Annotated in this window: 50 protein-coding genes (2 of these 50 only partly in view); 21 read left to right on the top strand and 29 right to left on the bottom strand. The window is 71.8% G+C overall.

Annotated features, from left to right (window positions below; translation table 11 throughout):
* The 4 genes in view from Apa02nite_RS03105 to Apa02nite_RS03090 are tightly spaced (at most 54 nt apart) and all read left to right on the top strand, a layout consistent with a single transcriptional unit that may run on beyond the window.
* Positions 1-374, top strand: partial view of a ricin-type beta-trefoil lectin domain protein gene (locus Apa02nite_RS03105; protein WP_203823725.1) — the final stretch only. 994 nt of this gene lie to the left of the window's left edge; the window shows 374 of its 1,368 coding nt (coding positions 995-1,368); its start codon lies off the left edge, out of view; the stop codon is at positions 372-374.
* A gap of 41 nt (positions 375-415) precedes the next feature.
* On the top strand, positions 416-1,291 hold the full coding sequence (locus Apa02nite_RS03100; RefSeq protein ID WP_203823724.1) for a ricin-type beta-trefoil lectin domain protein: 876 nt from the start codon (positions 416-418) through the stop codon (positions 1,289-1,291).
* A 54-nt stretch (positions 1,292-1,345) separates the two neighbouring features.
* Complete coding sequence (locus Apa02nite_RS03095; protein WP_203823723.1) at positions 1,346-1,900, top strand: hypothetical protein; 555 nt, start codon at positions 1,346-1,348, stop codon at positions 1,898-1,900.
* Complete coding sequence (locus Apa02nite_RS03090; RefSeq protein ID WP_307871927.1) at positions 1,822-2,949, top strand: diguanylate cyclase domain-containing protein; 1,128 nt, start codon at positions 1,822-1,824, stop codon at positions 2,947-2,949. Before Apa02nite_RS03095 ends, Apa02nite_RS03090 begins: the two co-directional genes overlap by 79 nt.
* 4 nt (positions 2,950-2,953) lie before the next feature.
* Here Apa02nite_RS03090 and Apa02nite_RS03085 read toward each other — a convergent pair whose 3' ends face one another.
* The 4 genes from Apa02nite_RS03085 to Apa02nite_RS03070 form a co-directional block, all read right to left on the bottom strand.
* A complete protein-coding gene (locus Apa02nite_RS03085; RefSeq protein WP_239164080.1) occupies positions 2,954-3,943 on the bottom strand; it encodes a LacI family DNA-binding transcriptional regulator in 990 nt (329 codons plus the stop codon).
* A 142-nt stretch (positions 3,944-4,085) separates the two neighbouring features.
* Complete coding sequence (locus Apa02nite_RS03080; RefSeq protein WP_203823720.1) at positions 4,086-5,105, bottom strand: LacI family DNA-binding transcriptional regulator; 1,020 nt, start codon at positions 5,103-5,105, stop codon at positions 4,086-4,088.
* Between the two features lie 73 nt (positions 5,106-5,178).
* Positions 5,179-6,621: a glycosyl hydrolase gene (locus Apa02nite_RS50845; RefSeq protein ID WP_239164079.1), complete on the bottom strand. Its 1,443-nt coding sequence runs from the start codon at positions 6,619-6,621 to the stop codon at positions 5,179-5,181.
* A gap of 396 nt (positions 6,622-7,017) precedes the next feature.
* Positions 7,018-7,464, bottom strand: a complete 447-nt coding sequence (locus Apa02nite_RS03070) for a MarR family winged helix-turn-helix transcriptional regulator (protein ID WP_203823719.1) — start codon at positions 7,462-7,464, stop codon at positions 7,018-7,020.
* A 114-nt stretch (positions 7,465-7,578) separates the two neighbouring features.
* On the opposite strand from Apa02nite_RS03070, the gene Apa02nite_RS03065 reads away from it, so the two are divergent.
* Entirely contained in the window at positions 7,579-8,655 is a 1,077-nt protein-coding gene (locus tag Apa02nite_RS03065; protein WP_203823718.1) for an alkene reductase, read from the top strand.
* 43 nt (positions 8,656-8,698) lie between these two features.
* Here the strand turns inward: Apa02nite_RS03065 and Apa02nite_RS03060 are convergent, their stop codons facing one another.
* Together Apa02nite_RS03060 and Apa02nite_RS03055 are read right to left on the bottom strand one after the other, a co-directional pair.
* Positions 8,699-10,459, bottom strand: a complete 1,761-nt coding sequence (locus tag Apa02nite_RS03060) for an oleate hydratase (protein WP_203823717.1) — start codon at positions 10,457-10,459, stop codon at positions 8,699-8,701.
* 11 nt (positions 10,460-10,470) lie between these two features.
* On the bottom strand, positions 10,471-11,061 hold the full coding sequence (locus tag Apa02nite_RS03055) for a TetR/AcrR family transcriptional regulator (RefSeq protein ID WP_203823716.1): 591 nt from the start codon (positions 11,059-11,061) through the stop codon (positions 10,471-10,473).
* Positions 11,062-11,231: 170 nt separating this feature from the next.
* Between Apa02nite_RS03055 and Apa02nite_RS03050 the strand changes: the two genes are divergently transcribed.
* A complete protein-coding gene (locus Apa02nite_RS03050) occupies positions 11,232-12,005 on the top strand; it encodes a glycosyltransferase family 2 protein (protein ID WP_203823715.1) in 774 nt (257 codons plus the stop codon).
* 70 nt (positions 12,006-12,075) lie between these two features.
* Here Apa02nite_RS03050 and Apa02nite_RS03045 read toward each other — a convergent pair whose 3' ends face one another.
* Positions 12,076-13,212, bottom strand: coding sequence for a DUF8189 domain-containing protein (locus Apa02nite_RS03045; protein WP_203823714.1), 1,137 nt, complete (start codon positions 13,210-13,212; stop codon positions 12,076-12,078).
* A 515-nt stretch (positions 13,213-13,727) separates the two neighbouring features.
* Here Apa02nite_RS03045 and Apa02nite_RS51835 point away from each other — a divergent pair.
* Both Apa02nite_RS51835 and Apa02nite_RS03040 read left to right on the top strand, forming a co-directional pair.
* Positions 13,728-13,859 carry a hypothetical protein gene (locus Apa02nite_RS51835; RefSeq protein ID WP_275412419.1) on the top strand — a complete coding sequence of 44 codons (132 nt, stop codon included), beginning with the start codon at positions 13,728-13,730 and terminating at the stop codon, positions 13,857-13,859.
* A 528-nt stretch (positions 13,860-14,387) separates the two neighbouring features.
* The gene (locus Apa02nite_RS03040) at positions 14,388-14,615 is read left to right on the top strand and encodes a hypothetical protein (protein ID WP_203823713.1); all 228 of its coding nucleotides are present in this window, start codon (positions 14,388-14,390) and stop codon (positions 14,613-14,615) included.
* A gap of 614 nt (positions 14,616-15,229) precedes the next feature.
* Here the strand turns inward: Apa02nite_RS03040 and Apa02nite_RS03035 are convergent.
* The 6 genes from Apa02nite_RS03035 to Apa02nite_RS03010 form a co-directional block, all read right to left on the bottom strand.
* Entirely contained in the window at positions 15,230-15,958 is a 729-nt protein-coding gene (locus tag Apa02nite_RS03035; protein WP_203823712.1) for a hypothetical protein, read from the bottom strand.
* Positions 15,959-16,011: 53 nt separating this feature from the next.
* Positions 16,012-17,667: a serine/threonine-protein kinase gene (locus Apa02nite_RS03030; protein WP_203823711.1), complete on the bottom strand. Its 1,656-nt coding sequence runs from the start codon at positions 17,665-17,667 to the stop codon at positions 16,012-16,014.
* A gap of 146 nt (positions 17,668-17,813) precedes the next feature.
* Entirely contained in the window at positions 17,814-18,098 is a 285-nt protein-coding gene (locus Apa02nite_RS03025) for a hypothetical protein (protein ID WP_239164078.1), read from the bottom strand.
* A gap of 80 nt (positions 18,099-18,178) precedes the next feature.
* A complete protein-coding gene (locus Apa02nite_RS03020; protein WP_067708838.1) occupies positions 18,179-18,385 on the bottom strand; it encodes a 4-oxalocrotonate tautomerase family protein in 207 nt (68 codons plus the stop codon).
* 2 nt (positions 18,386-18,387) lie between these two features.
* Positions 18,388-19,290, bottom strand: a complete 903-nt coding sequence (locus Apa02nite_RS03015) for an SDR family NAD(P)-dependent oxidoreductase (RefSeq protein WP_203823709.1) — start codon at positions 19,288-19,290, stop codon at positions 18,388-18,390.
* Entirely contained in the window at positions 19,290-20,024 is a 735-nt protein-coding gene (locus Apa02nite_RS03010) for an SDR family oxidoreductase (RefSeq protein ID WP_203823708.1), read from the bottom strand. Before Apa02nite_RS03010 ends, Apa02nite_RS03015 begins: the two co-directional genes overlap by 1 nt.
* Before the next feature lie 109 nt (positions 20,025-20,133).
* Between Apa02nite_RS03010 and Apa02nite_RS03005 the strand changes: the two genes are divergently transcribed.
* Positions 20,134-20,886, top strand: coding sequence for a TetR/AcrR family transcriptional regulator (locus Apa02nite_RS03005; RefSeq protein ID WP_203823707.1), 753 nt, complete (start codon positions 20,134-20,136; stop codon positions 20,884-20,886).
* 76 nt (positions 20,887-20,962) lie between these two features.
* Positions 20,963-21,925 (top strand): hypothetical protein, encoded by a 963-nt coding sequence (locus Apa02nite_RS03000; protein WP_203823706.1) that lies wholly within the window; start codon positions 20,963-20,965, stop codon positions 21,923-21,925.
* Between the two features lie 4 nt (positions 21,926-21,929).
* Here Apa02nite_RS03000 and Apa02nite_RS02995 read toward each other — a convergent pair whose 3' ends face one another.
* Positions 21,930-22,871, bottom strand: a complete 942-nt coding sequence (locus Apa02nite_RS02995) for a hypothetical protein (protein ID WP_239164077.1) — start codon at positions 22,869-22,871, stop codon at positions 21,930-21,932.
* 198 nt (positions 22,872-23,069) lie between these two features.
* Here Apa02nite_RS02995 and Apa02nite_RS02990 point away from each other — a divergent pair, with 198 nt between their 5' ends.
* From Apa02nite_RS02990 to Apa02nite_RS02980, 3 genes are all read left to right on the top strand, one after another.
* Entirely contained in the window at positions 23,070-23,618 is a 549-nt protein-coding gene (locus tag Apa02nite_RS02990) for a DM13 domain-containing protein (RefSeq protein ID WP_373872813.1), read from the top strand.
* Positions 23,619-23,735: 117 nt separating this feature from the next.
* Positions 23,736-26,543: an AfsR/SARP family transcriptional regulator gene (locus Apa02nite_RS02985; RefSeq protein ID WP_203823705.1), complete on the top strand. Its 2,808-nt coding sequence runs from the start codon at positions 23,736-23,738 to the stop codon at positions 26,541-26,543.
* 160 nt (positions 26,544-26,703) lie between these two features.
* Positions 26,704-27,213, top strand: a complete 510-nt coding sequence (locus tag Apa02nite_RS02980; protein ID WP_203823704.1) for a sigma-70 family RNA polymerase sigma factor — start codon at positions 26,704-26,706, stop codon at positions 27,211-27,213.
* On the opposite strand, the gene Apa02nite_RS02975 is transcribed toward Apa02nite_RS02980, so the two are convergent.
* Complete coding sequence (locus Apa02nite_RS02975; RefSeq protein WP_203823703.1) at positions 27,197-28,513, bottom strand: hypothetical protein; 1,317 nt, start codon at positions 28,511-28,513, stop codon at positions 27,197-27,199. The genes Apa02nite_RS02980 and Apa02nite_RS02975 overlap by 17 nt on opposite strands.
* 173 nt (positions 28,514-28,686) lie before the next feature.
* On the opposite strand from Apa02nite_RS02975, the gene Apa02nite_RS02970 reads away from it, so the two are divergent.
* The 3 genes from Apa02nite_RS02970 (at position 28,687) to Apa02nite_RS02960 (ending at position 35,211) form a co-directional block, all read left to right on the top strand.
* The gene (locus tag Apa02nite_RS02970; protein WP_203823702.1) at positions 28,687-30,423 is read left to right on the top strand and encodes a ParB N-terminal domain-containing protein; all 1,737 of its coding nucleotides are present in this window, start codon (positions 28,687-28,689) and stop codon (positions 30,421-30,423) included.
* A gap of 59 nt (positions 30,424-30,482) precedes the next feature.
* Positions 30,483-30,776: a WXG100 family type VII secretion target gene (locus Apa02nite_RS02965; RefSeq protein ID WP_067687374.1), complete on the top strand. Its 294-nt coding sequence runs from the start codon at positions 30,483-30,485 to the stop codon at positions 30,774-30,776.
* Positions 30,777-30,837: 61 nt separating this feature from the next.
* Positions 30,838-35,211, top strand: coding sequence for an FtsK/SpoIIIE domain-containing protein (locus Apa02nite_RS02960; protein WP_203823701.1), 4,374 nt, complete (start codon positions 30,838-30,840; stop codon positions 35,209-35,211).
* A 298-nt stretch (positions 35,212-35,509) separates the two neighbouring features.
* On the opposite strand, the gene Apa02nite_RS02955 is transcribed toward Apa02nite_RS02960, so the two are convergent.
* Both Apa02nite_RS02955 and Apa02nite_RS02950 read right to left on the bottom strand, forming a co-directional pair.
* Positions 35,510-36,109, bottom strand: a complete 600-nt coding sequence (locus Apa02nite_RS02955; RefSeq protein WP_203823700.1) for a hypothetical protein — start codon at positions 36,107-36,109, stop codon at positions 35,510-35,512.
* A gap of 5 nt (positions 36,110-36,114) precedes the next feature.
* Positions 36,115-36,405 carry a hypothetical protein gene (locus Apa02nite_RS02950; RefSeq protein ID WP_067687368.1) on the bottom strand — a complete coding sequence of 97 codons (291 nt, stop codon included), beginning with the start codon at positions 36,403-36,405 and terminating at the stop codon, positions 36,115-36,117.
* Between the two features lie 103 nt (positions 36,406-36,508).
* Between Apa02nite_RS02950 and Apa02nite_RS02945 the strand changes: the two genes are divergently transcribed.
* Positions 36,509-37,165 (top strand): hypothetical protein, encoded by a 657-nt coding sequence (locus Apa02nite_RS02945; protein ID WP_203823699.1) that lies wholly within the window; start codon positions 36,509-36,511, stop codon positions 37,163-37,165.
* Between the two features lie 66 nt (positions 37,166-37,231).
* Here the strand turns inward: Apa02nite_RS02945 and Apa02nite_RS02940 are convergent, their stop codons facing one another.
* Genes Apa02nite_RS02940 through Apa02nite_RS02930 form a run of 3 tightly spaced genes read right to left on the bottom strand, consistent with a single transcriptional unit; the run spans position 37,232 to position 38,990 of the window.
* Complete coding sequence (locus Apa02nite_RS02940; protein WP_203823698.1) at positions 37,232-37,837, bottom strand: PIN domain-containing protein; 606 nt, start codon at positions 37,835-37,837, stop codon at positions 37,232-37,234.
* The gene (locus Apa02nite_RS02935; RefSeq protein ID WP_203823697.1) at positions 37,834-38,643 is read right to left on the bottom strand and encodes an ImmA/IrrE family metallo-endopeptidase; all 810 of its coding nucleotides are present in this window, start codon (positions 38,641-38,643) and stop codon (positions 37,834-37,836) included. The genes Apa02nite_RS02940 and Apa02nite_RS02935 overlap by 4 nt, the downstream gene beginning before the upstream one ends.
* Complete coding sequence (locus tag Apa02nite_RS02930) at positions 38,640-38,990, bottom strand: helix-turn-helix domain-containing protein (RefSeq protein WP_203823696.1); 351 nt, start codon at positions 38,988-38,990, stop codon at positions 38,640-38,642. The genes Apa02nite_RS02935 and Apa02nite_RS02930 overlap by 4 nt, the downstream gene beginning before the upstream one ends.
* Before the next feature lie 285 nt (positions 38,991-39,275).
* Between Apa02nite_RS02930 and Apa02nite_RS02925 the strand changes: the two genes are divergently transcribed.
* Entirely contained in the window at positions 39,276-39,422 is a 147-nt protein-coding gene (locus Apa02nite_RS02925) for a hypothetical protein (protein ID WP_203823695.1), read from the top strand.
* 66 nt (positions 39,423-39,488) lie between these two features.
* Positions 39,489-42,635, top strand: coding sequence for an AfsR/SARP family transcriptional regulator (locus Apa02nite_RS02920; RefSeq protein ID WP_203823694.1), 3,147 nt, complete (start codon positions 39,489-39,491; stop codon positions 42,633-42,635).
* A 4-nt stretch (positions 42,636-42,639) separates the two neighbouring features.
* Here the strand turns inward: Apa02nite_RS02920 and Apa02nite_RS02915 are convergent, their stop codons facing one another.
* Positions 42,640-43,539: a hypothetical protein gene (locus Apa02nite_RS02915; protein WP_203823693.1), complete on the bottom strand. Its 900-nt coding sequence runs from the start codon at positions 43,537-43,539 to the stop codon at positions 42,640-42,642.
* An 86-nt stretch (positions 43,540-43,625) separates the two neighbouring features.
* Here Apa02nite_RS02915 and Apa02nite_RS02910 point away from each other — a divergent pair, with 86 nt between their 5' ends.
* Positions 43,626-44,249, top strand: a complete 624-nt coding sequence (locus Apa02nite_RS02910) for an SMI1/KNR4 family protein (RefSeq protein WP_203823692.1) — start codon at positions 43,626-43,628, stop codon at positions 44,247-44,249.
* A 19-nt stretch (positions 44,250-44,268) separates the two neighbouring features.
* Here Apa02nite_RS02910 and Apa02nite_RS02905 read toward each other — a convergent pair whose 3' ends face one another.
* The 3 genes from Apa02nite_RS02905 to Apa02nite_RS02895 are packed head-to-tail and all read right to left on the bottom strand — an operon-like array spanning position 44,269 to position 47,563.
* Positions 44,269-45,489: a sensor histidine kinase gene (locus Apa02nite_RS02905; RefSeq protein ID WP_203823691.1), complete on the bottom strand. Its 1,221-nt coding sequence runs from the start codon at positions 45,487-45,489 to the stop codon at positions 44,269-44,271.
* Entirely contained in the window at positions 45,486-46,151 is a 666-nt protein-coding gene (locus Apa02nite_RS02900) for a response regulator transcription factor (RefSeq protein WP_232343982.1), read from the bottom strand. The genes Apa02nite_RS02905 and Apa02nite_RS02900 overlap by 4 nt, the downstream gene beginning before the upstream one ends.
* Before the next feature lie 23 nt (positions 46,152-46,174).
* Complete coding sequence (locus Apa02nite_RS02895; RefSeq protein WP_203823690.1) at positions 46,175-47,563, bottom strand: ferredoxin reductase family protein; 1,389 nt, start codon at positions 47,561-47,563, stop codon at positions 46,175-46,177.
* A gap of 209 nt (positions 47,564-47,772) precedes the next feature.
* Between Apa02nite_RS02895 and Apa02nite_RS02890 the strand changes: the two genes are divergently transcribed.
* Positions 47,773-51,411, top strand: coding sequence for a family 78 glycoside hydrolase catalytic domain (locus tag Apa02nite_RS02890; protein ID WP_203823689.1), 3,639 nt, complete (start codon positions 47,773-47,775; stop codon positions 51,409-51,411).
* 109 nt (positions 51,412-51,520) lie between these two features.
* Here Apa02nite_RS02890 and Apa02nite_RS02885 read toward each other — a convergent pair whose 3' ends face one another.
* The 5 genes from Apa02nite_RS02885 to Apa02nite_RS02865 all read right to left on the bottom strand — a co-directional run.
* Positions 51,521-53,770 carry an FtsX-like permease family protein gene (locus Apa02nite_RS02885; protein ID WP_203823688.1) on the bottom strand — a complete coding sequence of 750 codons (2,250 nt, stop codon included), beginning with the start codon at positions 53,768-53,770 and terminating at the stop codon, positions 51,521-51,523.
* Positions 53,767-54,444, bottom strand: a complete 678-nt coding sequence (locus Apa02nite_RS02880; RefSeq protein WP_067687348.1) for an ABC transporter ATP-binding protein — start codon at positions 54,442-54,444, stop codon at positions 53,767-53,769. Before Apa02nite_RS02880 ends, Apa02nite_RS02885 begins: the two co-directional genes overlap by 4 nt.
* On the bottom strand, positions 54,441-54,965 hold the full coding sequence (locus Apa02nite_RS02875; RefSeq protein ID WP_067687346.1) for a PadR family transcriptional regulator: 525 nt from the start codon (positions 54,963-54,965) through the stop codon (positions 54,441-54,443). Before Apa02nite_RS02875 ends, Apa02nite_RS02880 begins: the two co-directional genes overlap by 4 nt.
* A 325-nt stretch (positions 54,966-55,290) precedes the next feature.
* Positions 55,291-56,250, bottom strand: coding sequence for an ABC transporter substrate-binding protein (locus tag Apa02nite_RS02870; RefSeq protein WP_203823687.1), 960 nt, complete (start codon positions 56,248-56,250; stop codon positions 55,291-55,293).
* Positions 56,244-56,658, bottom strand: the 3' portion of a protein-coding gene (locus tag Apa02nite_RS02865; RefSeq protein WP_067687342.1) for a GTP-binding protein. Its footprint extends 188 nt past the window's final position; the window shows 415 of its 603 coding nt (coding positions 189-603); its start codon lies beyond the right edge, outside the window; the stop codon is at positions 56,244-56,246. Before Apa02nite_RS02865 ends, Apa02nite_RS02870 begins: the two co-directional genes overlap by 7 nt.

Here is a 56,658-nt window from a genome sequence, read left to right as displayed (position 1 = left end):
ACCCGCAGTCGTGCGCGCCGGTGCGGCCGATGCCGGTGATCGCCTTCCACGGCGAGCAGGACGCCACCAATCCGTACCAGGGCGGCGGCACGGAGTTGTGGCGTTACTCGGTTCCGGTTGCGCAGCGGCGCTGGGCTCAGATCAACGGCTGCACCACCGGACCGACGGTCACCGCGATCAGCGCGCACGTCGTGAAAACCGTCTACAGCGGTTGCACCGCGGGGGCGGACGTCGTGCTCTACGCGGTGGCGAACGGCGGCCACACCTGGCCGGACACGTCCGTCGACAACGGCAACGGCACGGTCACCCACGAGATCAGCGCCGACACCCTCATGTGGGAGTTCTTCCAACGGTTCCGCCTGCCCACGGCCTGACCGCATTCGAGAGCAAGGACAGCGAGGTTCGGGCAGGCACGATGGAGCCGGTCAAGTCACCACGCATCGCCCCCTACCTGCCGCCCGAGCGCACCACCGTGGCCGGGCCGCCGTCCCCGGCGGCGCCGTTCGCCTGGCCGCGGATCTCCGACTACTGGCCCGACGACGCCGGTCGCCGTCGCCCGCCGGACGGCGACGAGCGGGTGTCCGATGCCGCCGGCCGGCCGCGTTCGTTCCGGACCCGGCCGGCCGGCGACACGGTGCGTAGCCCGCTGGCCCTGACCGTCGTCGCCGTGACGATGCTCCTTGCGGCCGGGTTCGCCCTGGTCCGGCTGGTGCAGCCGAATACCGGCAGGTCAGCCCCGTGGCCCGGCGCCGCCGCGCTGCCCCGGGAGTCACCCGGACCGGCGGCCGTGACCACGCTCGTCGCGAGCGCCACGGCCAACGCCGGCCCGTCCGTGACCGCGACCAGCACCCACCCGTCCAGGAGGGGCACACGTCCGACCGTGGTCACCACCGCCCCGCCGGGTCCCCGGACCGGGCCCATCGTCGGTGTGGGTGGCAACTGCGTCGACGTCCCGGGTGGCGTCACCGCCAACGGCACACCCGTACAAATGTGGGGTTGCCATGAATCGCCCCAGCAGCGATGGACCATCGGTGCCGACGGCACGATCCGGGCGCTCGGCAAGTGCCTCGACGTGACCGATCAGGGCACGGCGAACGGTACGCCGATCCAGCTGTGGGACTGCAACGGCTCCGGCGGCCAGGCGTGGGTGATCGAGTCCGGCTCTCACCTGCGCAACCCGCAGTCAGGCCGGTACCTCGACGTACCCGGCGGCAGACGCGCCAACGGAACCGGTCTGCAGATCTATGACGGCAACACCAACGCGTGGCAGGTCTGGCGCCTACCCACCTGATCACTCGATCCGGAAGCTCTCAGCCGCGGGCACTCCCGGCCGATACGGGACGGTATGGCCGCTGACCGGAAGATGGACCCCGCGGGCCGGGACAGCGTGCTGGCCGCCACCCTGGCGCAGTATCCCGGCGCGTTCATCGGGGCGATCGACGCGGCCGGGCTCTTCACGACGTTGCCGGAGGAACTGGCCGCTGCCGGCCTGCGGCCGATCGAGGGCCCGTCCTCCGCGCTCGGCCTGGTGATCGGCGAGGACCACCGGATCGCCGTCGACACCTGGCACCGGCTGATCGCCGAGGGCGTGGCCAACAACCTGGTCCGGCCGATCGCCGCGCCGGACCGGCAGGTCCGGTTGCACCTCATCGACATGACCCACCGGCTCGGCGTGCACGTCTGCGTCCTCAGCGGCATGGAGGACCACCGGGCGGGCCTCTCCCTGCCCTCCGACCAGGTCCGGCCACGTCTGGTCACGATGTACAAGGATCCGACCGCGGTCATCACGGAGGCCGGCCCGGAGGTGGTGCCGCTGCTCGGCTGGTCGGCCGGCGTTCGCTGGACCTGGTTCATCCCGAGGACCACGACCGGGCGATCGCCGGCTGGATGGAGTTGCTGAACACGCCGCCGGGTGCGGCACGCCGGATCAGGCTGCGGCACCTGCACCGCGACGGGCACCCCGTGTGGTTCGAGATCACCAACCACAACCATCTCACCGACCCGGACCGCCCCGGCGTGATCGCCGAGATGCTCGACATCTCCGACGAGATGGCCGCCCAGGAGGCAGTCCGTGTCGGTGAGCAGCTGATGCGCCGGCTCACCGAGACGCTGCCCCAGGCGATCCTGCAGATCGACACCGAGCGCCGGATCGTCTATCGCAACGAACGCGCCGCCCGCCGGATGGGCGTGCGGGCCGGCGAGGTGTTCGGCGGGGCGCGGTTCGACACGGTCGCGCCGGCCGATCGTACGTCCGTCGACGATGCCGTCGTCGCGGTGCTCGGTTCCGGCGACGACATCGACCTCGAGTACGGCCACCGCGAGCCGGGCAGGGGCGCGCGCCGGATCCGGGCGAACCTGCGGGCGCTCACCGACGAGGCCGGTGCGGTGACCGGCGCGATCATCTGCCTCGCCGATGTCACCGAGGAGGTCCGCCTGCGCGAGGAACTGCGGCACCGGGCCACCTTCGACGCGCTGACCGGGTGCCTGAACCGGAGCGCGACGCTGGCCGAACTGCAAGACGCGGTGACCGGAGCGGACCGGACTTCCGGCACGGCGGTGATCTTCCTCGATCTCAACGGCTTCAAGCAGGTCAACGACCGGTACGGGCACGCGACCGGCGACCGTCTGCTGGCCGACGTGGCGACCCGGCTGCGCCTGGCGATCTCCTCCGCGGGCGTGGTCGGCCGGCTGGGCGGCGACGAGTTCGTGGTCATCTGCCGCGACGTCCCCGACGCCGGCCGGGCCGAGCGGATCGGCACCGACCTGCTCGCGGCGCTGCGGGCCGGTGGCGTCGAGGCCGGCGGGCTGCTGCTGCGGCCCGAGGCCAGCGTGGGCGTCGCCTGGTCGCCGGACGGTGGGACGGAGGACCTCATCGCCCGGGCCGACGCCGCGATGTATCAGGCGAAGCGGACCCGGAACGGCCCGTACGCCTTGGCGATGGCCCGGTGACAAGTCACCGGGACGACGCCCGCAGGACGAGCGTCGCGTCCGGGAGTTGCCTGCTCAACGGTTGCCCGTCGGCGATGTGCGACAGCAGGGTCGTGGTGCAGGTGCGTCCGTAGCCGACGATGTCGCGCCGCAGGACGGTCACCGCCGGCCGGACGGTGCGGCAGAGCACGGAGTCCTCCCCGGCGATGATCGAGAGTTGCCCGGGGACGTCCAGGCCCATCTCCCGGGCCACGCTCAGGGCGGCCACGGCCATCAGGTCGTTGTCGAAGACGACGGCGGTCGGGCGCTCCCGGGCGCTGAGCAGCCGGCGGGTGGCGCGCGCGCCCGCGGAGCCGGTGTAGTCGGCGGCCACGGTCGTCCAGGTCAGCCCGGCGGCCTCGGCGGCCACCGCGATCGCCGTGGTGCGGCGCTGGGTGTGCAGCAACGACTCCGGGCCGCTGACCCGGGCGAAGCGGCGGTGCCCACGGTCGCGCAGGTGGCCGACGAGCTGCGTGGCGGCGGGGGCCTCGTCGGACCACACGTAGCTGAAGGCCGGATAGGCGGCCTCCGGCGGTGCCATGACCACCACCGGCAGGTCCAGGGTGGACAGCACCGGCAGCCGGGGGTCGTCGACCCGGTGGTCGAAGAGCAGGACGCCGTCGACCCGGCGCTCCGCGTCCCAGCCCTGGTAGATGGCCACTTCCTGGTCGGCGGTGTCCGCGAACTGCAGGGCCAGGCCGTAACCCTCGGCGGCCAGGGTGGCCTGGATACCACTGATCAGCTCCCGCCGGAAGACCTCGGCGCTCAGCTCCGGGGTGGGCCGGCGCATCACCAGGCCGATGGCGTGGGCGGCTGCGCCGTGGATGGCCCGGGCGGAGATGCTGGCGGTGAAACCGAGATCCAGAGCGATCTGTTTGATCCGGGCCCGCAGCTCGTCCGACACGCCGGGGCGGTCGTTGAGCGCGTACGAGACGGCCACGCGGGACACACCGGCGCGCTGGGCGATATCGGTCATCGTGGCCGGCCGGACCATGCCTCTCCCCGGATCTGCACCCTGTTTCCGCCGGCGTGCGCCGTCAGCGCCTCATCGTAACCACCGGCAGGCGGTCATCCGGCCGGCGGCGGCGCGGTGCTGCCGCGCGGGACGAGGCAGGCGGTCATCCGGCCGGCGGCGGTGCGGTGCTGCCGCGCGGGACGAGGTGCGCGGGCTCGGCCGGGCCGGTGGTGATCGGCTGGCCGGCCAGCAGGCCCAGCAGCCGGCGGGCGGCCTGGGCGCCGTAGGCACCGATGTCGTGGGCGAGCGCGGTCAGCGTGGGGTGCACGAGCGCACAGATCGGCGAGTCGTCCCAGGCGATCACGGACAGATCCATGGGTACGGCGAGGCCCAGCTCCTGCGCCACGGCCAGCCCGGCGACCGCCATGATGTCGTTGTCGTAGATCAGGGCGGTGGGCCGTCGCGCGGTGGCGAGCAGCTCGCGGGTGGCGTCGGCGCCGCTCGCGGCGGTGTAGTCGGTCCACCGCAGCATGGTCTCGGTGAGCCCGCGCTCGGCGCAGATCCGCTCGAACGCCGCGGTGCGGACCGCGGTGTGCGCGAGCTCGCGCAGCCCGGCGATCCGGGCGATCCGCCGGTGGCCGAGGGCGGCGAGGTATGCCACGGCCTCGGTCATCGGCCGGGCGTCGTCGGACCAGACGCTGGGTGGTGACCCGCCGGGGACGGGTGGCCCGATCACGACCGCCGGCAGGGCGAGCCCGGTGACCAGGGCCGGTCGCCCGTCGTCGACACGGGTGTCGCAGATGAGCACGCCGTCGACCCGGCGGTCGCCGGCCCACTGCTGGTAGAGGGCGGTTTCCGCGCGCTCGTCGGCGACCATCTGCAGCAGCAGCGTGAACCCGTGGGCGGACAGCTCGGCCTCCAGGCCACCGACCAGCTCCATGAAGAACGGCTCGACCGCGAGGGTCTGCGCCGGTCGCCGCAGGGCGAGCCCGACGACCCGGGACGGCCCGCCGGCCAGGGCACGCGCGGAGCTGTTCGCCCGGAAGCCCGCCTCCTCGGCGATGGCGAGGATCCGCTGCCGGGTCGGTTCCGCGACGCCGGGGCGGCCGTTCACCGCGTACGAAACCTGGCTCTTGGACACGCCGGCCAGGCGGGCGATGTCCGCGATCGTGGCTCTCTTCACGCTCGGTGGGGTCGCTTTCGCTCGTCCTGGATCGCGGGTCGCGGCGACCCAGGACGAGCGTATCGGAGCGTGGTCAGGCCGGGAGGTGCCAGACCTGCCAGGCGTTGGTGTTGGTGTCCCAGATCTGCAGGCGGGTGCCGTTGGCGGTGCTGCCGCCGGGGACGTCGAGGTCGCGGCCGGACTGCGGGTTACGCAGGTGGCCGCTGCTCTGCGCGACCCACTGCTGGGCGCCGGAGCCGTTGCAGTCCCAGAGCTGGATCAGGCTGCCGTTGGCGGTGCCCTGCCCGGTGACGTCGAGGCACTTGCCCAGGGACCGGAGCGTGCCGTCGGTGCCGACCGTCCACTGTTGCGCGGTGGAGCCGTTGCAGTCGTAGAGCTGGACGGCGGTGCCGTTGGCGGTGCCCGCGGCGGCGACGTCGACGCACTTGCCGCCGATGCCGGTGATCGCACCGGTTCTGGTGCCGGTGGGCGGCGTCGTCGGCTGGTTGCCGGTGGGGATGTGGACCTCGCCCTGGTTGAGCGTGCGGGCGTCGTAGTAGCCGGCCTGGATCGAGGCGTTGGAGTTGTAGTCCGGCATCGTCAGCCAGTCCATCCAGACGCTCCAGAAGACCCACTTGGGCTGGCTGTTCATCTGGCTGGGCTGGGGCACGCTGCCGACCTCGGCCAGCGCCATCGGCTTGCTGCTGCCGGCGATGGCCGCCAGCGCGTTGTACCAGTCGGTGGACGGGAACTTGCCCACCCAGACGTCCAGCGCGACGACGTCGACGTACGCGTCACCCGGGTAGTAGCTCCGGACGCTCGACGCGCCGCCCGCGACGTCCTTCGGCGCCCACACGTAGATGAGGTTGTTCAGGTTCTTGGACTCCAGGTAGTCGTGGGTGACCTGGAACAGCTTGGCGCTGCCGGCGGCGGCGTTCGCGTTGCCGCCCCACCAGGCCCAGCCCTCGTTCAGCTCGTGCAGCGGCCGGAACATCACCGGGATGCCGGCGTCCTTGAGCTGCTGGAAGTACGGGACGAACTGGTCCAGCTTCGCCTTGTAGGCGTTGTTCAGCGAGGTGCCGCTCGTGACGACCTGCGTCCACTCTGCGGCGGACAGCTTGCTGCCCTTCACCGGATTCGAGCCGCCCTCGAAGTCGCACGTCGCCACATCGGGCCGGCACGCGTGCATGGTGATCGAGCTGATCGTGCCGTTGGCCCATTCGGTCTTGACCTGGTTGATCATCGTCTGGCGGCTGCTGATGTCGTTCTGGCTGAACCCGAAGTCACCGCCGAACAGCCCGGGGTACTGCCCGGTGATGTCGTGCACCTTGGTGACCCACTGGGCCGGGTTGCCGGTGGAACCACCCTGCTGGCCGGAGAGGGTGTTCTTGCCGGTGAGGCTCTTGAGGTAGGTGATCACATCGGCCCGGGTGACGCCGGTCGGTGCGGGCGGCGTCGCGGCGGAGGCGGTGCCCTGGCCGACGGTGAACCCGGCGCCCAGGACCGCGGCCGCGCCGGCGGCTATCAGGGCGAACACTCTTCGGTGCTTCGACATCGTGGAAATGCCTTTCGAACGGGGATGGTGGGGGAGGGCGCGTAAGCGAGGCCTCGGATCCGACGCTTGAGTGGCGTCTCGGTGGGGCGCCCGGATGGATCGTCACGGGATGGTGATCGATCGCTGACTCGCCATAGTCTGTGCAGCTCAGCAGTGATGTAGTAGGCGAGAAGAGCGTGCGCTGCCATTGGCATCGATCATTGTTGTGCTTAACTCGCTTGTAACTTACTCGGTTCTGACCCGGCGCTGTCAAGCCTTACGGTAAATAAGGTTGTCGATGGCGGGGCTGGTCCTGGACGTCAGCCCGCTACGAACACCTCGAAGGCGCCGGCGCGAAACTGGACAGCCTTGTCACCGTGAAATTCCGACCGAGTCGGTTCAGGCCTTCGCCACGTTCTCTTCGAGGCGGTGCAGCTGTGCGAGCGTGGTGGCCTGCTCGGCCGGGGTCAGGCCGGCGACGGTGAGGCGTTCCAGCTCGGCCCAGATCTGCTCGATGCGGGGGCGGACGCTGTTGCCGGCCGCGGTCGGCTCGACCAGCGTGGCCCGGCCGTCGGCGGGATCGGGCACCCGGCGCACGTAGCCGGCCCGTTCGAGGCGCTGGATCTTGCGGGTGGTGCCTGCCGAGTCGCCGAAGCCGAGCTCGTCGGCGATCCCCGTCAGCCGCATCGGCCCGCGGTCCCACAGCAGGAACAGGATCATCTCCTGGCCCGGGTTCAGTCCGACCTCGCGGAGCAACCGGCCGGCCAGCAGGGAATGGCTCCGGGCCAGCCGGAAGATCGTGTGGCTGATCGGTCCGGCGGCCGCCGCCCGCGGTGCCTCGCTCATGCCGCCACTTTACCTGCCTTGGACAAGTGATGCCGCTCACGAGTGCTGGCAGGTACCCGTCGCGGCGAGCGAGTATCTAGCTGTCTACGACAGGTAAATTGACGGAGGCTAGTCATGAGCACTGCATTCGAGCCGATCCGTGTCGGTCGCTTCACCGCCCGCAACCGGGTGGTCATGGCCCCGATGACCCGCAGCCGGGCGTACGGGGACGGCGCCAGCCCCACCGCGCTGATGGCGACCTACTACGGCCAGCGGGCCGGTGCCGGCCTCATCATCACCGAGGGCATTCAGCCGTCCGCCGTCGGCCAGGGCTACGTGACCACGCCCGGCCTGCACAGCGCCGAGCAGGTAGCGGCCTGGCGGCAGGTCACCGCGGCCGTCCACGAGCGCGGCGGCCTGATCTTCGCCCAGCTCATGCACACCGGCCGGATCGGCCACCCCGACCTCTACGCGACGGACGGCACCCTCGTGCCGGTCGGCGCGTCGGCGGTCCGGGCGGCCGGCCAGGCGTACACGCCACAGGGGCCGCGCGACTTCGTGACCCCCGAGCCCTTGGACGCGGCGGGCATCGCCCGGACGATCGCCGACTACACCGCGGCCGCGAGCAACGCGATCGCGGCCGGGTTCGACGGCGTCGAGCTGCACGGGGCCAACGGCTACCTGCTGCACCAGTTCCTGTCGACGAACGCCAACCAGCGCGACGACGAGTGGGGCGCGACGGTCACCGGGCGCATCCGGCTCACCGTCGAGGTCGCCCGCTCGGTGGCCACGGCGATCGGGGCCGACCGCCTCGGCCTGCGGATCTCCCCGTCCAACCCGTTCAACGACATCGTCGAGGACGACCACCGGGCGACCTACCGGGCGCTGGTCGACGAGCTCAACCCGCTCGGCCTGGCCTACCTGCACATCGGCGAAGGGCCGGACACCGAGTTCACCGCCGAGCTGCGTGCGCGGTGGACCGGCACACTGATCCTCAACCCGTACACCCCGGAGGCCTTCACCGGGCCGGAGGCGCTCAAGCTGATCGAGGCCGGGGCCACCGATCTCGTCTCCTACGGCGCCCTCTTCCTGGCCAACCCCGACCTCGTCGAGCGCCTGCGAACCGGCGGCCCGTTCAACACCCCGGACTACACCAAGGCGTACGGCGGGGACCACGAGGGCTACACGGACTACCCGGCGTTGGTCGAATAGCTGTCGGCGGCAGCGAAAGCGTTGCGCGTAGGCCGGTCGGCCCTCACGGGATCAGGCCGAACTCCTTCAACAGCTGGCCGATCTCGTTGGTGCCCACCCGGCGCTGGTAGACGGCCCGGCCCAGCGGACCGCCCGGCACCGTGAACTCGCGGCCGTCGCGGAGCAGCTTGGTGGCGGCGAGCAGGGTACGCACGTCATAGGTGGAGTTGAACACCTCGGGCACACCCCGCTCGATGCCGAGCAATTGGTAGACGGCCTCCATCGGGGTGCGCACCGAGTATTCGACGGTGAAGATCGTGTCCCGGCCGGTCTCGGCGAACTGACCGATGAACGCGAAGTTGACCGAGCCCGCCGGCACCACGTCGGGCCGGTCACCGGTCGCGCGGGGCATGAAGAACGAGGTCACGTACGGCATCATGCTCGGCACGGTCCGCGCGCCGGTCGCGGCCAGCTCGTCGATCTGCTCGACCGGTACGCCCAGGTGGTAGAGCCACTCCTTGGTGATCTCCTCGCCGGTGCACTCCTGCATCGTCTTCTTCACGTAGTCGCCGGGAACGTCGGCGAAGAGCGCGTAGATCCAGGCCACGATCTCGGTCGGCTTCTGCGCCTTGAAATGCGGTTGCCGGTTGACCGTCCAGCTCAGCAGCCAGCTGGAGTCGCGGACGCTGACGATGCCGCCGGTGACCACCTTGCCGCTGAACGGATCGCGCTTGGCGATCTTCTCGATGTACGCGGGAATGCGCGCGTCGATCGTGGTGACCGTCGCCGACTCCCACTTCGTCTGCGGGATGTGCGCACCGAACACGTCCGGCCGGCCGAACGACGGGTCCTTGGCGGCGATCCGGCGCCACAGGTCCCACGCCGGTGCCGGGCCGTCGTTCAGCCGGGCCGGGGTGTGGTGGTCGCCGTTGTCGGAGTTCTCGGTGAGCGAGCCGATCGTCAGGAACAGCAGGTCGTCGGGGCCCAGATCGGTGCCGCCCGGTGCGCCGTCGCGGATCCAGTGCAGCCGCGTCGCCTGCTTGCGGTCCGCGGTGATGTCGAAGTCGACGTCGGTGATCTCGGTGCTGAAGTGGAACACCACGCCCTGCTCGAGCAGCCAGGTGTAGAGCGGCAGGGTCAGCGACTCGTACTGGTTGTACTTGGTGAACTTCAACGCGGTGAAATCGGGCAGGCCACCGATGTGGTGGATGAAGCGGTGCAGGTACAGCTTCATCTCCAGGGCGCCGTGCCACTCCTCGAAGGCGAACATGGTCCGCCAGTACAGCCAGAAGTTGCTGCTCAGGAAGTCCGGGCCGAAGACCTCGTCGATCCGTTTGCCCGCCATCTCCTCGCGGGTGGCGAGGAAGACCTTGATGATCTCTTTCTGCGCCGTGGCGCTGAGCCCGAACAGGCCGTCGGTGCGGGCGTCCTGCCCGCGGTTGACCGTGGCCCGCTGCAGCGAGTAGTTCGGATCGTCCTTGTTCAGCCAGTAGAATTCGTCGAGCACCGACGCGCCCTCGACCTCGAGTGAGGGGATCGAGCGGAACAGGTCCCAGAGGCACTCGTAGTGGTCCTCCATCTCGCGGCCGCCGCGGATCACGAATCCCCGGGCCGGTTCCTTGATGCCGTCGAGGGCGCCGCCCGGCAGCGTGAGCCGCTCCAGGATGGTGATCTTGTTGCCGGGCATCTGCCCGTCCCGGATCAGGAATGCCGCACCGGCCAGCGAGGACAGCCCCGCGCCGACGAACCAGGCCGTCTTGTCGTCCACCCCGGCCGGTTTGCGCGGCCGGGCGAACGCCTCGTAGTTCCCGCTGCTGTGATACATGATCTTCTCCCTCAGAGGGTGTGGAATCCGCGGACTACCTGAGCGACCTGGGCGCGCAGCTCCTCGACCGGGTCGGAACCCGGATGCACTCCGGTCCACGGCTCGACCAGCAGCAGGTTGAGGATCGCGAAGACCGTGCGCGCCGCCCGGGTGGCTTCCGGGCCACCACCGAGCAGGTTCGCGATCCGCTCCTCCAGGTCCCCGACGAGCGCGAGCCCTTCGGCCCGGTATCGCTCGCCGGGCGGCCCGAACAGCAGTTCGCGCTGATAGACGGCGGATCCGCGGGAATCCCGGGCGCGGGTCAGCACCGGTTCGACCTGGGCGATCACCGCCGGGCCGGGATCGGACTCGCGCGCCGCGGCCTGGGCGCCGATCGCGATCGCCGTGCGCAACTGTTCGTTGTGCACCATCAGGAACAACTCGCCCTTGGATGCCGCGTAGCGGAAGAGCGTGCCGGCCGCGATGTCCGCGCGCTCGGAGATCTGCTGAGTGGTTACCCCCTCGAACCCGTGCGCGGCGAACAGCTCCGCCGCGGCCCGCAGGATGCGCTCCCGCTTCTCCCGCATGTTCCGGGCTCGCCGCCCGGTCGCCTCGTCATCCACCGCGGTCCTCCCAATGAGTTCGCTCATTAATGAGGCTAATCATTTTATGGGCCGGGTCACGGGCCGAAAGGCCTGGTCCTTGCGAACATTTTCGGGCCGGCGTGGTTTCTTGCACCGGGTTTGACGGGGGCCAGAGGTTGCCTTGAGGTGACCCGCCGATCTGGTGGGGCATGAACGCCACCGCACTCGCCACCGCCCCCGCCGCCCGCCAGACCGGTGTCGAGCTGACCGTGGTCGTGCCGTTCTACAACCCCGGACCGGCGCTGCGCCCCACCGTCGAGCGCCTGGTCGGCTGCCTGCGTCAGGCCGGCGTCGCGTTCGAGGTCATCGCGGTCTCCGACGGTTCCACCGACGGCTCGGCGGCCACCCTCACCGGCCTGGCCGAGGTCACCGTCATCGACAACCCGATCAACCAGGGCAAGGGCGCCGCCCTGCACCAGGGCTTCGCCGCCGCCACCGGCGCCTGGATCGGGTTCGTCGACGCCGACGGCGACATCGACCCCCAGCACCTGGTCGACTACCTCATGATCGCCCGCGCCGGCGGCCACGCGGTCGTCTACGCCGACAAGCGCCACACCGACTCGGTCAGCGCCGCCACCCGCCTGCGCAAGCTCATCTCGATCAGCTACTCGACCCTGGTCACCACGATGTTCGGCCTCGGCGTCCGCGACACCCAGACCGGCTGCAAGATCATCCGCCGGGACGTGCTCACCGCGGTCCTGCCCCGGCTGCGCGAGCGCCGCTTCGCCTTCGACCTCGAGTTGTTCGTCGCCGCGAAGGAAGCCGGCATCACCGACCTGCACGCCGCCCCGGTCCGTCTCGAAGCCCGGACCGCCGGCTCGACCGTCAGCACCGCCAGCATCACCCGCACCATCCGCGACACCTTCACCATCTACGGCCGCCGCCGCGACAACCACTACGCCACCTACGCCCTCGCCTCCTGACGGCCAGGACATCGGCCCGTCGCGAAGCTCACCGAGCCGATCTTCCGGCTCCACGGCGGTGGAAATGCGGTCACAATCCCGTGAGGGTGCGGGTGGGGCGCAGGTGGAAGTTCAGCAATCCCCAGTCCCCACCCCAGTCGCTGCTGCTGGGGACGCTCTGCTTGCAGCGGTAGAGCATCCCGCTGTCGTCGACCGCGTGCAGTTCCATCCGACCGTGCGCCCCGTTCTTCTCCGCGGCGACGTGCCGGATCCGCAGGGTCCGCCCCTGGAACCTCGTCGGCAGCAGCTTCCACGGTGCCCAGCTCCCGCTGTGCGGTGTGGTCTCGAAACGCTGGTAGAGCCGCCCGTCGCCGTCGACGCCGAACAGGGCGAGCCGCCCGTCCATGTTCAGGGCCAGCTCGACGGCCTCGAACAGACCGTCCAACGGGAGCACCGGGCCCCATTCCTCCTCGGTCCGGGCGTTCGGGTGGTTCATCTTGCGCTGGACGAGCTGGCCGTCCTCGGTGATCCCGACCAGGACGGCACACCCGTCGCTGCCGGTCCGGACCGCCATCCGGGTCACCGCGCCACCGAGCTGGGTCCAGGGATTGCCCCAGCTGCCTCCGTCGGGTGCGTCCTGCCAGCGGTGCTGGATGAGCCCGGTGCTGAGGTTGGCGTACAAATGCAGGTTTCCCGATTGGTCGGTGGCCGCGGCCGCCGTGGCGACGACGCCGTCCAGCGGTTGGGGCGGGGTGTAGGTGCTGCTGTTGGGCGTGGTCTGCGAGCGGCGGGTGACGGCGCCCGAGCTGTCGACGGCGAAGAGTTCGATGCGCCCGTCCCGGTTGCCGGCCGTGGTGACCGACTGCCATCCGGAGCCCTGGTCGATCTTCGTCCAGGCCACCAGGTCCCCGCTGACGGTGCGCTGGTGGGTGTTCCAGAGGTTGCCCGCGGCGTCGACCCCGAAAAGCTCCAGCCGTCCGTCCAGGTTGCGGGCGGCCGCGATCGGGGAGCCGACCGGAATGGGTGCGTTGAGCGGGAAGGGCGCCGGCAGCAGGAGCTGGGTGTTGCGGTCCTCGAGCCGTCCCATCCGGCGGGTGATGGCGCGGGTGTCGCCCTCGGCGCCGACCTCGTGCGGGTCGTTGGTGGCCAGTTCGCGTCCCAGGGCGGCGAGCTGGATCGGGTCGTTGAGGTCCGCGCCGTGTGCCAGCGGCGCGTCCAGGTCGACCATGGTGGTGAAGATCGAGATCGTGGCCGGTCCGGCCGCGCCGCCGAACTCGCCCGCCTGCTGGGCCTCGGGGCTCGCGGCGATCTCGATGATGCGGCTCTGGATCGGCCAGTCGATGTGCGACGCGGTGCCGATCTCCCAGAACCCGCCGTTGAGCGCCTGCCCCCAGCCGGGGATAGGGCTTGATGTCGTTGCGGTGGGTGTGCCCGGTCACCAACGCGATCACGTTCGGGTAGGCCAGCAGGAGCCGGCGCAGCGCGTCGCCGGTCCACTGGACCGTGCCGACCAGGTCCGGTCGTCCCCTCGGCGGCTGGTCCGCGTTGTCCATCGTGTCCAGGGTGTGATGGCAGAAAATCACAAAGAGCTTATTTTGTACGCCGGGCTGGCTCACGATCGTCGAGCTCGCGCCGTCGGTGAGGCCCCGACCGGGAATGATCAGGTCCTCACCGGGACGGGTACCGCCCTTCGGCATGGTGATCGACGGCGGCGGGACGGTGGGGACGAGATAGGTCGAGCTGTTGGCCCGCAGCAGGGTCTCGAGCCAGGCCATCTGGGCCTCGGTGATCGACCCGCTCGCGCCGCCGTTGACGTTCACGGTGTTCAGCGTGATGAACTGGACCAGGTCGGAGTCGGCCGACGGGATGCTGTAGTGGGCCTCACCCCGCCCGGCGGTGAACCCGTGCCCGGCGGGGGTGCCGGTGGTGGTGAAGTGCTCCTGGACGAACGCACGCTGGCCGAGCAACCGGCGGTTGTCGTCCGGGGTGACGTTCACCCTGATCAGGTTCCGGGCGATGGCCAGCTTGTCGGTGAACCCGAAGTCGTCGTAGAGGGCCGGCAACGTGGCCGCGGTGTCGACGATCTTCTCGCCGCCGACCGCGACGTCCCGGGGGTCGCCGGTCCAGATCTGCTGAAGGTTCTCCGTCGAGAAGAAGTCGGGGTCCAGCGGCACGTTGCCCTGGACCTCTCCGTCGTGGTTGCCGTAAGCGGCATACCAGGGCATGCCCAGGCCGATCGACGTGTACGGCGCGCGGGCCGCCGCGAGCACACCGGGGATCCCGGGAAAACCGAGCTGTTTGTACTTGTCCGGCACGGTGGTGGCGGGAGCCCAGAACTCCGGGTCGTGGAAGCCGCTCGGATTCCCGCCGGCGAGGTTGGAGCCGACACTCTCGTCCACGCCGATGGCACCGGAGTCGGGGCGGATCATCTGCCCGCCGTCGAGCAGGTCGATGTACCAGCGGGTCTCGTTGTACTGGCAGTTGTCCGTCATGTCCCCGGTGACGATGGTGAAGCCGAGCGGAGTCCTGGTCCGCGGCCCGCTGGTCATCCCCCGGATGGCCTTGACCATGGCGTGCGTGAGATGCGTCGACAGGAATTCGTGCGGCCGGTACGCCGAGTCGAACGGGTAGGTGCCGAAGTGCGGAGCGCCGGAGTTCGCGTAGCGGTCCAGGAACTCGACCCGCGCGGGCGACTGGTCGTCCACGATGTGCAGGTCGGTGAACTGGACGAACGCCGTGATCGGCAACGTCACGTGGCCCGGGGTGCGCCGCATCTGGGTCTGGAGCAGATGCGGTTCTCCGTCGCCTTCGGTCAACTGCTGATAGCCGGCGGTCTTGTCGTAGCTCATCCGCTGAACCGTCCTGTCCCAGGACGTGATCGGTGGCGGGACGGGTGCCGCCACCGGAAGTACCGCGGCGTCGGTGGCATCGGCGGCGGTGGCCACGAGACCGTCCAGCAGACCCGAGGACAGGACGATCCCGGGACCGATGGCGGCCGCGCCGCGGAGCACTTGACGCCGGCTGAGACCGTGGCCGTCCGGTTGCGGGCCGGTCTCCGCGGAGTCTTCCTGGTGCTGACCCATGCCATGAGTCCCTTCGCTGACGCAGGTCCGGTGCCTACCGGCTCATCGACGAAGGCGTTCCATGCCGTTCCATCCATGCGGGTTCGCCGATGTTCACCGTGGTGCGACGCCGAACGGATCAGCCGGAGGGCCCGCAGTGAAGCGGCTCGGGAGCCGAGTGGGTCAGCCGCGGCGGCAGTTGTAGGCGACCTTGGTGCCGGCCTGGATCGGGGACGGCTCGATGAGGTTCAGCGTGGCGGTCTCGGTGGTTTTGCCGGTGCCGTCGAAGGTCCAGTGGAGCGTGAGGGTGGCGGTGCGCTGGCCGGTGCCGATCTGCTCGGTGAGCATGGTGCCGGGCTCCGCGTCCGTGCGGAACCACTGGTAGCGGAGCACGCCGCTCCGGCCGTTGGTGTGCACGGTGGCGACCACGTCGACGGTGACGTTGCAGCGGGTGCCGGCGGGACGGGGTACGGCCACCGTGACGCTCTCCACCTCCAGGGGCCGCAGCCGTTGCCAGAGGTAGAACCCGGCCACCACGACCAGTGCCAGGGTCAGCAGGCTGGAGAGCACCGACACCAGCCGGCGCCACACCGGGCGGGACCGTGTGGCGGGGGCGGCGGCCGGCCAGGCCGGGGTGGGCTGTGCGGCCACCGGCACGCCCGGCCCGAACCGCAATTCGCCGGCTGCTCGTACCGTCGGATTGTCATCGGCCGGGAGATGGACGGTCGAAGCGGACGGGCTGACCTGAGGGCCCGGGTCCGGCGCGGGCAACCGGGTGGTGCGGTTGGAGCCGCTGAAGCTGGCGGTCGCGTCCGGGTCGCCCAGGTACACCGTGGGGACCGGGCGGTCGACGGTCGCCCAGGGATCGACAGGTGGCGTCCGGTCGTCGAAGGGTCCGTCCGGGCGGGTCACGCCTGCCGTCCCCGCGCCGGCACCTGCTGCTGTGCAGTGGGCATGGCGTGCTCCTAACCGGGGGTGCAGATGTTGGTGAGGGTGACGTAGGCCGGCGACGCCGACCGGGCCGAGTTGCCGGCCGCGTCGACGGCGACCGCGGAGACCGGGACACGGGTGGCCGACCTCGGCATCGGCAGCGGGCCGAGCGTGCCGCGGAAGACCCCTCGGCCCACCGAATCCATCGCCACGGTCGAGGTGCTGCCGCCCAGGGTGTAGGCGAAGCTGACCTTCAACTCGCCCGGCTCGCTCACGTCGTCGGTGACGGTCACCGCGATGGTGCTCGTGCGGGTGCCGTACTGGCAGTTCTCCGCCTCCAGGGACGTCCCGCGCGCGCTGACCGTCCCCACGGTCGGGGCGGTGGTGTCCGGCGGGGGAGTCGGCGAGGTGCTGACCGAGGGGCTCGGCGAGGGCTTGGTGGGCGTGGGCTTGGTGGGCGTGGGCGCAGTGGTGGCTTCGACGGTGGGCGAGGTGGACGAGGCCGGGCTGGTGGTCACGGTCGGCGGCACCGTGGCGTCCGAGGCGGCGGGGGTCGGCGAGGTGCCCGGAAGGACCACGCTGGGCGCCGCGGCCACCACCGGATCGGCGGCGACCGGGCTGGCCTGGCCACCCGCGAGGGCCGGGGTCTCGTCGGCGGCGGCGTAGTGGTAGCCAGTCAGACCGATCAACAGGATCGCGACGAGGGCGCCGCCGGCCAGCACGGTCTTCTTGCGTACGCCGGAAGAACCGAGGGAACGGCCCGGGGTGTCGTCGGCGAGCGAGGTCGTGGCGAGGCTGGTGGCGCCCCCGCTGCCGTCGGGGAACGGCCACAGCAGGGCGAGCAGGGCGGCCCGGCGCGCCAGCTCGCGCAGCCCGCGGTCCTCCCAGTCCGGTCCGTACGCCGTGCCGGCCACCCGCTCCAGGTCGTCGAGGAAGGCGAGCGCGTGCTGTGGCCGGTCGGCGGGCTGCTTGGCCATGCCGTGCCGGAGCAGGTCGTGCACCGGGGCCGGTGCCGGATCGGTCGGGATGGGCGCGTTGGCGTGCTGATCGTGCAGGGCGAACACGTTCGGCCCGTCGTACGGCGGCTTGCCGGTGAGGCACTCGAAGAACGTGGCGGTGGCGGCGTAGATGTCGCAGGCGGGTGTCGCCGGCGCGCCCGTCCACTGCTCGGGGGCCATGTAGCGGGGTGTGCCGGAGACGACGGTGTCAGCGCCCTGACCGACCGGCGCGGCGATGCCGAAGTCGGCGAGCTTGCTCAGCCCGTCCTCGTTCACCAGCACGTTCTCCGGCTTGTAGTCGCGGTGCACGACACCGTGGGCGTGCGCCGCGGCCAGCCCGGAGAGAGAGCCTTTCAGTACGCAGAGCGCCGCCTCAGGGCCGGTCGGGCCGTGCTCGCGCAGCATGTGCCGCAGCGACACCCCGTTGACCAGCTCCATCACGATCGCCGCGCCGTCGGCCGACTCGACGTACTCGTAGAGCCGGGACACGTACGGATCGTCGATCTCCGCGAGCAGCTGCGCCTCGCGCCGGAAAGCGGCCCGGAACGAGGCGTCGTCGCCGAGATCGCGGATCAGGTACTTGATCGCGACCGGGGTGCCGGTCGCGTCGTGGGTGGCGAGGACGACGCTGCCCGACGCACCGGCGCCGAGCGGGCGAACAGGCGTGTAGCCGGACAGCTGCCAGCCGTTCATTCGGGGCACTCCACCATCCATGGGGGCGGATGTCTGGCTCCGCCGCGCGGACCATTCTGGTCGTGAGAAAACCATATTGGATCCGCGCAACGGCTGCTTCCGCCGACCGGTCGGGCGACCCCGCCCGCGCCCAGGGGTTTCTCGGCCTACTGGACCAGCCGGAAGTTGGGGATCTTCGGCTGCCGGTCCGCGCGGGGCTGCCGGATGTCCTGCACGACGGCGCCCTCGGGGATTGTCGTGCGGGAGACGCCGATGCCCTGCAAGCAGTGATCGCACCAGAAATGCGCGTATCCGATCATGCTGTCGAGGTCGCCGGTGAAAACCACCTGAAGGCATTGGTGCGCACAGTGGGGGCAGGGCATCAGCAGGGGCCCGGGCACGGTGTCGTAAGCCGCGCTGTAGGCGTCGAGCCACGCGTCGTAGTCCGCCATCATCGTCTCCTCGATTAGGGACGGATCGGCCGATTATTCCGTCGCGGCGACGAGTTGTCAGGGCTGTCAGCGATGCGGGGTCAGCTGCGGCCGAGCATCTCCGCGGTCAGGACATTGCCGCCCAGGCCCCAGCCGCCTTCGGCGACCTCGTCGACCAGGACCAGGGTGGTCGCGCGGGCGCGTTCGCCGTACACCTCGGCGTAGGCGTCGGTGACGGCGTCGATGAGCTTCTTCTTCGATTCCGGGGTCAAGGTGTCCGCGGGAACCTTCAGGTTGGCGAATGGCATGGTCATTTCTCCTTTGGTACGGACGATGACGTCAACAGATCCTCGATGCCGAGGCGGTGGTAGAACTCTCCGCGGATACGGTCCGCGACGGCCGAGACCACCTCGCTGCCGTCCTGGCTCGGGTCCACGTGGGTGCGGAACGGCCGCGCAGAGGCGGGCAGGCCGATGACCCGGACGATCTCGTCGGCCACCGACTGCACGTCGGCGTCCGGCGGGATCAGGGCGGCCAGCCGCTGGTCGATCTCGGAGCGGAGCACGCCGTAGAGGGGTTCGTAGGCGGCCTCCCGCTCCCGATCGGCCGGGTGGCCGGCGTGCAGGAAGTGGTTGGTGCCCGAGGTGAAGGCGCCGGGGACCACGATGGTGGTGCCGATCCCGAACCGGATCAGCTCGGCCGCGTAGCTCTCGGCCAGGGCGTCCATCGCCGCCTTGGCCGCGAAATACGGTGCGAGGAAGGGCGGGTGGCCGCCGCGGGTGGAGGAGCTGCCGACCCAGACGAGCAGCCCGGAGCCCTGCCCACGCAGCACCGGCAGGGCGGCCCGGTTGACCCGCTGGGTGCCGACCACGTTGACGTCGTAGACGTCGGTGAGCTGCTCGGGGGTGAACGCCTCGGCCGGCCCGAGCACCATGTGGCCGGCGTTGTGCACGACCACGTCGAGGCGGGTGTGGCGCTCGACGATCGCGGCGACGGCCGCGTCGGCGGAGGGCTGCGACTGGACGTCCAGGTCGACCGCCGAGACCGCCAGGCTCTCCGCGGCCGCGAGCTGGTCGAACGCCGCGGCTGCCGGAGCGTTGCGGCCGGCGGTGGCGCGCATGCCGGCGACGACGGTGTGCCCGGCGCGGGCCAGCGCCTCCGCGGTCAGCCGCCCGAAGCCGCTGGAGGCGCCGGTGACGAGCACGACGGCCATCAGATGATCCCGCCGTTGGCGCGGACGACCTGGCCGTTGACCCAGCGCCCGCCCGGCCCGGCCAGGAACGCGACGACCGCGGCGATGTCGGCCGGGGTGCCGAGCCGTTCGAGCGGGGGTTGTTTGGCCAGGTGCTCGATGGTCGCCTCGTCCTTGCCCTCGAGGAACAGGTCGGTGGCGGTCGGCCCCGGCGCGACGGCGTTGACGGTGATGTCCCGGCCGCGCAGCTCCCGCGCGAGGACCAGGGTCATCGCCTCGACGGCGCCCTTGCTGGCGGCGTAGCCGCCGTAGCCGGGGAACTGCAGGCCGACGACCGAGGTGGACAGCAGCACGACCGCGCCGCCCGGGCGCAGCCGGCGGGCCGCCTCGCGCGCCACGACGAAGGTGCCCCGGATGTTGGTGCGGTGCATGGCGTCGAGGTCGTCCAGGTCCAGCTCGGCGATCGGGGACAGCGCCATCCGGCCGGCGGAGTTGACGACGACGTCGACACCGCCGAAGGTCCGCGTGGCGGTGTCGAACAGGGCCGCCACGGCGTCCTCGTCGGCGACGTCGGCCCGGACCGCGACGGCCTGCCCGCCGGCGGCGGTGATCTCGTCGACGACCTGCTTCGCCGCGACCTCGTTGCCGGCGTAGCCCACGACGACGGCCTGGCCGGCCGCGGCGAGGGAGGTGGCGATGGCGCGGCCGATGCCACGGGAAGCGCCGGTGACGACGGCGACTCGGTGCTCTGTCATGGTTGCACTCCAAGATCAGTAGTGGCGATAGCGTTGTTGCGTATCGCTGATATGACGACCGTAGCACGGTGCTCGGATCGTTGCTAGCGATGTGACGTAGCATTGATTCATGAGTGACGAGGAAGACCCCGGACGGTCCCGCCGCCGACGTGGCACCGCCGGCCAGGCCGACGACACGAGCGTCCGGACGGCGCTCATCGAGGCCGCCGAGCGGCAGCTCGCCGCGTCCGCGGACGGCGACATCGCCACCCGGGCGGTGAGCGAGGAGGCCGGGGTCAGCCAGCCGGTGCTGTACCGGTTGTTCGGCGACAAGCGCGGCCTGCTCGACGCGGTCGCCGATGCCGGCTTCGACCGGTACGCCCGGCGCAAGGCCGACCTCGAGGCCACCGGCGACCCGGTCGCCGACCTGTATGCCGGCTGGGACGACCACATGGCCTTCGCCGCCGAGAATCCCGCTCTCTACCGGCTGATGTTCGCCCCGCGCCCGCAGTCGGCCGCGACGGCCTACCGGCGCATCCTGGACCTGCTGGAGAGCACCCTGCTGCGCTGTGCCGCTCGCGGAGCCCTCGCCACCACGCCGCAGTCGGCGGCCCAGCTGATCCTGCCGGTCAACATCGGCGTGGCTCTCAGCCGGATCGCCCAGCCCGCGCTGTTCGGCGATCCGGCGCTGTCACACACGGCCCGCGATGCCGTCTTCGCCGCCGTCCTGGCCGATCCCGCCGCGCCGAGCGGCCCGGATCCGGTCCGCGCCGCCGCCCGACAGCTTCGTTCCCAGCTCGCCCTGACCGGAACTGATCGGCTCGAACCGGCGGAGACGGCCCTGCTCGACCGCTGGCTCGACCGGATCGACCAGCCCGGCTGACCCGGAGCCTGTGCCTGCCAGGGGTACCCCCGAGCAGGTGTGGTTAGGTCCTCTCCCGCGCTCCATGCTTCTCGGCATGAAGCACCCGAGAATCACCCGTGCACTGCTGGTCGCGGCCGTCCTGGCCTCCGGGGCGTTCCCGCCCATGGCGGCGAGCGCCGCCCCGGCCCGGCCGGTCGCCAAGGCCGCCGCCGTGGTCCACTTCGACCTCGCCGCCGGGCAGATGCCGGAGAACATCGTCCCGGACCGCGACGGCGGCGTCGACGTCACGTTCGCCGGTGCGCGCCAGGTCGCGCGCATCGACAACCAGGGAAAGGTACGGGTGCTGGCCACGCTGCCCGCCCCGGCCGACCCGGCAGCCGTGACGCCGCTGCTCGGTTTCCCGCTCACCACCGGCCTGGTGCGCGACGGCCGCACCTTCTACGTGCTTTACGCGACCGGATCCGCGAAGGAGACCGGCGTCTGGACGTTCACCGAGGGCAACCCGCCCCGCAAGCTCGCCGACCTGCCCGCCGACGGCCTGCCCAACGGCCTCGCCCGGGACGGCCGGACCGGCACGCTCTACGTGACCGACTCGGCGAAGGGCGCCGTCTACGCCGTCACACCCAAGGGCCGCGTGGAGGTCTTCAGCACCGACGCGGCACTCGCGCCGGCCGGTTTCTTCGGTGTCAACGGCGCCAAGGTCCGCGACGGCCACCTCTACGTGTCCAACTTGGATCAGGGCGCCCTGCTGCGCACCCCGATGAGTGGCCGCACGGCCGGGGTCTTCACGACGGTCGCCTCCGGGCTGGCCGGCATCGACGACTTCGCCTTCACCGGCCACGGCGACCAGGTCCTCGCCAGCCTCGTCACCGAGAACAAGGTGGTCCTCGCCGGCGGCGGCAGGCCGGTCAGCACCGTGCTGACCGCCGCCGACGGCCTGTCCAACCCCACGTCCGTCCTGCTCCGCGGCGGCACGGCGTACGTGCCGAGCGCCGCCTACACCACCCAGAACGACCCCAACCTGCTCATCCTGCGGCTCGGCAGGGGCCGCCACTGAGGATCTAGCCCGCGGTGTAGCCCTCGAACGCGTGGACGCCGTCGTAGGAACCGTCGGCGTTCGCGCGGTTCGTGTTGAAGTAGAGCGTGCCGTCGCTGATGCCCACGCCCTCGATCTCGAACGCCGTGTACTTCGAGGACGTGATGCGGAACGAGAGGTCGGTGGCCGCCGGCGCGGTCCCGGTCGTCGCCGGTGACACGTTGCGGTAGACGAGCACGATGCTGCGGTTGTCCTTGGTCAGCGGGTTGTAGAGCACCTTGTCGGTCGCGTCGTAGAAGAAGCCCTGGCTGGCGAAGGTTCCCAGGTCCGGCACCGTGGCGCCGTTGACGAGGGCATCGTCGACCTGCAGGTCGAACGCCTTGGTCAGCTCGATGGTGCCGGAGGAGGCGCGCAGCGGCAGACTGCCGTTGTAGAGCGTCCTGCCGCTCTTGAACATGAACGTGATCGCCGTGCTGGTGACCGCGACCCGGCTGATCCCGGACGGTGACTTGGTCACCCCGTCGAGGCTGATCTGGTACGAACCGGCCTTGTAGTAGGTGGTCCCGTCGTAACGCAGCTTCACCAGCTGCGCGCCGGTCGCCGCCATCGTCACGACGAACAGGTGGTGCTCCCCGTCGATGTCGACGATCGTCATGTCGTTGCCGTGCCCGAGCCACGTGTTCGTCGACGTGTCGTCGGTGCCGTTGGTCATCACCACGGTGGTGCCGGTGGACTTGTTCGTCCGGTAGATGACCGAGACGTCGTCCTCATTGGTGTGGTTCTTGACCGAGTAGAGATAGGTGGCTCCGGCGGCGAAGCCCTGCACCCCGGTGCAGCAGCTGACGTTCGGCAGCAGGGCGATGTCGGAGTACGTGTTGTAGTAAGCGGCCTGAGCCGCGACAGCCGGGCCGCCGGCCACCATGGCCAGCGCCAGGCCGAAAATCACTGCTGCGCGAGACAGTCCCACCTTGAGCAATGGATTCCCCTTCGTCGATCCTGCGCGAATACCGTGATCTTGCCGGAGCCGGCCGCGTGCGCCAGATCCGGCCCCGATGCGAGGGTGCCGGGATCGCGGTTCCCGGGCCGCAGGCTCCCGGTCGTCCGTAAGAAGACGGTAAGCCGCGTGAGCGTGGTGATCATGAATCGGCAGCCGTTGACTGGAACGGTGATTCAGCGACTTTTCACCAGGCCGGCCGCCTGGGCCGTCATCGCGGTGTTCGGCATCGGCGGCGCAGGCGCGTTCTCCTGGTTCCAGCCGTGGCGGTTGTTCACCGACACCGTCGTGACCGACACCCTGGCGAGTGTCCCGTCCAGGGCGCCGCAACCGGCCGGGACCCTTCCCGGCCCGGCGGAGGTCGCCGCGACGACCGTGATCGCGCAGGGCTCGTTCGTCACTCATGAGCACGACACCAGCGGTGCGGCCCGGGTGGTGCGCAACGCGGACGGCTCCCACCAGCTGGAACTGGTCGGCCTGGACACCAGTGACGGCCCGGACCTGCGGGTGTGGCTCTCCGACCAGCGGGTGCGCGCCGGAACCGCCGGGTGGCGGGTGTTCGACGACGGCAGACACGTGGAGTTGGGCAAACTCAAGGGCAACCACGGCGACCAGGTCTACCGGCTCGCTGCCGACGTCGATCCCAGCGCGTTCCGCAGCGTCAGCATCTGGTGCAAGCGGTTCTCGGTCTCGTTCGGAGCAGCCGAGCTGAAACCGTAGCGGTGCCGGTGAGCTCGGCCGAGACCGCCGGGTGGCGGTCACCCGAGGCCAACGGTCGGGTACCCGTCACTTCTTGTTACTCGCCCGTATCGACTGGCGACCCTACTCTGGTCACCGATGGCGCTGCGATTTTCGGTGCTGGGTCCGGTCCGGGCCTGGTTGAACGACACCGAGCTGGAGTTGGGGCCGCCCAAGCAACGGGCGCTCCTCGCCATTCTGCTGATCAATGCCGGTCACCCTCTGTCACTGCATGAGATCATCGCGGTGCTCTGGGGCGGGGAGCCGCCGGATACCGCGGACAATCTGGTGCACCGCTACGTGGGGGCGTTGCGACGGCTGTTCGAGCCCGATCTGACCGGCCGGGGCGCCTCGTCGGTGCTGGTCCGGGGCTCGGGCGGCTACCGCCTGGACGTCGAGCCGGCGGCCGTGGACGTGCTGCGGTTCCGGGAGCTGCGCCGGGTGGCCGAGAGGGGCGAGCCCGCGGCGGCCGCCGGGACGCTGCTGTCCGCGCTGGAGCTGTGGCGCGGGCCGGTCGCCGCGGACATCCCGGCCGAGGTCCGGATGCGCCCGGCGTTCACCCTGGTCGAGGCGGAGCGGCTGGCCGTGGTCCGGTCGGCGGCCGAGCACGCCCCGGCCGCCGGGGCGGAGATGGCCGAGCGGGTGCTGCTCGTGGTCCGCCAAGCGGCCGCCGAGCACCGGCTGGACGAGCTGCTGCAGGCCCGGCTGATGCTGGTGCTCGCGGCGACCGGCCGGCAAGCGGAGGCGCTGGAGGTCTACCGCGCCACGCACCGGCTGCTCACCGAGGACCTGGGCCTGGACCCGGGCCCGGACCTGCGGGCCGCCCACCAGCTTGTGCTGCGACCGGAACAAGCCGGGGAGACAGACCCGGAACCCGATCGCGGGACGGGGCAAGAGGCGGTCAAGAAGCCCGCCCAACTCCCCGCCGACCTGGCGGTCTTCGCCGGGCGGCGGCACGAGCTCGACCTGCTCCCCGACCCCACCGGCGAGCCCGGGCCCGCCACCGTGGTCACCATCGGGGGGATGGGTGGCTCCGGCAAGACCACGCTCGCCGTGCACTGGGCCCACCGGATCGCCGAACACTTCCCCGACGGCCAGCTCTACATCGACCTGCACGGCTTCCACCCCAGCCGGGCGATGATCAGCCCGGCCGACGCGCTGCACTCGTTCCTCGGCGCGCTCGGCGTCCCGGCCAACGGCATCCCCGCCACCCTCGAAGCGCAGACCGCCCTCTTCCGCAGCCTGCTCGCCGGCCGCCGGGTGCTGATCGTGCTCGACAACGCCCGCGACAGCGAGCAGGTCCGGCCGCTGCTGCCCGGCGCGCCCGGCTGCCTCACCGTCGTGACCAGCAGACATCAACTGTACGACCTGGTCACCGGCCACGGCGCCACCGCGATCACGCTGGAACGGCTGCCCTCCGCGGACGCCATCGAGCTGCTCTCCCGGCGGCTCGGCGCGCCGCGGGTGACCCGGGAGCCGGCCGCCGCCGCCGAGATCGCCGAGCTGGCCGGCCGGATCCCGCTGACCCTGGCCATGGTGTGCGCCCGCGCCGCGATGAACCCGCGGTTCTCGCTCGCCGCGATCGCCGGTGAACTGCGCGAGTCGCACGGGAGCCTCGACGCGTTCGAGGGAGAGTCGGAGCGCTCCGGCGTACGATCGGTGTTTGATTGGTCCTATCAGGTCCTGAGCCCCGCGGCGGCCCGGATGTTCCGGCTGATCGCCCTGCATCCGGGGCCGGAGTGCACGACGGCGGCCGCGGCGAGCCTGGCCGGGACGCCGATCGGCAAGGTCCGGCAGCCCCTCGCCGAACTGCTCCGGGCGAACCTGATCGCCGAGCCCGAGCCCGGCCGGTACGGATGCCACGACCTGCTGCGCGCGTATGCCCGGGAAGTCGAGGACACGACCGACGACTCCGGGGACGCGCGCCGGCGGATGCTCGACCACTACCTGCACGCCGCCGTCGCCGCGGGCGTCATGCTGTTCCCCGGCCGGGAGCGGCTCCCGCTGGACGCGCCGGCCGAGGGCACGGTGATGATCGAGTTCCGTGACGGCGGCGAGGCGGCCGCCTGGTTCGGCACCGAACGTCCGGTCCTGCTCGCCGCGATCAAGCAGAACGCGATGGCCGGCGACGGGTACGCCTGGCAGCTCGCCGTCGCCCTGGAGATGTACCTGGACCGCACCGGCTCGTGGCTGGTGCAGTGGGAGATCCAGGCGGCCGCCCGGGCCTCCGCGCTGGCCCTGGTCGACCGGTACGCCCTGGCCTGCACCGAACGGTCGCTGGGTTTCGTCGAGGGACGCTTGCGCCGGTGGCCCGAGGCGGACCGGCACCTGCGGCACGCGGTGGAGCTGTTCGCCGAGCTCGGTGACGGCAACGGCGAGGCGCGTGCCCACCGGCTGCTCGCGTTCCTGCTCAACCAGCGTGAGCAGTACGCCGTCGCGCTGGGGCACTACCGGGCGGCGGCCGAGCTCTACCGGGCGACCGGCTGGCAGTCCGGGCTGGCGCACGTGTTCAACGAGACCGGCTGGACCTACATCCTGCTCGGCGACTACCCGAAGGCCCTCGCCGAGTGTCATCGGGCGATCGAGGCGCATCGGGCGATCGGCGACCGCAACGGCGAGGGCGCGGCCTGGGACAGCGTCGGGTACGCCGAGCACCACCTCGGGGCGTACGACAAAGCTCTGATCTCCTTCGGTCACGCGCTGCGGCTCTATCGCCTGGTGCACGACCGCTACCTCCAGGCGGACACGCTCGTCCACATGGGCGACGCGCACGAGGGCGCCGGCCGCCCGGCGCGAGCCGAGGGGTACTGGCGCGAGGCGCTGGTGATCCTCGACGAGCTCAGCCATCCCGACGCGTCCGGGATCCGCGACAGGCTGCGCCGCCGTGTCGTGCGCGCGGTCGCTTAGACCGTTTCGCGGAACCCTGGCGGGGCGCCGACGGCCGGTTGCCGGAAAAACTCCTGGACCTGCCGAAACACCGCACGGTCAGAGCACGGTCAGAAATCGGTAAGTCCCTGCTGCCTACGGTCGCGCCCGACCGACGCCTCGAGACAGGGACCCCGCCACCATGGCCACCATCACCGACCCGCGGCCGCAGCAGCTGGACGACCTCGTCGCCGAGCACGCGGCGCCCGTGCTCAGCTACGTCCGGACCCTGGTCAGCGACCACCACCTGGCCGAGGACATCGTGCAGGAGACGCTGATCCGGGCCTGGCGGCACCACGAGCGCCTGCTCACCAACGAGGGCTCGGTGCGCGGCTGGCTGCTCACCGTGGCCCGCAACCTGGCGATCGACTGGCTGCGCAGCGCCGCGAACCGGCACGAGAGCCTGGCCGGCCCGGACCGGGACCGCGCCGAACCGGACCACGCCGACGCCGTGGTCGCCACCGCCGAGGCGACCGCGCTGCTGTCCCGGCTCTCCACCGAGCACCAGACGGTCCTGCTGCACACCACGATGGCCGGGCGCACGGCGCTGGAGACCTCGCGCATCCTGGGCGTACCGGTCGGCACGATCAAATCCCGCCAGCATTACGCGCTCAACGTCCTGCGCAAGTCCCGGATCAGGCCGGAACGCTGAGGGCCGGAACGGTCAGCTCGACCCCGAGCACCGGGATCTCCACGGTCCCGTCCGGCCCGGCGTGCCACCGCCAGTGCGCGCTCGTCCCGGCATCACCGCAGACCAGGCCGGTCCATCCGGCGCCCCGGCTGCCGCACAACGCGGTCAGGGCGCCGATCTGCCGCGCGTCCGGGGTCCCGGCGACCACGATCAGCCCGCCCACCGGCCCGCGCTCGGCTACGCCTCGCAACGGACCATGCGATCCGGTCACGGTCCGCGCCATCGGCGTTTCCTTCAGGGGTACGACCTCAAGACCGGCCGGCACCACCAGGGGTGCGGCCCCGTCCGTGGACGGGAACACCATCACCGGGGTGCCGGGACGCAACCGGGCGACCTCGCCGAGCACGTTCTGCACCACGTCGCGCGCGACCCGCTGGTCACCGGTCACGCTGAGCACGCCGTCGAGCCGGCTCAGGTCGACGAAGACTGCCTCACCGGCGGCGTCCGCACCCGCCCGGACCAGGCACGCGGTCGACAGCTCGGGCAGTCCGGCGCCGCGCCAGGAGTTGTCGGCCGTCCGGTGCCAGCGCGTGCTGTCCGCCTGCTGCCACGGGGTGGTCAGCTCGTCGGCCGCGGTCAGCCACACCGAGGCGCCGCTCCGGTCGAGCTGGATCGCGTGCACCAGCCCCTCCTGGCCGGGCGCGGCGGCCGCCGCCTCGCCGGCCGTGTCGTAGGCGCGGCGCACCGACTCGCCGTCGGCGGCGAACCGTTCGGCCAGCACCCGGCGGGCGGCCAACCGGCGACGGCGGCGACCGGGTTCGCGGACCGCGTGCACGATCCGGCGGGCACCGGCGGCCACCTGACGCCGGCTCAGGATCGCGGCCGTGATCAGGGCGAGCAGCAGTGCGGCCACGATCGCGAGGGCGGCTGCCAGGGAGAAGCTCACCGTCGTACCGGAAGCCTGATCTTGATTTGGATCTTGATTTTGGGGTTGGCCGGCGGTCTCGCGGGCCTGCTTCACGTCCGGTCCGGAGGCGTCCTGCGGCAGGCGCAGGATCCAGCCCGGGTGCAGCGGCTCGTCCGCGGTGGCCAGCGCCGCGCCGTCGGGCTGCGGACGGCCGCGGTTCAGCTCGAAGATCTCGCCGGCCCGGCGCTGGTCGCCGAGAGTGCCGGCCGCGATCGCCGGCAGCGTCTGGCTCGCGTCCGTCACCACGAAAACCTTGACCAGATCACCCTCGTCGGCGGCGGCCGGACCCGCGCCGACGACCGCCACCCAGCCCGCCATCACCAGGACCAGGACGGTCCGCAGAAGCGAAGACATGACACCCCTCTCGGTAAGCGACAACTACACGGGGCCGGACGGCCGAAGGGTTCGACGAAAAAAGTTCGAACCATCCGGAGCAGACGTCCCGTGTGTCCCCCGACGACGAGCACGGCGAGAGGTGGAGGATGGCGCGGCAGCACGCTACCCCCGCGGATTTCGACCTGGTGGGCATGAGTTCGGACCCGGCACCCGGTGATCCGGACCAGATCCAGGGCGTGGTCCAGCGGTATGCCGACATCGCCGACGCGGCGGAACGGGCCCTGAACGTCCTGAAGAAGGACGGCTCGATCGCGGCCGGGCGAGGGTCGGCGATGGACAAGCTGCGCGAGAAGGTCGGCGACGACCTGCCGGACAAACTCGCCAAGACGCAGCGGTCCTATCAGGACGCGGCCGACGCGTACCGGGCCTACATGCCCCGGCTGCTTCAGGCCCAGCAGACGTTCGACCGGGCGGTCGAGCAGGCCCGCAGCGCGTCGCCGCAGGCCGGGCAGACCGTGCCGCCGCTGGCGCCGGAGGCGACCCCGGACGACCGGGCCGCCGCGACCCGGGCGCAGAACGACATCGACGCCGCCAAGGGTCAGATGTCGGCCGCGCGCGGTCTGGCCGAGCAGGCCAGGAGCATGCGCGAGTCGGCCGAGCGGACCTGCGCCGACGCCCTGGACCGGGCGGCCAGCGAGGCGATCCCGGAACGCAACATCTTCCAGAAGATCGCGGACTTCTTCGAGGACTTCCCGTTCGTCCAGATCCTGCTGGGCATCCTGATCGCCGCGGTCGCGGTGTTCTTCCCGGTGGTCGGGTTCCTGCTCGGGGCGACCCTGTTCGCGATCACCCAGATAGCCGCGATATCCAGCGGCAAGTTCAAACTCGGCGACTTCCTGGTCGGGCTGATCAGCCTGGTACCGGGCGGGTCGGTGCTCAAGGTGGTCGGCGCCGGGGTCAAGGCCGGCGCGGGCCTGGCCGCCAAGGTGGTGCCGAACTTCGCCAAGACCGTGAAGGCGAGCATCGGGACGATCAAGACGTCGATCAACTCCAGCAAGACGATCGGGCCGCTGGTCAACAGCAACACCGGGCGGATCGTCAAGGAGGCCGGCAAGGGCGCCGCCGACAAGGCGACCGACGAGACGGCGACCCAGGTGCTCAACGGCGACGAGCTGGACGCCGGGAAGATCGTCGCGGTCGGCGCGGGTGGTGCCGTGGTCGGCGCCGCCGCGGGCCGCAAGAAGATCACCGCGGAGAGCGGCGGCATCCCGGTCAAGACCGCGCCGCCCGCGGGGGGACCGCGATCGCGCGGTCTCGACACCCCGCCGTTGTCACCGGTGCGGATCGATCCACCCGACCCGACGAACGTCGGCATCGACCGGTTCAACTTCAGCCGCGTCGGCGACTCGCTGGAGTTCACCAACAAGAAGTTCCCCGGCGAGACGTTCGTCCTGCACAAGACGGACGCGTTCGACCCGGCCGTCTTCACGGTGAAGCGCACCGGCGAGAAGGTCTTCCTCGACGACGACACGTTCCGCAAGGTGACCGGCGACGAGATCGACTTCAGCGGGCCGAAGGCCGACTTCACCAAGTTCTCGGGTGAGCTGCCGAAGGACCACTTCCTGGTCGAGGGGCTGGAGGGCAAAGAGATCCGCAAGGTCACCGGCCTCGGTGACCTGCACGGCCTGCAGAAGGGCGAGGTCGTGCTCGTGCCGACCTCGTCGTTCCCGCCCCTGACGGACAAGACCTTCTTCCGCGACGAGTTCGTGAAGAGCCGCGTCGACAGTCTCGTCGACGGCTTCAAAACGGGCGCCGCGCTGCCGCCGGTCCAGCTCAAACAGGGCAGCCTCTCGCTCGACCAGGGCAATCACCGCCTCGCCGCGGCGGCCAAGCTCGAGCTGCCGTTCATCCCCGTCACGGTCAGCTGACTTCTTACTTTTCCCTGGCCGTCCACCGTGGACGGCTGTCCAACCGCAAGGAGAGCATCATGCCCGACTACCGGGTCAACTCGGACGAGACCGCCTCGACCTCGCAGGCGCTGCTCAACGACTTCAGCCAGCTGCAGGACAAGCTGACCGAGGTCAAGGGCAAGATCTCCGCCCTGCTGGCGAACGGCTACTCCACGCCGGCCGCGCAGCAGAAGTTCTCGCCCTTCTTCGACGAGTTCGCCAAGGGCTTCGACCAGGTGAACCAGGGCCTGCAGGGCATCGGCCAGTACGTCAAGGCCGTCGGCGACGCGTTCTCGCAGACCGACGACCAGCTCGGCTCGAACCTGAGCTGATCCACGCCACGCCGTCCCCATCCCGCTCCGACACGAAAGCCGACAAGCTGTGCGATTGAACGTGAGTGTCCGAGATCCACTGGTCGAGGGGGGCTCGACCACCGTCGTCGTGGACACCGAGTCGTCCGCGACGGCCGGCGACCTCGCGGCCGAGCTGGCCCGCGCGGTCGGCGGCGCCGGCCCCGAGCCGGTGCTCTATCTCGGTGCGACGCCGGTGGATCCGTCGGCGACGCTGCACGCGGCCGGGGTGCGGGACGGCGTGGACCTCGGACTCGGTGCCCCGCTACCCGCGGAGCCCGAGGCCGAGGGGCGCACCGAGATCCGGGTCGTCTCCGGGCCGGGCGCCGGCACCATCTACCGGCTCACACCGGGTGACTACGACCTCGGCAGCGCCGACGACTGCCGGATCCGCCTGGCCTCCGAGGACGGGACCACCCCGGCGCACGCCGCCCGGGTCCGGGTCCGCCTGGACGGCACCGCCGACCTGGTCACCGCCGACCACGCGCTGCTCGACGGCCGCGAGGTGCCGGCCGGCACGCCGTGGCGCGAGGGCAACCTGGTCACGGTCGGCGCGATCCTGCTCGAGTTGACCTCCCGGCAGTCGCACCGGGCCCCGCTGACGCTCGCCGCCGACGGCTTCGGGCTGGAGTTCAACCGGCCGCCGCGGTTCCTGCCGTCCGCGGCCGGCGGGAAGTTCCGGCTGCCCACCCCGCCGATCAAGCCGGACAAGCGGCCGATCCCGCTGCTGCCGATCCTGCTCGTGCCGGTGGCCGGCGCGATCGTGTCGATCGTGGCCACCGGTAAGTGGTCGTTCGTCTTCATCGCGCTGCTCTCCCCGCTCGCGGCGATCATCGCGCAGTTCGGCGGCCGCAAGCAGACCCTGCAGAAGTACCTCGACGACGAGCAGAACTACCAGGTCAAACTCGCCACCGTACGGGCCGACGTCGACGAGGCGCTGCGCGCCGAACAGCTCGACCTGCGCCTGGCCCTGCCCGACCCGGCCTCGCTGCTGCAGATGGCGAGCCAGCCGTCCGAACGGCTCTGGGAACGCCGCTGGCAGGACCCGGACTTCCTGTCGGTACGCGTCGGCACCACCGACCTGCCGTCCTCGCTGAGCGTGGAGGACCCGACCAAGGACGAGAACCGGCGCACCTCGGTCCCGTCACTGTTCGAGGCCCCGGTCGCGATCTCGGTACGCCAGGCCGGCGTGGTCGGCATCGCCGGCCCGGAAGCCACCGACCTGGCCCGCTGGCTGGTCGCCCAGGCGGCCGCCCTGCACAGCCCCACCGACCTGCGCACCGTGGTGCTGGCCGGCCCGGACGGCGAGCAGAACTGGGCCTGGACCCGGTGGCTGCCGCACGCGCAGGCCACCGCCGAGGACGCGTACTCGCTGGTCGGCAGCACCGCCGACTCGCTGGCCCGGCGGGTCGGCGAGCTCGGCCAGATCGTCACCGCGCGCACCGCGGCCGGCAAGGAACTGATCCGCGGCGGGGTCAACGGACAGCCCGACATCCTGGTCGTGCTGGAACAGGCCCGCCGCGCCCGGTCGCTGCCCGGCGTGGTCGGCCTGCTGCGCGACGGACCGGCCGTCGGTGTCTACGTGATCTGCATCGACACCGAGGAGCGGGTGCTCCCCGAGGAGTGCGGCGCGATCGCGGTCACCGAGTTCGGCGCGCGCAACACCTCGAAGGTCCGCACCGGCGGCGGCGCGCCGCTCACCGGGGTCCGCACCGACGCGCCCGACGAGGCCTGGTTCGAGCCGTTCGGCCGGGCGCTCGCCCCGCTGCGCGGCGTGGGCGACAGCGACGAGAGCGCGCTGCCGGGCAGCGTCCGGCTGCTGGACCTGCTCGGCATCGAACCGCCGACCCCGGGTGCGCTGACCGCCGGCTGGGCGCTGGGCGGGCGCAGCACCACCGCGACGCTGGGCGCCGGCTACGACGGCCCGTTCTCGATCGACCTGGTCCGCGACGGGCCGCACGCGCTGATCGCCGGCACCACCGGTTCCGGCAAGTCGGAGCTGCTGCAGACCCTGGTCGCCACCCTCGCGGTGGTGAACCGGCCGGACGAGATGACGTTCGTGCTCGTCGACTACAAGGGCGGCAGCGCGTTCGCCGAGTGCGCCGACCTGCCGCACACCGTCGGCCTGGTCACCGACCTCGACACCCACCTGGTCGAACGGGCGCTGGTGTCGCTCGGCGCCGAACTGCGCCGCCGGGAGACCCTGCTGGCCTCGGCGTCGGCCAAGGACATCGTCGACTACCTGGACAAACGCTCCCGCGGCGGCAACGTGCTGCCGGCCCTGCCACGCCTGCTGCTGGTCGTCGACGAGTTCGCCTCGATGGTCCGGGAACTGCCCGACTTCATCTCCGGCCTGGTCAACATCGCCCAGCGAGGCCGGTCGCTCGGCATCCACATGGTCCTCGCCACCCAGCGGCCCGGCGGGTCGGTGACCCCGGACATCCGGGCCAACACCAACCTGCGGATCGCGCTGCGCACCACGGACACCTCGGAGAGCCGCGACATCATCGACGCGCCCGACTCCGGGGAGATCTCCTCGGCCAACCCGGGCCGCGCGTTCGCCCGGCTCGGCCCGTCGGTGCTGCTGCCGTTCCAGTCGGCCCGGGTCGGCGGACGCCGCCCCGGCGGCCAGGTCCAGGAGGAGAACACCCCCATTCCGGTACGGGCGTCCGTCGTCACCTGGAAGGACCTCGGCGGCCCGCTCCCGGTCGTCTCGCGGGGTGGCGGGCAGTCCGGCGCGCAGCAGGCGGTCACCGACCTGGCCGTCCTGGTCGCCACGATCGCCGAAGCGGCCCGCGAGGCCGGCATCCCGCAACAGCCCAGCCCGTGGCTGCCGGCGCTGCCCGGGCAGCTCGCCTGGACCCGCCCGGCAGCACCGGAACCGGCCGGGACCCGGGCGGCCGCGCTGCCCTCGGTCGAGTTCGGTGTCGTCGACCTGCCGGCCCGGCAGAGCCGGGTGCCGCTGACGTTCGACATCGACCGCACCGGCCACCTGCACATCATCGGCTCGCCGCGCAGCGGGCGCTCACAGACGCTGCGCACCCTGGCCGCCGCCCTGGCCGCCGCGCACGGCGCCGACGACCTGCACCTCTACGGCCTGGACTGCGGCAACGGAGCGCTGAACGTGCTCGCCGGGCTGCCGCACACCGGCGCGATCGTGGACCGCAACCAGATCGAGCGCCTCGGCCGGATGCTGGACCGGCTCAACGCCGAACTCACCGCGCGGCAGGCGGTGCTCGGCGCGTCCGGAGCCGCCGACCTCACCGAGCTGCGGCGCGCCCAGGCGCCGGGGGAGCGGCTGCCGCACATCGTGCTGATGATCGACCGGTTCGAGGTGTTCGACCGCGAGTTCGTCAACTACGACAACGGCAGCTACCTGGAACGGATGGTCCGGCTGCTGCGCGACGGCGCGGGCGTCGGCATCCACCTGGTGCTCGCCGGGGACAAGGTGCTGGGCAGCGGCCGCTACTCCGGGACCACCGAGGACAAGCTGGTGCTGCGGCTCAACGACCGGCAGGACTACTCGACCGTCGGCGTGCCGACCAAATCGGCGCCGGTCGACCCGGAACCGGGCCGGGCCATGCGCACCGCGGACCTCAGCGAGGCCCAGATCGCGGTGCTCGACGCCGACCTGTCCGGCGCCGCGCAGGCCCAGGTGCTGCTGACCCTCGCCGAGGAACTGGGCAAGCGGGAGGCGGCGGTCCCGGCCGCACGACGGGCGCGACGACTCGACGTTCTGCCAGACACCATTGCGTACGATGAAGCGGTTGGTCTGCACCTGAGCGGTGGGCCGATGCGCCCGCTCGTGGCGGTCGGTGGTGACACGCTGACCGCGCTGGGACCGGACCTGACCGAGGTGCCCAGCTTCGTGATCGGCGGGCCGCCGCGCACCGGCCGGAGCACCGCACTGCTGACCATCGCGGAATCCCTGCTCACCGCGGGTGCCGGCCTGGTCGTGCTGGCGCCCCGGCGGTCACCGCTGCGGTCCCTGGAGGGTCGTCCCGGTGTCGCCGCGGTGATCACCGATCCGGAGGTGTCCGTCGGTGAGTTCCGCGCCGTGCTGGGCAACATCCCGGAGCCGACCGCGGTGATCCTGGTCGACGACGCGGAGCTGCTGATGGGCTCGGAGATCGACTCGGATCTGGCGGCGTTCGCCCGTGGCGCGCAGGGCAGCGGGTGGGGGCTGATCGCGGCCGGTAACGCGGAGTCGCTGGCGTTGTCGCTGGCCGGCTGGATGGGCCAGGTCAAGCGGAACCGGACCGGGATGCTGCTCTCACCGCAGGGGTTGAGCGACGGCGAGATCATCGGCGTGAAGCTGTCCCGGGGGAACGTGGGGCGGGCGCCGCAACCGGGCCGCGGCCTGCTGCACCTGGGCGACGGCAGCCTGGTGACGGTCCAGGTCCCGTCGTCCAGCTGACAGTCCCCGGCTGGTGCCCAGGGGTGTCTCAGCGACCTCGAGACACCCCTGAGCACCAGCTCTCAGTTTTCGGCTGGTCCTCAGGGGTGCCTCAGGTGCCTCGAGGCACCCCTGAGCGCCAGCCCCTCGCGGTTCGCCGCGCGCTCGCGGTTCGTGGCTGGTCGTCAGGGGTGTCTCAGATGCCTTGAGGCACCTCTGAGCGCCAGCTCCTGGTTTTCGGCTGGTTGTCAGGGGTGTCTCACGTGCCTCGAGGCACCCCTGAGCGCCAGCCCTTCGCGGTTCGCGGCCGCTTCGCGGGTCAGACGAAGCGGAACGTGCTGGTGATCGCGTCGAAGAGGTCGTAGACCTCGTTCTTCAGCGGCAGGCTCGGGCTGGCCAGGGTGACCACCAGGAAGTCCTCGGCGCGGCCGGGCACCGGGATCATCGTGTGCATGGTCAGCAGCTTCACGTCGATGTCGCCGGTCAGCCGGGTGGTCTCGGTGCCGGTGACCCGGGCGACCGGGCCGACGTGCGGCAGCCGCACCGACGAGATGATCCGGTCGCGGGGCGCGGTGCCGGTCGCCGTCGACACCCCGGCCTGCGCGGAGAGCACCGGCAGCGTCAGCTCCTGGCCCGGTGGGGTGGTGACCGCGAAGACCATGCCGTAGGCCATGAACAGACCCTCGTCGTACACCGTGGCCGTGCCCGCGGCGAGCAGCGCGCCCTGGCGCCGAGCGGCCCGGCTGATCTCCCGGGCCTGCCGGAACATGTCGTTGATCTGCATCCGCTCGCGCGGATCGTTGGTGGTGGCGAGCGCCTGCGCGCGTACCGTCGCCAGCTGCTCACCGCTGAGGTCGACCTGATCCCACAGGTCCGGGACGTCCAGCAGGAACCGCCGCGCGGTCGTCGGCGTGGTCATCGCAGTCACCCTTGTCCTTCGTCGAGGTTCTTCGCGGCGTCCTGGTCGGTCTTCTCGAACGCGTCGAGGATGCTGCCGATCGCGTCGCGTACGCCGACGATCTGGCGCTTCAGCTGGAACCGGCCGTCGTTCCACCGGTCCTCGAAGTGCTGGGCCGCGCCGCGCAGCTGGCCTCTGCCGAAGGCCGCGTCGAAGTCGAACGTGTGGTTCCCGATGTCGATGAAGTCGTGGACGAAGGTGAGCATGTCCTGCGCCTCCTTCAACTCGGTGCCAGGAATGTTGACGTCGTCGGCCATCCGGTCCCCTCCGCTCGATTGCCTGGCTCACACACGAGACGGCCCGCCGCGATGGTTCAAAACGCGGGTGAACCATCCGGGGTGCCGGTCTCGTGTGTGCGGTATGGCTTCGACCCCCATCCACCGCGGCGCCGCGGCCCTGCTCTGCGCCGCGATCCTGTTGTCCGGCTGCGGCAAGACGATCAGCATCACCGACTCCGACGACACGAAGGCGCCGCCGGCCGCGCCGCCCGCGGCTGCCAGTTCAGCGGCGGCCCCCGCGTCGGCCGCTGCCACTGAGCCCCCGGCCGGTGGCAACGGCGCGCTGCAGGTCGTCGACTCGACCGCGGCGCAGAACGGCAAGAACGGCGACGGCGGCACCGTCATCGGGGTGGCCATCCAGGAGAAGCCCCCGGTCTGGGTGCAGCTCGCCGCGGTGACCTCACCCCCGCTGAACAAGCCGCACCTGATCAACATCAACCAGGCGGCGCTCTACCGCTTCGACAAGGACTCGGCCAAGCCGTCCACCTCCAACTGCAACGACGACTGCGCCGTGACGTGGCCGCCGGTGACGATCGAGGAGGGCGGTGCGGTGTACCTGGCCGGCGTCGACCCGGACAAGGTCGGCGCGATCCGCCGGGCGGACGGCAACGTGCAGATCACCGTGGGCGGCTGGCCGATCTACCGCTTCGCCAAGGACAAACTGCCGGGCGACCTGAAGGGCCAGGGCGTGGGCGGCACCTGGTTCGCGGTCGGCCCGGACGGCAAAAAGGTCAAGTAGTCGTTCTCCGCGTGATGGCCGGGCTGCTGCCCGGCCATCACGTTTCTGGGCGGGCGGACACCGCTGTCAGGCGTTTCTCCGCCACTGCGAGCGGGGGACCAGTCCGTCGTCGTAGGCGATCATCTGGTCGTAGACCTGCTCCCAGGTCAGGCCGCCGGTGATCCAGCCGTCCTGCCGGCCCGCCGCCTGCAGCACGCGCCGAGTGGACCAGAGATCCAGCCGCTGCTGGTGGCCGTTGTCGCGCAGCCACTGAGCTTCCTGGCTCGCGCGCCGACGCCCGTCGCGATCGTCGATCATGACGAACACGTCGTAGCCCTGCTGGACGAACACCGACGCGTGCGCCAGCACCATGATCTCGCCGAGGCTCTTGCGGTCACGGACCCGATCGCGGGCGGGCATGCCGCTGAGCCGGGCCACCGCGTCGGCGAACTGCTGGGTGGTGAGCTCATCGGGCAGGATCTCGACGCGGCCCGAACTCTTCAGGGTGTTCCACGTGGTCCGCACGCCGGTGTTCCGGAAACGGTCGCTCCGGCTCATCCCGATGACCTCGCTGTCGACCCGGGCCGGTGCCGCGAGCCGGAGCTTCTGCGACTGCGCGATCTGGATCAGGATGTTCTGCTGACCGACGGCGAGGAAATTCAGTGCAGGACCCGCGTCGAGCAGGATGCTCACGAGGTCTGCTCCTGCCACCCGTCCTCGGTGAACAGCGGGGCGTCGTCGTCCCACTCGTCGTCTTCGTCGGGCGACTGCGGCGGGCCGAGCTCCTTCTGGAGTTCGGTGGCGTCCTGGCCATACCACGCGGCCAGCTCGGTGATGCCGAGGACGCCGCGCTGATAACCCTCGACCGCGCGGGCCATCAGCGACTGCGGGGCGCGGGGAGCCGTCGAGTCCGTGGTCAGGCTGCGGTACTGGCTGCCCCAGCCGAACGTCGTCGCGAGATTTGCCGCTGACTTGGCGCTCCACGTTGTGCAGGTGGCCGCGTCGATGAGCCCGAGCGTGCGCAGCTGGATCGCCGCGATGGGCGGCGACACCTCGAACTCCTGGACCAGGTCGGAGAGGACCGAGAGGGTGACGCCTTCCGTGGCCTCGGTGGGAAAACGCTGCCGCACGCCGCCGAGGGGGAGCAGCAGGTGACGGGCGAAGGCGTCCGCGCGGATCTCCTCCGGCGATCGTTCGCCGGGGGCCAGGTAGGTGTCGCGCTCCAGGTCGCCCGCGACGACGTGGCCGAGCTCGTGTGCGATCGAGGACCGCTGCCGCATCGGATGTGCTGTCGTCGCGACGGCGATGACGACTCGCCCGGTGGCCGGATCGTGCATCGACAGGCCGTGCTCGGCATCCGGCACGGGCATGCTGATCACGTCGATGCCCTTGGTGACATGCACGAGCTCGTGCATGTCCTTGATCGGGGTGTCGTCGAGGCCGTGCTCGGCGCGGAAGGCTTCCGCGAGCTGTCGGGCGTGCTGCTCGTTGGGGCTCACCTCATGCTCCCCGTGATGCCCTGGCTGGTCAGATAGGCGTCCAGCTCCAGGTAGGCGTAGAGGCGCTCGCGCATCACGTCCATCGGTGAGTTGTCGCCGTCGGTCCGAGCGGCGAACCGGGCGCGGTCCCGGACCTCAGGCAGCCCGGTGATCGCCGCGGCGCGGACCCCGAAGCAGTCGGCGAGCTGGATCAGCTCGTCACCCTTCAGCACGCGGTCGCCACTCTCGATCCGGGAGTAGGTCGGCTGAGAGACGTTGATCGCCTTGCGTGCCTCGTCTTGCGAAATGCCGGCGGCCTCCCGTGCCTGGCGCACCCGCAGGCCGAGTTTCGGCATGTCAAGGATCATGTGAATGAACCTCCCTCCGCTATTCATGATGCCAGGCGGCGCGGAGTCCTGCCACCCTGGGCCGAGCGTCAGCTCGAACCGGCCCCCGAGGTCGTGTGGTGGCTCGCGGCCGCGGATAACGGCCGCGGCGGCTGGCTGTCACGGCCGTTATGGCTCGCTCGATACGGCCGTGAGGGCCAGCTGGACTCCGGAGGTGCTGGTATGCCCGCGAGAGCGCCCGGCAGCCCCGCCGCCCGGCAAGCCGGTGAGCCCGGCCGTTCACCATGTCCCGGTGGCGGCCTGCTCGTGACCGAGGCGGATGGGGTGGTGACGGACCTGGGCGGCGAGGCGTGGGAGCCCGGCCGGGGTGGGATCCTCGCGGCGGCTCCGGGCGTACACAAAAAGGCTTTGGGGTTGCTGCAACTGGAAGGCGCGGGCATGTCGATTTTCTGACGGGGGTGTTCCCGGTGGGGGCGGGCGGTGATCTCCTACGGTGTGCGTTTCCATGTGCTCGGTCCGGTGGAAGCCATCTATGACGATCGTTCGCTGCCGCTGGGCGGGCCGCAGCAGCGTGCTGTCCTGGCGGTGCTGCTCGCGCAGGCCGGGCAGGTTGTGTCGACCGAGCGGATCATCGCGCAGCTCTGGGGTGACGACGCGCCGGCGACGGCGCGGGCGCTGGTGCAGGGCTGCGTCGCGGGGCTGCGCCGGGTGCTGCACGCCGGGGGTGAGGAGTGCCTGATCAGCCGGCCGCCCGGTTATCTGGTCCGGGGTGAGCTCGACGTGGACCGGTTCGAGCAGCTGGTGGCCGCGGCGGAGCGGGCGGAACCGGAGCACGCCACGCGGCTGCTGCGGCAGGCGTTGCAGCTGTGGCGCGGGCCCGCCTACGACGGTGTGGTGGTCGACGTGTGCACGGCCGAGGCGGCCCGGCTGGCCGAGCGTCGGCTGACCGCCGTGGACCGGCGGATCGCGGTCGACCTGCGGCTCGGGCGGCACGCCGAGGTGATCGCCGAGCTGGGTGATCTCGTCCGGGAGCATCCGCTGCGGGAGGGGCTGTGGGCGCACCTGATGACCGCCCTGCACCGGGCCGGGCGGCGGGCCGAGGCTCTCGACGCCTACCGGCGGATCCGGTCCGCGCTCGTCGACGAGCTGGGTGTCGAGCCCGGCGCGGCGCTGCGGGAACTGCACCGGGAGGTGCTCGCAGGCACGCCGGGCGCTGGCATCGAAGCGGTCACGCCGGGGGCCGGAACCGCCGCGGGGAGGCCGATTCCCCGGGAGGTCCGCGCGGACGGAAGAGAGTCCCGGCCGCCGGTGCCCGCGCAGCTGCCGGCTGCCGCGGCCGGGTTCACCGGGCGGGCCGAGCACCTGCGCACCCTCGACGCGCTGCTCGACGACGCGGAGCCGGGCGTGTTGCCGGTCGTGGTGATCTGCGGGTCGGCCGGTGTCGGCAAGACCAGCCTGGCCGTACGGTGGGCGCACACCGTGCGCGAGCGCTTCCCGGGCGGCCAGCTCCACGTCGACCTGCGCGGGTACGCGACCACACCGCCCCTGCGCCCGATCGAAGCCCTGACCGGGTTCCTGACCGCCCTCGGGCTGCCCGCCGAGCGGATCCCGGCCGGTGTCGACGAGGCCGCCGCCGTCTACCGGTCACTGCTGGCCGGGCGGGAGGTGCTCGTCGTGCTGGACAACGCCCGCAGCGCCGAGCAGGTACGCCCCCTGCTGCCCGGCGGCCCGGCCGGGATGGTCGTGGTCACGAGCCGGGACGCGCTGGGCGGGCTGGTCGCCGAGTACGGCGCCGTGCCCCTCGGGCTCGACGTCCTCGCACCCGGCGAGGCGGCGGTGCTGCTCACCCGGGTGCTCGGGCCGAACCGGACGTCGGCCGAGCCGGCCGCCGTGACCGCCCTCGCCGAGCTCTGCGCGCGGCTTCCGCTCGCCCTGCGGATCGCGGCGGCGAACCTGGCGACCAGCCCGAGGCGTACGGTCGCCGGCTACGTCGCCGAGCTCGAGGCGGGCAACCGGCTCGGCGGGCTCGCGGTGCGCAGCGACGACCGGCACGCCGTACGAACAGCTTTTGATCTGTCTTATGCGGACCTGCCGGAGCGGGCTCGCGAGGTGTTCCGGGGCTTCGGGATCGTGCCGGGCGTGGACCTCACCGCGGATGACGCGGGGGACCTCCTCGACATCGCGCGGGCCGACGCCGGTCGGTTGCTCGCCCGGCTGGCGGCCGTGCACCTGGTGGACGAGCACGCCGACGGCCGGTATCGGTGTCACGACCTGCTCCGGCTCTACGCCGCCGAACGCGCCGAGGCCGAGGACCCGGCCGCCGAGCGGGACGGTGCGGTGGCCCGGTTGCTGGCGAGCTACGTCCAGCGGACCCGGGCGGCCGGCGATCTGCTCGCCCCGCACATGTTGCGGCTGGCCGGCGAGGTGCCCGGGCATTTCGTGGGGCCGGCCGCCTTCGACGAGCCCGCCGCCCTCGCGTGGCTGGAAGCCGAACGCCACAACCTGGTCCTCGCCGTGCAGCACGCCGCGGCATCCGGCCCGCGCCGGCTCGCCCTGCTGCTGGCCGATGCCCTGCGCTGCTACTTCCACCTGCGCCGCTACACCGGCGACTGGCTGGCGGTGGCGACCGTCGCCCTCGACGCGGCCCGCCAGGACGGTGACCTGGCCGGGCAGGCCGCCGCCCGGCACAGCCTCGGCACCGCGCACCGCAGCGTCGGCGAGCACCGCGACGCGCTGCGGCACTATCTGATCGGGTTGCGGCTGGCCCGGCAGTGCGGCTGGCAGGAGCACGAGGCGACGGCGCTCGGCAACATCGGCATCGTGTGCCGCAAACTCGGCCGGCTCACGCTCGCCGCCCGCCGGCTCGACCACGCGCTGCAGATCGACCGCCGGCTGCACCGGCGGGCCGGCGAGGCCAACAACCTTTCCCTGTACGCCGACGTCCTGCTCGAGATGGGCCGGCTCGCCGACGCCGGTGAGCAGTTCACCGCCGCGTTGAAGCTGAACGCCGAGCTCGGCAGCCGCCACGGCGAGGCGCTGGCGCACACCGGCCTGGCCCAGGTCCACCGCGAGCTGGGCCGCTACGACGAGGCCCGCGAGCACCTCGACTCGGCGATGGACCGCTACACCCAGGTCGGCGACCGGGACGGTGTCGCGGTCACGCACTGCGGGCTGGCCGCGCTGGAGTGCGCGCTGGGCCGGTCCGGTCCGGCGCGCGACCAGGCGGCGGCCGGGTTGCTGCTGGCCGGCGAGACCGGTGACCGCGAGACCGAGGCGATCGCCCGCAACGCGCTCGGCGACGCGGCCGTGCTGGCCGGCGACCACCCGGGGGCGGCCGGGCACTACCGGCTGGCCCGGGCGCTGGCCGCGGAGACCAGGAGCCTGCGGCCGGAGTGCGCGGCGCTGCTCGGGCTGGCCGTCGCCACGCCGGACCGCCTCGCGGCCGAGGACCTGGCCCGGCAGGCGCTCGGCATCGCCGAGACCGCCCGCCTCGAGGTGGTGGTGGGTCTCGCGCACAGCACCCTGGCCGGCGTCTACCGGGTCGGCGGGCAGTATCGGCTCGCCGACCGGCACGAGCGGGCCGCGGCCGCCAGCCGGGCCACGTCCGGTCACCGGGTGCACGCGCCGGTGGGCCACGACCGTTCGTCGCAGCCCACCGGTGGTTAGCGTGTCATCGCACGCAGAACATCGTGGTGTCCATCTGCCACGCCTCGCTCGGCACGATCGTCGCCTGGGCGCCGAAGGTCGCCAGGTTGGCGGGGCGACCGGCCGAGTTCGGCCGGATCTGCTGCAGGTGCGTGCCGGGCAGCACGGTCGCCCCGGCGAGCCCGGAGAGCGCCGACCCGGACGGGCAGGCCGCCGGGACCTGCTTCTGACTGGTCGTCCCGGCCGGCGACGAGAACGACACCCGCTGCTGCTTGAAGTCGTCGAGCAGGTTGTTCGGCTTGGCACACACCGAATATCCGGTGACCGCGTACATGCCGCTGTAGCCGTCCGCGTCGGGCTTGGCGAACGCCGAGGCCCCGGTCGCCAGCGTGCCGCTGGAGTTCGTGAACATCCCCAGGTCCATCTGCCCGCCGGCGTTGTCGATCTTCCCGCCGGCGCCGATCAGCAGCTTGCCGGCCGGGCACGGTGCGAACGCCTGGTCGGTGCCGCCGGTCCGCCGCGGGTTCGGCTGCTTGACGATCTCGATGGCGGCACTGGCCGGCGGCGTCGCGCAGAACGCGAACACCTGGAAACTCCAGTTGCCGGCGATGCCGAACTGATCGGCCTCGGCGGTCACCTGGAAGCTGTCCCGGGCAGTGAGGTTCTGGATCGGCTGCATCTCGGTGATCACCGCGTGGATGCCTCCCACGGTGAAGGCACCGCCGCCGGTGACCCGCTCGCCCGGGTTGCAGAAGGTGCTGAACGACTTCTTCGGCTGGGCGTCGGGTGTGGACTGCGAGACCACCGCCCGGACGGTCCCGAACGGCAGCGTCGCGGCCGCCGCCGGTGTGGCCCCGACCGTCGCCAACCCCGACAGTGCCAGGCCGGCGACCAGCAGGGCCGCCCCGAATCTCGGATAACTCAAACGCACGTTTCCCCCTCGTGTGGTTCGGTCGACCGACCTTGACGCACCCCACTGGGCAGACGATGGGCAACTGATGGGAGAACGGGATGGCTGAACCCGCGGAGATCGAGGCCCTGCTGCGCCTCATGCCGCCCGAGACGGCGAGCGACACCACCGTCGACTGGGACCTGATCACCGCGTCGTGGGGGACCGCCTTCCCGGCGGCGTACCGGCGCTTCATCACCCTCTACGGAGCGGGGGCGATCCAGGACTACCTGGTGATCGGCGAACCGGAGCCCTGGGCCGAGCCCCCGACCGGCGACGACAACGACATGCGGGCCGGCACGGCGTTCGCCCGGGTCCTGTGGGCCGAGTCCCGCAAGGACCCGGCACTGGACGGCACGAGTCCCCGGCTGATCCTGTGGGGTCTGGACTCCAGCGGCGACAACCTGTGCTGGGACGCGTCCGGTCCGGACCCGGAGCGGTGGCCGGTGCTGGTCTATGACCGGGGCGAGAGCATCTGGCGGCGCTACGACTGCGGCATGGTCGAGTTCCTGGTCCGGCATCTGCGCGGGGACTTCGCCGGCTGCCCGCTGGGCGACGTGTACCTGTTCGGCCGGGGGAGCGCGATGTTCCTGACCCGGACGGAGTATCGGCGCCGCCTGCGGTCCGGCGTAGACCCGTGGACCGGCGAGCCCGACCCGTACGCCGGTATGTACCACTACGGATAGCACGAGGCGGGCCCCGCGCTCATCGGTCGGTGGACAGCGGCAGCCGCACCGCGACCGCACCGTGGCTGTCCGGCCGGATGTGGACGCTGCCGTCGTGCCGCCGGGTGATCTCCGCGACGATGGCCAGGCCCAGGCCGGAATGGTCGCCGTCCGGGCGGCCGGTGACGAACGGGGCGAAGGCGTGCGCCACGATGTCCGGTGCGAACCCGGGGCCGTCGTCGAGAACGGTCACGACCGCGGTGCGGCCCTCGACCGCGATCCGCACCGTCACCGCCGTGCCGGCGTAGTCGATCGCGTTGGCGACCAGCGCGGTGCAGAGCCGGGCGAGCGCTGCCCCGCTGCCCCGGACCACGGCCCGCTCCGCTGATCCGGAACGGTCGAGGGTGATCCCACGAGCCTGGGCCCGCTCGCGCATCGCGGCGACGACCGCGTCCGCGGTCGCTATCAGATCAACCGGATCGTCGTCGGTCGCGGTGCGCGGGTCGGCGGCGACCAGGAGGTCGTCGAGGATCCTGGTCACCGTACGGGAGTCGCGCGTCATCTCGTCGAGCGCCGCCGCGACCTCGGCGGGCACGTCGTCGCGGTGCTGGTGGGTCAGCAGCTGCGCCCGCGTGCTGAGCAGCGTGAGCGGCGTGCGGAGCTCGTGACTGGCGGCCGCCACGAACCGGCGCTGACCGGCCAGGGCCTCGGCCATCGGGCGGATCGCGCGCCGGGCCATCACGTGCGCGGCGAGCACGGCGACACCCAGCGCGGCGCCCCCGGCCAGCAGCAGCACGTAGGCCAGCCGTCGCAGGCTCTCCTCGTTGCGGTGCCCCTCGGCGGTGACCTGGACGACCCGGTCGCCGCGCCGGGTGGTGCGGGTGGTGTAGTCACGGCCGGCCACGGTGCGTTCCCGCACGACCGGGTCGTCGCCCGCGAACACCCGTCGCGCCGCGTCCCGATCGACGAGCCCGGCCGGTTGCCCGTCGGGCACCGTCACCGTGCCGCTGCCGGAAGCTGTGCCGCTGTCGACAGCGGTGCCGCCGTCGAAAACGGTCACGAAGATGCCGCTCGGTGCGATCTGCGCGGTGTCGAGCTGCGACGCCTCCCACAGATCCTTCTCGGTCACCGCATCCATGCTGATCTTGAAAAGGACGAGGACCAGCCCGAGCACGATGACGAGCAGGAGTGCCATCAGGGCCGCGAACTGCACGGTGAGCCGGGCCGACGCCCTGGCCAGCTCGGGTTGCTTCGGCGTCATCGCAGCGGGCCCAGCCGGTAGCCGATGCCCCGGACGGTGTGCACCGCGGTGCGGCCGAGCTTGCGGCGCAGATAGTGCACGTACGTGTCGACCACCCCCGGGTCGGTCGCGTCGGGGAAGACCACGGCCAGCAGGTCGCCCCGGCCGAACACCTGCTGGTGCCGCCGCGCCAGGCGTTCCAGCAGACGCGCCTCCCCGTCGGAGAGGGCGATCAGCCCGGCGGCGGTGGTCACCGTGCGGGCCGCCGTGTCGAAGTCGCCGCCCGGCACCGCGAGCACCGGGGACACGGTCTCGTGGCGGCGCACCAGCGCCCGGATCCGGGCGAGGAGTTCCGCGAGGTCGAACGGTTTCGCCAGGTAGTCCTCCGCGCCCCGGTCGAGGCCGGCCACCCGGTCGGCCGGGTTGCCCAGCGCCGAGAGCACCAGCACCGGCGTGCGGACGCCGCGACCGCGCAACCGGGTCAGCACGTCGAGACCCTCGATCGCGGGCAGCCCCCGGTCGAGCACCAGGACCTCGAACCGGCGGGTGAGCCCCTCGTGCAGCGCCCGCTGGCCGTCGCTCGCGTGTGTCACGTCGTAGCCCTCGCCGCCGAACAGGCTGATCAGCATGGCCGCCAGCCGCGGGTCGTCCTCGGCGAGAAGCAGGCGCGGGCGCTCGGGCACAGCAGGATCGTAGACAACGGCGCTCACCAGTCGAACCTCTCCAGGTGGATCTGCGCGGCCGGCAGACCGGTGGCGCGCGCGTCCCGGACGACGGCGTCGGCCCAGGCCGGCGGCCCGCAGACGTACAGATCAGAATCCGACAGGTCCGGAAAAACCTTTTCGATCACATTCCCTTCCTGTACGGCCTGGGCCGACATCCACGAGTCACCGCCCGGCGCCCGCGACCCGGGCATCAGGACGAGCCGGCTCCCCGTCGTCGCGGCCAGCGCGCTCACCTCGTCCCACAGGTACCGGTCGTCCTCGCCCCTGCCCCGCAACACGATCGTCGCCTCGCTGGGCTGGAGCCGGGAGTCCTCCAGCAGGGCCCGTACCGGGGTGACGCCGACACCCGCCGCGACGACCGCCAGCCGTGGGCTGCGGCGCGCCGCGGCGGTGAAGACGCCGAACACCCCGGCGAAGCCCACCCGGGTGCCCGGGCGCACCCGGCTGATCCGGTCGCTGCCCTTGCCCAGCGCCCGCACCGTGATCCGCGCCGTGGTCGCGGTCGGCACCGCCGACAGCGAGACCGGGTGCCCGTGGAACCACGTGGCGCGGGTCCAGAACCGCCAGATGGCGTACTGCCCGCCCGCGGCGCGCAGCCGGTCCAGGCGCCGCCCGGCGAGGTGGATGGAGACTACGTCCGGGGCGATGCGCTCGACGTGGGTGACCCGCAGGCCGTGCCGCGCGCTGCGCACGATCGGGACGACGACCCGGAAGACCAGCATCGCGCCGAAGGCGATCGCGTAGAGGGTCAGCCAGTACACGTACCGGTTCGAGCGGGGGTCGAGGACCGCGCCGTCCATGCTCTGGTGCGGCAGGGCCATCACGATGCCGAGGTAGCTGAGCGCGTGCACGGCGAACCAGGCCTCGTGGCTGAACCACCGCCGGATCGCCGCCACGGCCGAGGTCACCACGACGACGAGGAACGTCGCCAGCCCGAGGTAGGCCAGCCCGGTGTCGTCGGGGCCGCCGATCAGGGCCAGGGTCTCGGCGGCGACGTTGCGGCCGTTCTCGGTGGCACGTCCGACGGTCAGCAGGGCGAAGTGCGCGAGGATCAGGTAGAGCGCGGGCTCGCCGAGGGTGCGGTGCCAGGCCAGCGCGACGTCGTGGCCGACGATCCGGTCGACGAGCGGGACCCGGGCGGCGAGGAAGACCATCACCAGCACCAGGTCGGTGCCGATCAGCCCGGCCATGGTGCCCGCCGAGGTCAGTGCCGTGCCCGGGGTGAGCCGCTCCGGGCCGCCCCAGAGCCCGAAGAGCACAACCGTCATCGCGACGGTCAGCCAGAAGACGGCCTTCAGCAGGCCGGTCGCCCGGGCCCGGCGATCCGAGCGGCGCCGGCGTCCGTCGTCCGGCAGGGTTTGCATCGTCATGGGAGAACTCGCTTCGCCAGAGACTGCTTTCGATCACCTCAGAATCTGGCGGGCGAATCTTCCAGGTTTCTTGGAACGTGCCGGCGACCGGAACCACATCCACTCTGATGGATGCTTGAGTGGATCTTCAGGTAGATCTAGGCTCGTGGGCGGGTGTTTGAAACGTTCAAATCCTCTGGACGTCGTCGCCCCGCTCCCAGGAGGCCCGCATGGCCGCTCCCGCGCCACTCCCTGCCCAAAAACTGTCCCGTCGTACCGTGCTCGGTGGCGCCGCCACCGTTCTCGCCGCCGCCGCGTTCCCCGCCACCGGGGCCGACGCGGCCGTTCTCCCTCAGATCCCGCTCCCGGCACCCGCGAGTCTCGAGGGCGCCCAGTGGATCTGGCACCCCGGCAGCACCACCGAGGCCGGCACCCGTTACCTGCGCCGGGAATTCACCGTCCCGGCCGGGCCCTACACCGACGCCCAGCTCGTCGTCACCGGCGACGACACCGTGGACGTCTGGCTCAACGACACCTGGCTGACCGGTTCACCCCGGGTCGCCGACGCCTGGAAGCAGGCGCGCTACGTCGACCTGGGCGCCGCCCTGCGCCCCGGTCTCAACACCCTGCGGATCGCGGTGCGCAACACCAGCACCGGACCGGCCGGGCTGCTCGGCCGGCTGCGCGTCAGCACCGCCGCCGGCACCGTCGACCTGGTCACCGACGGGTCGTGGCAGGCCGCGGCCGCCGTACCCGAGACCTGGGTGACCGCGAGTGTCCTCGGCGCCTACGGGATCGCGCCGTGGAACCGGCAGGTGGCCGCACCGCCCTCCGGGGCGGCGTCGCCGGTCACCCTGGCCGGGCTGACCACCCAGCGGCGGACCAGCCCGCTCGGCATCGACGCGGTGGCGCCACTGTTCGGCTGGCGGCTGGCCGCCACCGTCGCCGGTCAGATCCAGGGCCGCTACCAGGTCACCGTCGGCACCCAGGCCACCGGCGCCGACGTGTGGGACAGCGGCCAGGTCGCGTCCGGTGACAGCGTCGACGTGGCCTACGGCGGCCCGCGGCTGGCGAGCAACCGGACCTATCACTGGCGGGTTCGGGTCTGGGACGCGCAGGGCCGGCCGAGCCCGTGGAGCGCCCCGGCCACCTTCGACACCGGCCTCTACGACCCGGGCACCGAGTGGAAGGCCGCCTTCATCGGCGCCCCGTCGACCGCGAACCTGACCGGAGCGAGCTGGATCTGGTACCCCGAGGGCGACCCGGCCAGCAGCGCGCCCGCCGACACCCGGTACTTCCGGCGCACCGTCGACCTGACGCCGTCCGGCCGGGCGGTGCTCGTCGTCACCGGCGACGACACCGCCGACGTCTGGGTCAACGGCACCCAGGTCAGCGCGTCCCGCCGGGTCACCGACTCGTGGAAGCGGGCCACCACGATCGACGTGACCGCCGCGCTGCGGGCCGGCGGCAACACCCTCGCGATCGCGGGCACCAACACCAGCGCGGGACCGGCCGGCGTGATCGCGAAGCTGACCGTCGGGTCCACGGTGGTCGTCACCGACGCCGGCTGGAAGAGCGCGACGAGCGCGCCGGCCGGCTGGGAACAGCCCGGGTTCGACGACGCTGCCTGGCCCGGGGCGCAGGTCACCGCGGCGTCCGGGGCAGGACCGTGGGGCACGTCGGTGGCGGTCCCGCGCCCCACCCCGTACGTGAGCAAGGGTTTTGTGATCGCGAAGCCGATCGCCCGGGCACGGTTGTTCGCGACGGCGCTCGGGCTGCACGAGACCTACCTGAACGGTACGAAGGTCGGCGACGACCGGCTCGCGCCCGGATGGACCGACTACCGCAAACGCGTGCAGTACCGGGTCCACGACGTGACCGCGGCGCTCAAGCAGGGCGGCAACACGCTCGGCGCGCTGATCGGCAACGGCTGGTACTCCGGCAACGTCGGGTTCGCCGGCACCGCGATCTACGGCGCCACGCCCTGGTACTCGGCCCGGCTCGCCGTCGAGTACACCGACGGCACCACCGCCGAGGTGCTCACCGACGGCTCGTGGACCGTGACCGCCAGCACGATCGTCGACGACGACCTCTACCAGGGCGAGAACCAGGACGCCCGGATCACCCCCGGCACGGGCACGCCGGTGACCGTGCGAGCCGAGGCGCTGCCGCCACTTGTCGCCCAGGTCGACCCGGGCGTCACGGTCCAGAAGGACCTCACCCCGGTCGCGATCACCCAGCCGAAGCCGGGCGTGTGGATCGCCGACCTGGGCCAGAACTTCACCGGCTGGAACCGCCTGCGGGTCACCGGCCCGGCCGGTACGAAGGTCACCCTGCGCCACGGCGAGGTGCTCAACCCGGACGGCACGCTCTACACCACCAACCTGCGCGCCGCCCAGGCCACCGACACGTTCACCCTGGCCGGCACCGGCGCCGCCGAGGTGTTCGAACCGCACTTCACCGTGCACGGCTACCGGTACGTCGAGATCACCGGCTTCCCGGGCACCCCGGTCGCCGGCTCGCTGACCGGCCGGGCCGCGTGGACCGCCGGCGCCGAGACCGGCACGTTCAGCACCAGCGACCCCCTCGTGAACCAGCTCGCCCACAACATCCTGTGGGGCGCGCGCTCCAACATGCTCTCGATACCGACCGACTGCCCGCAGCGCGACGAACGGCTCGGCTGGACCGGCGACATCGCGGCGTTCAGCGCCACGGCGACGTTCGGGTTCGACACCCACGGGCTGCTCACCAAGTTCGCCGACGACCTGGTCGACGCGCAGCAGGCCGACGGGGCGTTCACCGACGTGGCGCCCGCGGTGATCGGAGGCGCCGGCAAGGCGGGCTGGGCCGACGCCGGCGTGATCGTGCCGTACAACATCTGGCAGCGCTACGGCGACCTGTCCGTCGTGGACCGGCACTACGACGCGATGCGCCGCTACGTCGACTTCCTCCGGGCGACCGCCGGCACCGATCTGATCCGCAACCAGGAGACGTTCGGCGACTGGCTGAACGTCAACGACAACACCCCGAACGACGTGACAAGTACGGCGTACTTCGGCTGGTCGGCCCGGCTGCTGTCGCGGATGGCCGCGGCCACCGGGCGGGCCGCCGACGCCACCGCCTACGGCACGCTCGCCGACCGGATCGGGGCCGCGTTCACCACGCGGTTCGTGGCCGCGGACGGGACGGTGGGCAGCGGCAGCCAGACCGGGTACGTGCTGGCGCTCGGGTTCGGCCTGGTGCCGCCGGCCCGGGTGCAGGCGGTGGCGGATCGGCTCGCGGCCGCGGTCGCCGCGCGGGACGGGCACCTGTCGGTCGGCTTCATGGGCGTGGAGAACCTGCTGCCGGTGCTCGCCGGGCACGGGCACGTCGACACCGCGTACCGGATCCTGCTGCAGCCCGGTTATCCCGGCTGGGGCTGGATGAGCGCGAAGGGCGCGACGACGATCTGGGAACGCTGGGACGGCATCACCACCGACGGCGGCTTCCAGGACCCGGGGATGAACTCGTTCAACCACTACGGGCTCGGCTCGGTCGGCGACTGGCTCTACCGGGAGGTCGGTGGTCTCGGGCCGGCGTCGCCCGGCTACCGGCAGGTCCTCGTCGCGCCCAGGCCCGGCGGTCCGCTCACGACCGCTGCGGCGTCTCTCACCACGGCGTACGGCGTGAGCAGCTCGTCCTGGCGCCGCACCGGCGCGGCCCTGGCCCTCGAGGTGGTGGTCCCGCCGAACGCCACCGCCGTGGTCCGGGTACCGGCCGGCTCGGCGGCGGCGGTGACCGCCCCGGCCGAGGCGGTGCCGCAGGGCTACGCGAACGGAGTGGCGTCGTACACGGTCGGCTCCGGCAAGTACACCTTCACGGTCTCCTGACCGTTCCCGGTGCGGCCGCGGTCCTCCCGCGGCCGCACCGGCGCCTCACTCGTACCTTCCGTGGCCGCGCTGGCGGCTCACTCGTACCTTCCGCGGCCGCACTGGCGGCTTACTCGTACCGAAGCTCTTCGGTCCGCGTCACGCGGCGGATCGCGGGCAGCAGCACCGCCACCGTGGTGACCAGCACCAGCCCCGCGCCGACCGCGACCGGGGTGAGGATCGTCGCCGCGGCGAAGCGGATCGGGATCTCCGACAGCCGCATCAGCAGCGCGCCGAGGACCGCCCCGGCGCCGGCGGCGAGCGCGAGGCCGGCGACCACCGGCACCGCCACCTGCAGCAGCACCGAAGCGATGACCGTGCCGTCGCGGGCGCCGACCGCGGACAGCACGCCGAGGATGCGCCGCCGCTCGTGCAGCCGGGCGGTGACGTCGAGCAGCAGCCCGGCCGCCATCATCAGCATGATCAGCGTGGAGCCGATGTCGAGGGCGGTCCGCAGCGACCCGAACTTGTCGGCCTCCGGCACCATCGCGGTGAACATGGCCAGCGGCTCGACCTCGGCGGCGACCCCGCGCACCTGCCCGGCCACGTCGGCCGGCTCACCGGTGGTGAACATCCGGGTCTCGACGAAGCTCGGCTCGACGCCGGCCAGCCGCGCGGGCATGGTGGTCAGCAGCACGCTGGGCCCGGTGCTCCCCGCTTCGGTGCCGGTCAGCGTCGCGCGGCGGGCGTGCGCCGGGACCGGGATCGTCGGGCCCGCAACCGGCTCGGTGTCGCTGATGTCGAGGGTCATCGTCCGGCCCACCCGCCCGGCGGTGAACGCGTCCCCGGGCTTGCACCCGGCCAGGGCGGCGATCTGGCGCAGCGCCGCACAGTCTCCGACGATCAGGTAACCCACGTAACTGTCGCCGCCGATCAGCCCGTACTTGGCCACGGTCCCGGCCCGGACGCCGTCGACCCGCTCGAACGCCGCGGTGCGCTCGCGCATGGCCTCGGGGCTCTGCCGGCCCCAGGCCTGCAGGAGGAACGCCGGGTCGGCCGGGTCGGTCGGCCCGTAGCGGTACCCCTCGGCCGCACCGAACAGCGACTGCAGGGCGATCGCCCCGGCCACCGCGACCACGATGCCGCTGACCGCCCGGGTCGAACCGGTCGGGTTGCGCCGCAGCTGTTGCGAGGCGAGCTGCCACGACACCGAGCCGCCGGGCAGCACCCGGGCCACCAGCGGCACCAGGTACGGCAGCAGTGGCACCAGCGCCGCGATCAGCAGCACCAGGCCGGCCCCGGTCCGCTCCTCGCCGAGATCGGTGCGGCCGAGCAGGATCGGGTAGAGCAGGGCCAGGCTCGCCACCAGCGGAATCAGCCGCCACCACAGCCGGCCGTTCCAGGTCGCCGCCTGGCGCAGCACCCCGAGCGGTTCGACCGTGACACCGCGGAAGCTCAGCAGGGTGACCCCGGCGGACAGCGCCATGACCACCGCCACCACGAGGACGGCCAGCACCGGCACCGGGTGCACGTCGGAGGGGTAGACGCTGATGTCGAAGAGCCAGAAGCGGGCGATCTGGCTGCGCACCGCCAGGTACAGCGCCGTGCCGAGCAGCAGGCCGAGCCCGGCCGGCACCAGGCTCTCGCCGACGGCCATCCGCAGCACCGCCCGGCTGTCCGCGCCGATCAGCCGGATCGCGGCCAGCCGCCGGTCGCGGGTGTCCCCGCCGAACCGCAGCGCGGCCCCGATGAAGATCGCCACCGGCAGCAGCAGGGTGGCCAGCAGGACCGCCACGAGCACGTACGTGCCGGTGCCGGGAGCGGGCTCCTCGGGGAAACCGAACCGGTCCACCCGCCAGGAACCCCGCTGGACCAGGGTCGTCGCCCGCTGGTACCCGGCGTAGTAGGCGAACTCGTGCGGCCCGGACAGCCCGATCGGCGCGATGGTGCCGACGATGTCGTACGGCATCTGCCGGCGCAGGGTCGCCCCGTCCGGCCCGGCCAGGGCCGCCCGCAGTGCCGGGGACACGTACATCTGCTGGTCCGCGGGGAACGCCGGGACACCCGGTGGCAGCGGCGCGTCGGGCACCTCCGGCCAGATCAGCCGCGCGCGGATCGGGTTGTCCCGCCACTGCGCGTCGGCGCTCGCGACGATCGTGGTCCGCCCGGCCGGGATCACCTCGCCGCGCACGTAGTCCGAGCGGGCCTCGGTGCGCTGGTGCCGGGTGTCGAGCATGACCGGCGCCGACGCCGCGAACAGCAACCCGGCCGCGCCGATCGCGACGCCCAGGGTCGCCATCGCGGTGCGGATCCCGCCGCGGCGCCCACCGGCGAACGCCAGCCGGACCCCGAGACCCAGCTCGGCCAGGATCCGCCTCATCGCACACCGGCTCTACTGGAACTGCGGCCGTCGCGGACGACCACGCCGCGGTCCGCGTAGGCGGCGACCCGCGCGTCGTGGGTGACCAGCACGACCGCGGCGCCGGTCGCCCGGGCCGCGTCGGTGAGCAGGTCCATCACCTGCTCACCGGTGACCGAGTCGAGTGCGCCGGTCGGCTCGTCCGCGAAGATCACTTTCGGTCCGGTGACCAGGGCGCGCGCCACCGCGACCCGTTGCTGCTGGCCGCCGGAGAGCTCACCGGGCCGGGCCGGGGCCTTCTCGGCCAGGCCGAGCCGGTCCATCAGCCCGGCGGCGCGGCGCTCGGCCACCCGGCGGGCGACGCCGTCGAGGCGCAGCGGCAGGGCGACGTTCTGCAGGGCGGTCAACTCCGGCACCAGCTGTCCGAATTGGAACACGAAGCCGAACTCGCGACGGCGTACCGCGCTGCGCTTGACGTCGCCGAGCGCGAAGAGGTCCTGCCCGGCGTAGGTGACCAGGCCACCGTCCGGCGCGGTCAGCCCGGCGGCGCAGTGCAGCAGGGTCGACTTGCCGGACCCGGACGGGCCCATCACCGACACGATCTCGCCGGCGTGCACGGCCAGGTCCGCGCCGGTCAGGGCGGTCGTCGTGCCGTACGTCTTGTGCAGCTGCTCGGCCACCAGCAGCGCGCTCATCGCCGGACCTGCCCGGCCAGCTCGTCGAGGACCGTCGTGGTGTGCTCCAGCCAGCGCAGATCCGCCTCCAGGTGGAACAGCGCGTGGTCGCAGATCAGCCGGTCGGCGAGGTCACCGGCCCGCTTGCGCCGGGTCAGCTCCCGCATCGCCACCAGGTGCTCCTCGCGCTGCACGTCCAGCACGTCGGCCGCCGACCGCCCGGTCAGCAGCGCGCCGATCACCTTGGCGTAGAGCGCGCTCTGCAGATACTGATCAGGCTTCTCGGGCGCGGCGAGCCACCGCTGCACGTCGGTGACCCCGGCCTCGGTGATCGTGTACCGCTTCCGGTCCGGCCCACCCTCCCCGTCGGTCCCGTCGACGGTGACCAGGCCGTTCTTCAGCAGCTTGGCGAGCGTGGTGTACACCTGCCCGTAGTGCAGCGGCCGATCACTGCCGAAGTGCTGGTCGTAGGCGCGCTTGAGGTCGTACCCATGCTGCGGCCGATCCTCGAGCAACGCCAGAAAAGCGGTGGCAATGGTCATGGCGCGTGACTATACACATGGGTACATAGAGGGGCCGCTTTCTCGCCGGAATCGGTCCGGCGCGAGGCAGGCGTCCGCTTCGGGTCAGCCCTATCCGGTACGACTACGGAGCGCTCGTCCGCAGGCTACGAGCCACGTCCCGCCCGTGAGGCCCCGCGAGACCGCTGCCACCCCAGGCCGCAGCGCGCCTCACGGCCCCGGCTGGCGCTGGGGGCTGCCTCAACGCCCCGGAGGCACCCCTGAGCACCAGCCGGGACCGCACGGGAAGGAAAAGGTCACAGAAGTACGGTTCTCAGAACCGTACTTCTGTGACCTGTCGTGCTGGTCAGTCGAGCCACTTCTCCCACGTCGTGCGGTGGGCGTCGACCCACTTCTTGGCGGCGTCGTCGGCGGAGAGGTGGTTCTGGGTCATGTCCTTGGCGACCTCGTTCTGGTCGGCGTTGGTCCACGTCCAGTTCTTGATGAAGGTGGCCGCCGGGCTGCCCGAGTCGACGAACGCCTTGCGGCCGATCTTGTCGAGGTCGTACGGCTGGTAGTCGCAGGCGACCTTGTCGGGGACGCTGTCGCAGCCGGGGGTGTAGTTCGGCAGCGGGATGTGGGTCAGCTGGATGTCCGAGAGCAGCCACTGCGGCGCGTAGAAGTACCCGATCAGCGGGGTCTTGTCCCGCTCGGCCCGGCGGAACGCGGCGATCAGCTTGTCCTCGCTGCCGGCGAAGACCACCGAGTAGTCGAGCTTGAGGTTCTTGATCAGGGCGGCGTCGTTGGTGACGAACGACGGATCGCCGGCCAGGAACTGTCCCTTGCCGCCGGAGCGCGACGTCTTGAACAGGTCGGCGCGGTCGTTGAGCTTGGTCCAGTCGGTGATGTCCGGGTAGGTCTCGGCCATCCACGGCGGGACGTACCAGCCGATGACACCCTTGTTGCCGGTCAGGCCCATCTGCACGGCGACCTTCTGGCCGTCGATGTACTTCTTCTTCAGGTCGTCGTGACCCCAGTTCTCCAGGATCACGTCGATGGTGCCGTCGGACAGCCCGGCCCACGACGTGGTCTCGCTCAGCTCGGTGGTCACCACGCTGCAGCGCAGTTCCGTCTTGAGCAGGTATCCGACCACGGCGACGTTGGCGGCGTACCCCGACCACGGGTTGACCGCGATGTTCACCGTGCCGCAGCCGACCGGGTTGGGCACGCCGGGCGGCGCGACGATCGCCGCCTCGGTGCCCGAGCAGCCGGCCAGCGCCGCGAGACCGAGGGCGGCGAGCGCCCGGGCGAACCGGCGCCTCACCACGTCGACCCCGCCCGCTCCCGGTTCGCGCGCTTGGCCAGGACCTCCTCGGTCAGGGACACCAGCACGCTCTTGACCGATTCCCGGTCACGGGCGTCGCATTGCACCATGGGTACGCCCGGACTGACGCCCAGCGCGTCCCGGACCTCCGACGGGGAGAACTGCTGTCCGCCGGGGAATCGGTTGATACCGACGATGAACGGGATCTCGTGCTCCTCGAAGTAGTCGATCGCGGGGAAGGAGTCCTCGATCCGCCGCGTGTCGACCAGCACGATCGCGCCGAGTGCCCCGGTGACCAGGTCGTCCCAGAGGAACGCGAACCGGTCCTGCCCGGGCGTGCCGAACAGGTAGAGCAGCAGCGCGTCGTCGAGGGTGATCCGGCCGAAGTCGAGCGCGACAGTGGTGGTGGTC

This window comes from Actinoplanes palleronii (assembly GCF_016862315.1).
In the GTDB taxonomy this organism is placed as follows: Bacteria; Actinomycetota; Actinomycetes; order Mycobacteriales; family Micromonosporaceae; genus Actinoplanes; species Actinoplanes palleronii.
This window is presented reverse-complemented; position numbering and strand designations above follow the sequence as displayed.

Bases quoted from the DNA above. Each gene is read 5' to 3' on its own strand.
- Apa02nite_RS03060 (WP_203823717.1), bottom strand. From the start codon at position 10,459: ATGTATCACAGCAGCGGGAACTACGAGGCGTTCGCCCGGCCGCGCAAA.
- Apa02nite_RS03000 (WP_203823706.1), top strand. From the start codon at position 20,963: ATGAAGCACCCGAGAATCACCCGTGCACTGCTGGTCGCGGCCGTCCTG.
- Apa02nite_RS03045 (WP_203823714.1), bottom strand. From the start codon at position 13,212: ATGGTCGACCTGGACGCGCCGCTGGCACACGGCGCGGACCTCAACGAC.
- Apa02nite_RS02970 (WP_203823702.1), top strand. From the start codon at position 28,687: ATGAGTTCGGACCCGGCACCCGGTGATCCGGACCAGATCCAGGGCGTG.
- Apa02nite_RS03050 (WP_203823715.1), top strand. From the start codon at position 11,232: ATGAACGCCACCGCACTCGCCACCGCCCCCGCCGCCCGCCAGACCGGT.
- Apa02nite_RS02975 (WP_203823703.1), bottom strand. From the start codon at position 28,513: ATGTCTTCGCTTCTGCGGACCGTCCTGGTCCTGGTGATGGCGGGCTGG.
- Apa02nite_RS02895 (WP_203823690.1), bottom strand. From the start codon at position 47,563: ATGACGATGCAAACCCTGCCGGACGACGGACGCCGGCGCCGCTCGGAT.
- Apa02nite_RS02890 (WP_203823689.1), top strand. From the start codon at position 47,773: ATGGCCGCTCCCGCGCCACTCCCTGCCCAAAAACTGTCCCGTCGTACC.
- Apa02nite_RS02965 (WP_067687374.1), top strand. From the start codon at position 30,483: ATGCCCGACTACCGGGTCAACTCGGACGAGACCGCCTCGACCTCGCAG.
- Apa02nite_RS02980 (WP_203823704.1), top strand. From the start codon at position 26,704: ATGGCCACCATCACCGACCCGCGGCCGCAGCAGCTGGACGACCTCGTC.
- Apa02nite_RS03030 (WP_203823711.1), bottom strand. From the start codon at position 17,667: ATGAACGGCTGGCAGCTGTCCGGCTACACGCCTGTTCGCCCGCTCGGC.
- Apa02nite_RS03020 (WP_067708838.1), bottom strand. From the start codon at position 18,385: ATGCCATTCGCCAACCTGAAGGTTCCCGCGGACACCTTGACCCCGGAA.
- Apa02nite_RS02930 (WP_203823696.1), bottom strand. From the start codon at position 38,990: ATGATCCTTGACATGCCGAAACTCGGCCTGCGGGTGCGCCAGGCACGG.
- Apa02nite_RS03065 (WP_203823718.1), top strand. From the start codon at position 7,579: ATGAGCACTGCATTCGAGCCGATCCGTGTCGGTCGCTTCACCGCCCGC.
- Apa02nite_RS03005 (WP_203823707.1), top strand. From the start codon at position 20,134: ATGAGTGACGAGGAAGACCCCGGACGGTCCCGCCGCCGACGTGGCACC.
- Apa02nite_RS03040 (WP_203823713.1), top strand. From the start codon at position 14,388: ATGGCACCGGAGTCGGGGCGGATCATCTGCCCGCCGTCGAGCAGGTCG.
- Apa02nite_RS02880 (WP_067687348.1), bottom strand. From the start codon at position 54,444: ATGAGCGCGCTGCTGGTGGCCGAGCAGCTGCACAAGACGTACGGCACG.
- Apa02nite_RS02945 (WP_203823699.1), top strand. From the start codon at position 36,509: ATGGCTTCGACCCCCATCCACCGCGGCGCCGCGGCCCTGCTCTGCGCC.
- Apa02nite_RS02885 (WP_203823688.1), bottom strand. From the start codon at position 53,770: ATGAGGCGGATCCTGGCCGAGCTGGGTCTCGGGGTCCGGCTGGCGTTC.
- Apa02nite_RS03100 (WP_203823724.1), top strand. From the start codon at position 416: ATGGAGCCGGTCAAGTCACCACGCATCGCCCCCTACCTGCCGCCCGAG.
- Apa02nite_RS02905 (WP_203823691.1), bottom strand. From the start codon at position 45,489: ATGACGCCGAAGCAACCCGAGCTGGCCAGGGCGTCGGCCCGGCTCACC.
- Apa02nite_RS02950 (WP_067687368.1), bottom strand. From the start codon at position 36,405: ATGGCCGACGACGTCAACATTCCTGGCACCGAGTTGAAGGAGGCGCAG.
- Apa02nite_RS03015 (WP_203823709.1), bottom strand. From the start codon at position 19,290: ATGGCCGTCGTGCTCGTCACCGGCGCCTCCAGCGGCTTCGGGCGGCTG.
- Apa02nite_RS03025 (WP_239164078.1), bottom strand. From the start codon at position 18,098: ATGGCGGACTACGACGCGTGGCTCGACGCCTACAGCGCGGCTTACGAC.
- Apa02nite_RS03010 (WP_203823708.1), bottom strand. From the start codon at position 20,024: ATGACAGAGCACCGAGTCGCCGTCGTCACCGGCGCTTCCCGTGGCATC.
- Apa02nite_RS02955 (WP_203823700.1), bottom strand. From the start codon at position 36,109: ATGACCACGCCGACGACCGCGCGGCGGTTCCTGCTGGACGTCCCGGAC.
- Apa02nite_RS03070 (WP_203823719.1), bottom strand. From the start codon at position 7,464: ATGAGCGAGGCACCGCGGGCGGCGGCCGCCGGACCGATCAGCCACACG.
- Apa02nite_RS02985 (WP_203823705.1), top strand. From the start codon at position 23,736: ATGGCGCTGCGATTTTCGGTGCTGGGTCCGGTCCGGGCCTGGTTGAAC.
- Apa02nite_RS02875 (WP_067687346.1), bottom strand. From the start codon at position 54,965: ATGACCATTGCCACCGCTTTTCTGGCGTTGCTCGAGGATCGGCCGCAG.
- Apa02nite_RS03095 (WP_203823723.1), top strand. From the start codon at position 1,346: ATGGCCGCTGACCGGAAGATGGACCCCGCGGGCCGGGACAGCGTGCTG.
- Apa02nite_RS02910 (WP_203823692.1), top strand. From the start codon at position 43,626: ATGGCTGAACCCGCGGAGATCGAGGCCCTGCTGCGCCTCATGCCGCCC.
- Apa02nite_RS03085 (WP_239164080.1), bottom strand. From the start codon at position 3,943: ATGACCGATATCGCCCAGCGCGCCGGTGTGTCCCGCGTGGCCGTCTCG.